The sequence below is a fragment of the Vibrio sp. SCSIO 43136 genome (genome assembly GCF_023716565.1).
Lineage (GTDB): Bacteria > Pseudomonadota > Gammaproteobacteria > Enterobacterales > Vibrionaceae > Vibrio.
Genome location: NZ_CP071848.1, coordinates 2,126,034 through 2,183,704, shown reverse-complemented (window position 1 = coordinate 2,183,704; position 57,671 = coordinate 2,126,034). Strand labels below are relative to the sequence as shown.

Genomic DNA, 57,671 nt, shown 5'->3' with positions numbered 1-57,671 from the left:
GCACTGACGGCGAGTGTATTGGATCAAGACATTGAGAAGTGTTACAGCTCGGGTATGGATGATTACGTCGCAAAACCGTTTAAGAAAGAGTTTTTGCTAGAGAAGCTGCAAAGCCATCAGCACAAATGAGTTGTACACCATAGCACCATGGTTTCTTGTCCTGCACGGCATAGATACGAGATAACTGTGACTTACCCCTCCATATGCTCATCTTCCTGATAGACAACTGATAACAAGCTCAAGGATTTATAAGCGATCAGCTTCTTCAATGTTAGTAAGATGTTAAGCTTGCGGCGATGAGTTTCTGGTAAGGTTGTACAAAAATGACAGAGAGAACGCATATCTTAGTGGTGGATGATGATGCGGAAATTTGCGAGCTGCTCGATGAGTATCTAAGCAAAGCCGGATTTAAAGTCTCGACCGCCAATGATGGTGAAGAACTCGAACAGCATATCCAAATGCAGGGCTATCCTGATTTGGTGCTGTTAGATGTCATGCTACCTGGAGAGGATGGTTTTTCTTTGTGCCAGAAACTGCGCCGCAAATCCAACCTACCAATTATCATGCTAACTGCCGTTTCTGATGAGACTGACCAAGTGATTGGGCTTGAGATCGGGGCAGATGACTACATTGCTAAGCCGTTTAGCCCACGAAATCTAGTGGCGCGGGTTAAGGCGCTTCTAAGAAGGGTGAATGTACTTGATGGTGAAACCGAAAAAGAAGGGCTGCCTAAAGCGATTCTGTTCGGTGATTTTCGACTCGATACCCTGTCACATCAGTTACTGAATCTACAAACGTCCGAAGTGTCTGAGCTTTCTGGCAGTGACTTTACTTTGCTGATGTTGTTTGTGCAGCGCCCAAACGAAATTTTGGATCGAGACACGATATCGATGGCGACAAGAGGCCGTGAGGCATTGCCATTTGAGCGTGGTATCGATGTGCAGCTCAGTCGTTTGCGCCATCGGCTAGGCAAAGAAGGCGCATCTTATATTAAAACCATGCGCGGCAATGGTTATATGTTTACCCTACCTGTCAGTTTTGAGCACTAATTCCCACAGCTCATAGTTACCTATTTAGTAGTAATTATTGAACCGCTACCTCAGTGATGTGCAAGATGAGGTACATATCAAAGTTATTGAAAAACCAAGGCTATTCTTCAAATCTCCCCAATAAATCAATGATAAATTGCCTTTTAAGTAATTAGTTCAGTGCGATTGCGAATTATTGTCTATTTTTAATAGATAAGAATATTAATAACTAATCATTGTGGGGATTGTAATGGGGTTAGACAATATTTCAGTAGCTAAAAAGCTATTCATTTCACCTGCGGTTTTGATCGTAATTTTGATCGCAATGGCGGTGGTGAGCTCGAATTTGTTGAGCGGCTTGTCGCAAGACATGAACAAAATTTCTTTTGATTTAGCGCCAGATACGGAGCTTGCCGCTGATCTTACCGACGCAGTGTATGGCCTACGTTTAACGGTCAAAAACTACATCAAAACGGGTGATGAGAGCTTTGTTAATAAGTTCAATCAACAAGCTCAAGAGTGGAGCGCTGATGTGAGCAAAGCGTTCCAAGAGATCCAAAATCCACAACGTGTCGACATGCTCAAGCAAATCGACAGCATGAAGTCGCAATACCTTTCAACCTTTACTGGCGGTGTGATTTCCAACATGAGAAGTCGCAATGAGTTGGTCAATGGCACACTCAATGTCAATGGCCCTGAGATTGAAAAACGCCTCACCCAAGTGATGGATACAGCCAAGCGTGATGGTGATGTAGTCGCCGCTTATCATGCTGGGCGGGCACTACGTGCACTACTGCTTTCTCGTTTGTATGTTTCAAAATTCTTGGTCGAAAACCAACCTGATCAGGTTGAGCGTTTTAATAAGGAGTTTAAAGCATCAGAACAAGAGATGGCGACACTACTGGGTACGTTAGAGAATCCTGAGCGCCGCAAGTTGACGACCGAAGCATCGGAGCTTTTGGCGCAGTATGAGCTTGCCGCTAACAGTGTGGCGCAAATGATCTATGACCGAAACTCGGCGATTCAAACCCTAGATACGATTGGCCCACAGATTGCGTCGAAGATAAATGATTTGCGTGCATCGATCAGTATGTCGATGAGACAAGCGGCTACTACTGCTGATGAAAACACTCAGGCGTCTATTTCTCAGTTATACATGATTGCTGCGGTGGCAGTGCTCGTTGGCTTATTGGTCTCGGTATTGGTAACCAAAGCGATTGTGAGCAAGCTTGCAGGCACCAATGATGTGCTGTCAGACATTGCACAAGGGGAAGGGGATTTAACCATCCGTATTCCAGTCACTGGCAGTGATGAGTTGGCGCAATTGGCGCAGAACTACAACACCTTCGCCGATAAACTGCAAAACACAGTTTCTCAGTTAAATGATGCGTCTGGAAGCATGCTTACTTCAGCGCAAGAGCTGACGGATAAAGCTAACAGCACTCAAATCGAGGTGCGAGAGCAGCAATCGCAAGCGCAACTTGCTGCATCAGCGATGACAGAGATGTCAGCCAGTGCTCAAGAGGTAAGTAACAGTGCATTGCAAGCGGCAGAGTTGTCTCAATCAACGGCAGATGCAGCCTCTGCGGGTAGCAAAGTGGTGGTGGATGCAGCGAGCTCAATGCAAAGTTTGTCGATGCAAATTAGCGATGCCAGTGACACGGTCGAACAGCTTCGCTCCGACAGTGAAGAGATCGGTTCGGTGTTGGATGTTATTCGTAGTATTGCCGAGCAAACCAATTTATTGGCGCTGAACGCAGCCATCGAGGCAGCGCGTGCTGGTGAACAGGGGCGCGGCTTTGCGGTGGTTGCTGATGAGGTTCGCTCACTGGCATCAAGAACCCAAGAGTCTACAGAAGAGATCCAAAATATTATTGTGAGTTTGCAGCAGCGCGCAGAATCTGCCAGCCAAGCGATGACTAAGAGTCGCTCGAGCGCAGAAGAGACCGCAGCGCAAGTGCAATCGGCAGAAGAATCTCTAACTTCGATTGATACTTACATCGGCCAAATCAACGATTCGATTGGTCAAATCTCCAGTGCAGCAGGCCAGCAGGCCACCGCTGCGGATGAGGTCAGCATTAACGTCAATACCATGTCAGATATCTCCGATAAAACACTCGCTCAGTCGGTGGAAACCACAGATTCGGCGAAGCAGCTTAATCAGGTAGGTACTGAAGTATCGAGTTTGCTAGGGCAATTTAAAGTATAAAAACAACGAGTAAAGAAATTAACCACAGCACGGATGGCTGTGGTTTTTTTTCGCCCTATCTATCCCATACAGTTCAAGCTTTTGTAAGTAAGTTGTTACGAAGGCGGCTAATGCGATTACTATGATCATAGCGTTAGTATCGTAATTGGATGTGGTAAGGAAGCTATGAAGGGTGTTCGCTGGTTTCGTTCGTTGGTCGCAAGAACCTTAGTATTAACCTTGGTTGCCGTGGTGCTTGCGCAGGGAATTGCCACATCCATTTGGTATACCCAGTCTAAGAGCCGTGAGCTTGATGGTATTCGCTCTGCTTCAGAAAGCATGGCGAACATGTTTGCTTCCACGGTCAATTTCTTTCAATCATTGCCGGTTGAATATCGTCATATTGTGCTCGATCAGATCCGCAATATGGGGGGGACGCGCTTTTTCGTCTCTTTCAATCAGGAGCAGCTGGATATAGACCCCATTGGCGACTCACCGCTTAAACTGGCGTCAATGCAAGCCATCGATAGTGTGCTACATCAAAAGTTGCCTAAGGTCGATAATATCGTAGTAGAGTTCTCTCACCCAGAGAATCTGCGCATTTTAAAAAACGATATTTATCTGCATGACCTACCTAAATCTTGGGCTCATCACACTCTCACTTTACAACCGATCAATCCGCCGATTCTGGTGGTGCAAATTGAGTTAGCGACAGAGCAATGGCTGTATATTGCTGCGCTTCTTCCTGCGCCTTATGTGAGCCTAGAAGATAATATACTGGGCTCTGAGCAGTGGTGGTTTTTGCTCTTCTCGACCACTATTTTGTTAGTGCTTACTTACTTTATGATCCGCAGGCAGGTTAAACCTCTCAAGCGCTTGGCGAAAGCCGCCAATGCGGTGAGCGTAAACGTTGACCAGCCGCCCTTGGTAGAGGAAGGGGCGTATGAACTGGTCACCGCCACGCGCGCCTTTAACCGTATGCAGCTAAGGATCAACCGTTACATTACCGACCGAGAGTCATTGTTTTCCGCCATCTCCCACGACTTAAAAACGCCGATCACACGCTTAAGGCTAAGAGCTGAGCTTTTAGAGAGCGATATCAAGCGAGCTAAGTTCAATCGTGATCTCGATGAGTTGGAGATGATGGTCAAAGGGGCACTGCAATGTGTGCGTGAGACCGATATCCACGAAAATACCGAGCAGGTCGATATCAACGAGTTATTACGGCAAATTGCCGAGAGCCACAATACCCTGCAACAGGGTAGCGTTACTTTGCCTCAAGTCGAGATCGCGCCAATTTGGGCCAAGCCACTTGGCATCAAGCGAGTACTTACTAACTTGATAGACAACGGGGTGAAATACGGTGACAGCGTGGTGGTGAACGTACGAGATAGTGATGAATTACTCGAAATAGATATTCTAGATTCCGGGTCGGGCATTCCAAGCCACGAGCTAGAAGCGGTTTTTGAACCCTACCATCGTCTGGCTAAAGATAGCGACGGGCACGGATTGGGGCTCGGAATTAGCCGAAATATTCTGCGCGCACATGGCGGAGATCTCATAATTAACAATTCTGTAACTGGTGGTTTATTGGTCAAAGCCTTTATACCACGTAGCCTTGAGTCCTAATGTAACTGATTTGTTACATTGGGCTTACCCTTTGTTTCAATCCTTTTTCGGTGAGAGGAATACACTCCTATCAATCGAGAACAACTTAGCCGTATCCGGTTGACTCGTTTTTCGCTTAATCCGATAACATGGACGATAACAATGAAAATGACCAAAACCCTACTAAGTATCTCTCTTCTAGCTGCTAGCTCAATGGCACATTCAGGAGAGGTGGAAGTGCTTCACTGGTGGACATCCGGTGGTGAGGCTAAATCTGTTGCTGCGCTAAAAGGCATGCTGGAAGAGCAAGGCCATAGCTGGAAAGACTTTGCGGTAGCAGGTGGTGGCGGTGAGAGTGCTATGACGGTACTTAAAACCCGTGCTGTGTCGGGCAACCCGCCAGCAGCGGCTCAAATTAAAGGCCATGACATTCAAGAGTGGGGCGGCCTTGGCTTCCTTTCTAACTTGGATGACGTCGCTAAACAAGGCAACTGGGATGGTATCGTGCCAGAAATGATTGCCAATGTAATGAAATGGGATGGCGGCTACGTTGCAGTTCCTGTCAACGTTCACCGCGTAAACTGGTTATGGGCTAACCCGACTGTGTTTGAAAAAGCGGGGGCAAAAGTACCAACGACGATGGCTGAGTTCTTCGAAGCGGGTGACAAACTAAAAGCGGCGGGCATCGTACCGTTAGCGCACGGTGGTCAAGCTTGGCAGGACGCTACCGTATTTGAAGCAGTTGCTTTGGATGTGCTTGGCTCTGAAGATTACGTGAAAGCCTTTGTTGATCTCGACATGGACACCCTATCTGGTGACAAGATGGTAGAAGTGTTCCGTCAGTTCCAAAAAGTGCATGACTACATCGATGAAAACTCACCAGGCCGTGACTGGAACGTAGCAACGTCAATGGTTATCAATGGTGAAGCGGCAATGCAAATCATGGGTGACTGGGCGAAAGGTGAGTTCACCGCCGCAGGCAAAATGCCGGGTAAAGATTATGTGTGTATTCCAGCGCCGGGTACAGCAGGTCAGTTTACCTACAACGTAGATAGCTTTGCTTTCTTCCAACTTAAAGATGAAGCCAACATGAAAGCGCAAAAAGCGCTGGCGGCGACTATTCTTGAGCCTGAGTTCCAAGAGGTGTTTAACCTCAACAAAGGTTCTATCCCTGTACGTCTAGATATGGACATGTCTAAGTTTGACTCTTGTGCAACTGACTCAATGGCGACGTTCAAAACCAGCGCTAACTCAGGTGATCTAGTGCCGAGTATGGCGCACGGTATGTCGACCACCAGTTATGCACAAGGTGCTATCTACGATGTAGTGACCAACTTCTTTAACGACTCAAATGCGAAGCCTGAAGAGGCTGCGATGAAGCTTGCGAAAGCCGTTAAAGCCGCAATGTAAACCTCGATTGGCAATTAAGGTTGCCAATCTCTAGAACACCCCTGAAGGGCTTAATGCAATTGAGCCTTTCCCTAATCGCCACCTTCGGGTGGCGGTGATGGGGCGATTACTTTTGAGCGAGCTGGCCTTGCGTCAGTGTCGACTCCTCCACAGGGACTAGTTATGGAGCGCGTTTTGAACTCACCAGAAACCCGAACCACCCCAAAACGTAATTTGGCGGATCGGTTGCAGCACTGGTTACCCAAAATCGTCCTCGCACCGACGATGCTACTGACCGTTGTGTGTATCTATGGATTTATCTTTTGGACGACAGCTTTGTCGATGACCAACTCTCGATTCTTGCCTTCGTTCAATTTTGCCGGTTTTACTCAGTATGAAAAGCTGATGGATAACGACCGTTGGATCACCTCAATTACCAACCTTGGTATTTTTGGTGTGCTGTTTATCGTTATCGCTATCGTGCTGGGCGTTTTTCTTGCCATCTTGCTTGACCAAAATATTCGTCAAGAAGGCGCAATCCGAACCATCTACCTCTATCCAATGGCGCTGTCGTTTATCGTGACGGGTACAGCGTGGAAATGGATATTAAACCCAGGTCTAGGCATTGAAAAACTGATGCATGATTGGGGCTTTGTTAACTTTGAATTTAACTGGCTGGTTAGCTCAGAGATGTCAGTTTATACCCTGGTTATTGCCGCGGTTTGGCAATCATCTGGCTTTGTGATGGCGATGTTCTTAGCGGGGCTGCGTGGCATTGATTCATCGATCATTTCAGCAGCGCAAATCGATGGGGCGAGCCTGCCGAAGATTTACTGGAAGATCATTTTGCCTTGCTTACGCCCAGTGATGTTTAGTGCTGTGATCATTACTTCACACATCGCAATCAAGAGTTTTGACTTGGTGACCGCCTTGACCGCGGGTGGCCCGGGCTACTCTTCAGACTTACCAGCGCTCTTTATGTACGCCCACTCATTTACTCGCGGGCAAATTGGTCTTGGCGCCGCCAGTGCAGTGATGATGTTGGCGGGTATTTTGGCCATTTTAGTGCCGTATCTCTATTCAGAATTAAGGGAGCGTAAGTCATGACTCAGTCTTTTAATTGGGGTCGAGCAGCGATCTACGCATTACTGTTGTTCTTCTGCCTGGTGTATTTAATGCCACTGTTTGTGATGGTGACAACTTCATTCAAGACATTGCCTGATATTCGAGCGGGTAACTTGATGACGCTGCCACAAGAGTGGGTCTTTGATGCTTGGTACAAAGCGTGGAACACGGCTTGTACTGGTGTGAAATGTGAAGGGGTGAAAGGTTATTTCTGGAACTCATTTCAGATGGTGATCCCAGCGGTGGCTATTTCAACTTTGCTTGGTGCATTTAACGGCTACGTGATCAGTAAATGGCAATTTAGAGGCTCAAACTTGTTCTTTAGCTTGCTGCTGTTTGGCTGCTTCATTCCGTTTCAGGTGATCTTGCTACCAATGGCCGCACTGTTGGGTAAGTTAGGACTCGCTAACACGACAGTGGGCCTTGTGATGGTACACGTGGTTTACGGTATGGCCTTTACCACACTGTTCTTTAGGAACTTCTACGTGGGTGTTCCTGATGAGTTGGTTAAAGCAGCCAAGCTCGATGGCGCAGGCTTTTTTACCATCTTCTTTAAAATCATGCTGCCGCTGTCGGTGCCTATCATCATGGTGACAGTGATCTGGCAGTTTACTTCGATTTGGAATGATTTCTTATTTGGAGTGGTCTACTCCGGCTCTGAGACGCAGCCGATCACGGTCGCACTCAACAACTTGGTTAATACCAGTACCGGGGTGAAGGAATACAACGTAGATATGGCAGCTGCCATTATCGCCGCACTGCCAACACTCTTGGTATATGTGCTTGCAGGGAAATATTTTGTGCGCGGCCTGACCGCAGGCTCAGTGAAGGGATAATCATGGCGACTTTAGAACTGAATCAAATTCGTAAAACCTACCGTAATGCTCAGCAAGAGACGCTGAAAGGCATCGACATTAGTATCAACTCTGGTGAGTTTCTGATCTTGGTTGGCCCATCGGGTTGTGGTAAATCGACCCTGATGAATACCATCGCAGGTCTGGAAGATATTAGCTCTGGGGAGATTGTGATTGATGGAGTTGACGTTGCTAACGTTGAGCCAAAAGATCGCGACATCGCCATGGTGTTTCAATCTTATGCGCTTTACCCAACCATGACGGTGTATGAGAACATCGCCTTTGGTTTGCGTATTCGTAAGATGGAAAATGACTTGATTGATGCCGAAGTAAAACGTGTTGCGGATATGCTGCAAATCACCGCATTGCTCGACCGTAAACCGAGCCAGCTTTCTGGTGGTCAACGTCAGCGTGTTGCCATGGGGCGTGCCTTGGCGCGTCGTCCTAAGCTGTATCTTTTTGATGAACCTCTGTCTAACCTAGATGCAAAGCTGCGTGTGGAAATGCGCCACCAGATCAAGCGTTTGCACCAAAAACTTAACACTACCATTGTGTATGTAACCCATGACCAGATTGAAGCGATGACGCTCGCTGATCGCATTGCGGTGATGAAAGATGGTGAGCTGCAACAACTGGGCACACCAAAAGAGATCTACGATCAGCCATCGAACATGTTTGTGGCAGGTTTTATGGGCTCACCTTCAATGAACTTTATCCATACCATGGTCGATCTCGATGATCAGCAGAACCCTGTGATCAAAGTGACGGGGACCAACGATCAGGAGCACCACATTCGCTTGCCTGCCTCAATGCGAGAGCAAGATGGCAAACAGATCGTGATTGGCTTGCGCCCAGAACACATTACCGAGCAAGCAGGGGAAGACTCATCAGTCAGTACCCAGCTTGACTTGCAACTGGAGGTGTTAGAGCCAACTGGGCCAGATACCATTGCGATGGTGAAGGTCAATGATCAAGAGGTCGCTTGTCGTTTGTCACCAGAATGTGACGTTCAGGTGGGGCAGATGGCACCACTGCATTTTGATTTGTCCAAAGCGGTGTTCTTTGATGCACAGACGCAACAAAGAGTGCAATTTTAACTCTTGGGGGAGAGTTGGTGTATCGCTCACAGTTGAGTGAATACACCTAAGTAAAGCTGGCGTCCGCTAGCTTTCTTGAGGGCCTTGGCGACCAATATTTGGTCGCCTTTTTTGTGCTTGTAAATCGGTGATATGGGTTGGGTGAAATTGGTAGAAATGTACCCATTGGCGGTTTTGGTGTGGGTGGGTTTTCACCCATTAATTTTTAATGCCATTGGGTTGCGTCAAGGTGTAACACGCCAAACCCCTTGTGGTTACTGGGTTGTTAACAAAATGTATTGAGTTGGTCTGCTTATTGCTCTTAGTTAGGCACAAGGCATCAAAAATGATGACCGAGTCATAAGACAAGGAGAAAAATAATGTTAAAGCCTCTTACCCTACTATCTGCATCAATTTTGGCTGTAACCAGCTTCCAAGCGGCGGCGAACTGTGACCCAGGCGAACTGGTGATCAAGTTCAGTCACGTAACCAATACGGATAAGCACCCGAAAGGCATTGCAGCTTCCCTTCTTGAAGAGCGTGTTAACACAGAAATGAACGGCAAAGCGTGTATGCAGGTGTTCCCTAACTCAACGCTTTACGATGATAACAAGGTGCTTGAAGCCCTATTGAATGGTGACGTTCAGCTTGCTGCACCATCTCTGTCTAAGTTTGAAAAATTCACCAAAAAGTACCGCATCTTCGATTTGCCTTTCTTGTTTGAAGATGTCGACGCTGTTGATCGATTCCAAAACTCAGAAGCGGGTGAGAAGCTAAAAAATGCGATGAAACGTCGTGGTCTAAAAGGTCTTTCATTTTGGCATAACGGTATGAAGCAGATGTCGGCAAGTAAGCCGCTATTGACGCCAGAAGATGCTAAAGGGTTGAAGTTCCGCGTACAGGCGTCTGACGTATTGGTTGCTCAGTTTGAGCAATTAGGTGCAAACCCGCAGAAAATGTCGTTCAAAGAGGTGTATGGCGGTCTGCAAACTAAGGTTATCGATGGTCAAGAAAACAGTTGGTCAAACATCTATGGTAAGAAGTTCTTCGAAGTTCAAGACGGTGTGACAGAGACCAACCACGGTATCTTGGATTACCTAGTAGTGACCTCTAACGATTTCTGGAACGAAATGCCAGCAGACACTCGTGATCAGTTTGCCACCATCTTGAAGGAAGTGACTGAGACGCGTAACTCTGAATCAAGCAAGGTAAATAACGCCAACAAACAAAACATCATCGATGCGGGTGGTGTTGTGCGCACCTTGACGCCTGAACAGCGTCAGCAATGGGTTGAAGCACTACAACCTGTATGGAAGAAGTTTGAGAAAGACATCGGCGCAGACTTGATTGAAGCGGCCCTAGCGTCAAACAAATAATCATATAACGATAAACAATAGGAGCGGGGACTCACCCGCTCCACCTTCAAGACAGCGGAGTAGTCCATGGAGCAGTCTTTTTTTGCCAAAGTTGGCAAAGTTACCGATGCCATCGAAGAGACCCTAATCGCCTTTTTCCTCGGTGCGATGACTTTACTGACCTTTATCAACGTTGTGTTTCGTTACGTACTCAACGACAACATTTTGTGGGCGCTAGAGCTCACGGTATTCATGTTCGCATGGATGGTGTTAGTGGGTGCCTCCTACGGGGTGAAAAAACACTTCCACATTGGTGTCGATGTGGTGATCAACCTTGCCCCAGAACGTTTGCGTAAGATTTACGCCCTATTAAGTGTGTTTGCCTGTTTAGTGTTTTCCGTTTTGTTGCTGATAGGTTCTTGGAATTATTGGTATCCGTTCGCCACCGATCGTGCGTGGTACGAGACCGATGACATTCCAATGCCTGAGATGCTGCAATTTATGGCGGACTGGCTCAACGAAGGCGAGCGCTATGAAAAACTGCCACGTTTCATTCCATACATGGCGCTGCCAATTGGTATGGCTCTTTTAACTTTCCGTTTCTTACAAGTGGGATATCAGATTTTCACCGGTGAACTTGACCGCCTCATCGCAGGTCATGAAGCCGAAGAAGATCTTGAAGCACTGAAAAAAGAAATGACTGAAGAGAAAGAGGGCTAAACCATGGCAATACTATTTCTATTTTTAATGGTTATCGGCTTCATGCTGATAGGGGTGCCGATTGCTATTTCCCTGGGTTTATCGAGCATCCTGTTTTTAATGATGCACTCTGATGCTTCCTTAGCATCGGTGGCGCAAACCTTGTTTAATGCCTTTGCAGGTCACTACACCTTGTTGGCGATTCCGTTCTTCATTTTGGCCTCAAGTTTCATGTCTACCGGTGGTGTGGCGAAACGTATTATTCGCTTTGCTATTGCTATGGTGGGCTGGTTCCGTGGTGGATTGGCGATGGCCTCGGTGGTTGCATGTATGATGTTTGCGGCGCTCTCTGGTTCATCACCTGCAACCGTGGTTGCGATCGGTAGTATTGTTATCGCTGGTATGGTGAAAAATGGCTACACCAAAGAGTTCGCAGCAGGGGTTATCTGTAATGCGGGTACGCTAGGCATTCTGATCCCGCCTTCTATCGTAATGGTGGTGTATGCAGCAGCGACAGATGTTTCTGTAGGTCGAATGTTCTTAGGTGGTGTTATACCGGGGCTACTCGCAGGTGTGATGCTGATGATCGCCATCTATATCGCAGCCCGTGTGAAAAACTTGCCAAAACAGCCATTCGTCGGTTGGGGCGAAGCCTTTGCAGCGGCAAAAGATGCGAGCTGGGGCTTGGCGCTGGTGGTAATTATCCTTGGAGGTATTTACGGCGGTATCTTTACTCCGACAGAAGCGGCGGCGGTAGCGGCGGTGTATTCATTCTTTATCGCAAACTTTGTCTATAAAGACATGGGGCCATTTGCTGACAAAGAAAACAAACGCCCAGCGTTTGTTAAAGCGCTAGAGACCTTTGTGCACAAAGACACCAAGCACACTTTGTTTGAAGCGGGTAAGTTGACCATCATGCTGCTGTTCATCATTGCCAATGCATTGATCCTTAAGCATGTATTGACCGAAGAACGCATCCCACAAATGATCACCGAGTCAATGCTATCGGCAGGTCTTGGTCCAATTACGTTCTTGATTGTAGTGAACTTGCTGCTGCTGATTGGTGGTCAGTTCATGGAGCCATCGGGTCTATTGATCATTGTTGCACCTTTAGTATTCCCCATCGCAATCGCACTAGGCATCGACCCAATTCACCTTGGCATCATGATGGTGGTGAACATGGAGATAGGCATGATAACACCTCCGGTGGGGCTCAACCTGTTCGTGACCGCCGGGGTTGCTAAGATGTCGATGATGAACGTGGTCAAAGCGGCACTACCGTGGGTTGGGGTTATGTTCTTATTCCTCATCATAGTGACTTACGTCCCTTGGGTTTCTACCTGGCTTCCAACTACTTTGATGGGCCCAGAAATCATCACCAAGTAAGTCCGAATCAATACAAGTTTAGACACCCTCTTTTCCCCGCATCGATGCTTTGATGCGGGGCTTTTTGCATTAGAAGTGAGAATATTTATTTTTAATAATTCTCTCAGTTTCAAGTTCTTACATTCAAGTTTGAAGGTGTTCCAGAACTAAGTCGCTGTCGTTTTTTTGATATTGAAAGCGTGAGATATTCCAACTTTATTCGAAAGTGTTACTTACATATGGCGATTAAAAGATTAACCCCAATACTGTACGCTCTGTGTTATAGCTTGAGTGTAGGTGCTCATAATTTACATGAATTGGATGAGAAGCAATTAATCAAAAATTATGCGCTCACAACATGTGTTGCAACTTACTATAAGCATTCCAAAGTATCTGAAGATGCCATCGCAGCCATGCAAGGCTATCGAGAATTTTCAAACCTACCGCTTGAGATATTTTTCAAAGTGCCAGAGCTTTTAGCTAACTCTGATCTAAAAGGTTATCGCTCCAAAAAAGGCAACACCATTGAGCTGGCATACTGCTTAGACTTCGCTGAATCAAAGAAGGTTGAGGCGCTCTATCAGCAAGCTATAGCTACTCAACAATAACTAGTAGTTAGATCGTAGCGCCCTTCATCATTTGATAGTCGGCTAACTAAAGGGAAATGCAGTTAGTACCATTTGGTGAGAGTGTGTTATACTCTGGTCATAACTTTAATGGTGGTTTACATTGAATGGAGTTGAAGTCCTACTCAGTATGCATGGTGAACAGGTTCATCGTGATGATGGGTATTGGTGGAAAATAGAAGCTTGGACTGTAGCGCCAACCAAAGAGCGGCCCCATGGTATTCGCTATAACTTAACGCTCCATAATCGATATAACAAACGGGTATTTGGACATGATAATGCTCATGCGGTGAAGCCACTTAAAGGAAATAAGTTTAGTGGGCGGCGTTATGAGTATGATCATCTGCATAAATCAGCTGTTGATCGAGGCACGCCTTACGAGTTTTCTGATGGTTACACACTGCTTCAAGATTTCTTTGAGGGAATAGATAAAACCATCGCAGCAATTGAAGGTAAGTAGTATGAAAGTAAAAATTGGGATCATGCCAGAAAAGCTTATTCGAATGAGACTAGTGGCTATTGCGCAAGGTGAGTATCAACCCCGACCAGATGAACCTAAGGTTTGGTACACCTCTTTCAATGCCGTTTCTCAAATTCTGCGCCCAGAAAATATCGAATTACTAAGACTGATCGATTCAGAGCGACCAGAGAGTCTTACTGAGCTGGCTCAGCTAACAGGCCGAGCTAAATCCAATTTGTCGAATACGCTCAAAGGGCTGAGTGAAAAAGGCTTTGTTCGGATGGAGCAAGGCTCAGGCAAGGCTATCAAGCCAATGGCATTATTTACCGACTTTGAAATCGTTACAGATTCGCAGTTAGAGAGCTACTTATTGCAATTATCAATAGCTCAGTCGGCAGCGTGATTGACTCCGCAGCTGACTGAGCTAAATGATGGCTATTACTTAAACTCTTCCTTATTCAAACCATGTTTTTGCATTTTGTCGTAGAGGGTTTTTCTCGCCAGTTGCAGCCTGTCCATGGTCTCTTTAATGCTTCCTCCGCATTCGGCGAGTGCCTGCTCTAGCACTGTTTTTTCAAACTCGGCGACTTGTTCGGCAAGGCTGAGGGCGACGTGAGATTTGTGCTCACCTTCGCCCAACTGGATCAGCTTGCCGAGTAGAACAAAGCGCTCTGCTGCATTGCGTAGCTCTCGAACGTTGCCGGGCCAATCGTGGGAAAGTAGTGTTTGTAAATCGCTGGCTGGTAGGGTAGTTGCCGCTTTGCCATAGCGCGCTGCGGCGACCAAGAGAAAGTGGTGAAACAGGGCTGGAATGTCTTCTTTGCGATGCCTTAGCGGAGGAAGGTCGAGGGTGACGACGTTTAAGCGATAGTAAAGGTCTTGGCGAAAGGTGCCTTCTGCGGCGGCTTGTTTTAGATCGACCTTGGTTGCTGCGATCACCCGAATGTCTAGCTCGACTTCTTGATTCGATCCAACCCGTTCTAGGCTGCGCTCTTGCAACACACGCAGCAGGCGAATTTGCGCTTGCATTGGCATGGATTCAATTTCGTCGAGAAATAGGGTTCCCCCTTGAGCGTGTTCAAATTTGCCGATTCTGCGGCTATCTGCGCCAGTAAACGCGCCCTTTTCATGGCCGTAGAGTTCGCTTTCAATCAAATTCTCAGGCACAGCACCACAGTTCACAGCGACGAAATTTTGCTCTCTGCGACTACTTTGCTCATGCAGCGAGCGAGCAATCAGCTCTTTACCTGTACCCGTTTCACCAAAAAGTAGGATATCAGCGCTGGTGTCGGCGACATGAGTGATGGTGTCACGCAGCATCTGCATGCTTTGAGTTTCACCAATAATACGAGGTCCCAGGGTTTGGTTGGCCTTTAAAGCTCGTTTGAGCTGATGGTTCTCAAGTGTTAATTGACGCCTTTCAATCGCTCGTCGCACCGTATCGACTAAGCGCTCATTTGAAAACGGCTTTTCAATGAAGTCGTATGCTCCGTCGTGCATTGCTTGCACCGCCATAGAGATGTCGCCGTGCCCGGTGATTAAGATGACTGGAATATCTGGGTCTTTGCGGTGGATAGAGGTGAGCAGGTTTTGCCCTGATAGTCCGGGCAAGCAGATATCGGTGACAACAACATGAGGGGGATTGTCACTATCAAATGCGACTAGCGCCGATTCGGCATCTTCAAAACTGTGCGTATCGATATCCGCTAACTCAAACGCTTGCTCCATGGCGATACGCAGGTCAATTTCGTCATCGATTAGAAAAACGTGGCACATATAGCTTCACTTCCTTGGGTGCGTTTATTTTGAGAGTTGGGAATTATTCGATGGCATCGGCAGTCTGATGGCAAAGCAAGCACCACCTTCAATTTTATTATCGGCGGTGAGACTGCCCATCATGGCTTCAATGATCTGTTGAGATATTGATAGGCCAAGACCTAATCCATTGGTTTTAGTCGTAAAAAACGGTTCGAAAAGGTGTGCTAGGTGATCTTGCGAAATTCCGGGTCCGTTGTCGCTTATCTCAATCACAATTTGCTCTTCGGCTTGATAAATATTTACCAATACCTGTTTGCTTTCTCGTCCTTCGAGGGCGTGCATAGCGTTGGTCAGCAAGTTAACCAACACTTGCTCAAGTTGAATTGGGTTTATCTGGGTATGAAGGTCGGTTTGCTCACAAGTCAGCTCTAAACTCACTGCGTGTGATTTGTACTGCGACTTCATCAGCTCTTTTGCAGCAATCGCTAGCGGATAGATCTGGGTATCGACTAATTCTTCTGAACTAGTTTTCTTGGCAAATGCTTTAAGTTGCTGACTGATTTTGGCCATTCTTTCCGTCAGAGAAGAGATCCGCTCTAGGTTGCTGTCTGCAGATTCCAATTTGTCTTTCTGCAAAAACTTGCGTGCATTGTCGGCATAGCTACGAATGGCGGCCAATGGGTTATTGAGCTCATGACTAATACCTGCTGACATTTGCCCCAGCACCGCAAGCTTGGCTGCTTGGATCAGCTCTGCTTGAGTTTGACGCAACGCTCTTTCAGTGTCGGTTCGCACCTTGATCTCTGTGTGCAACTCCGCCGTGCGCTCCATCACCAAGAACTCGAGTTTCTGTTTGGCTTCATTTTGAATCTTTTCGATTTGGCGCTGTTTGTATTTTTGTTGGGAATAGACCAGCAGCGCCAAATAAAACACAGTGAAGACTAAAGTGACGATGGCTAGAGAAGCGGCCACATCCAGCAGATGTTCACGTTTAGGGCTTAAGACTCGAACCGTGAGCTGAGTGATCTCCATCGGCTCACTTACGGTAATATAAGCTTGACGATTGAGTGACGAGTCAGCAGGTTGGATCATGCCAACGTTTTGATTGATGTCGCCATGAAATCCCAAACTTTCGATCTCTTTACCCAAATAACGTTGGCCTTGGGATATCTGCTCAAGTCGAGATTGTGAAAGGTCGAGCAGGGAGTGAAATAACCAAGCAGGCTGGCTTGACATAAAAATCACGTTGTCACTGTCGGTGACCACAAATTCACTGGTTTTATTGACCCAGCTTTGCTCGATGTTGGCTAGGTTCTTCTTCACCACCACGACTCCGAGACGATTAGCCCCGTACTCGATAGGGTAGGAATAGTAATATCCGCGCTGGCCCGAGGCACTGCCTAGTGCAAAGTATTCGCCCGCGTTGCCCCGAATCGCTTCTTTGAAGTAAGGACGAAAAGAGTAGTTACGTCCAATGAAGGATTTTTCCAGCGCCCAGTTACTTGCGGCAAGCGTAAAACCCGTATGATCGAGCAGATAAATGTCACTCGCTTCTAGGATTTGATTCACCTCAGCAAGGTAGCGATTGGTGATATCGATTTGCGCGGTATTTTCAGGGGAGAGCAGAGCATTGATGATGGCTCTATCTTTTGCCAATAATCGTGGCAAATGAGCGAACTTATCTAACTGGCTAACAAGATAACTTTTAAGCTGCTTGGCATCCCCTTGTGCTTGATTGACTAAAGATTGATAGCTCGTCCCCCAGCTAAAAAAGCCGGTGAACAGCAGAGTAAGCAAATACAAAGCAAGTACCATTGAGGTGACTTTTTTTGGGACGACCATTTTTCCTCATTACTATCGAATCTCTATAAATCAAATTAAAGCAAAGAAATAGCGTTCAAACCGTAACCAGATTAAAACTTGGCCGAAATGGTGAAGTTGTGGTGCGGTAAAACTAGACTCGGATCTCTTTTTCAGTTTTTTATGAAAAAAAGGGCTTTTCTCCCTTGAAAACCGCGGTAATGTCCCCATTTTGTCGAACAAGCGATTGAGAATTTAGGACACGTCTCGACACAGCCGATGCATATCGCTAGAATGCGGCGTCTAATTTTCTGTCCTGAGACTAATTGGAGATGGCTTTGGCAATTACCGAAGGCTATCACTGAATAGTTCACCAAATGCATTTGGTGGTCTCAATTCGTTAATTAACGAATGATTGAACAGATTACAACACTATGGATAGGGTCGCATGATGCACCCTCGCTCAGCCTAGCTGAGCCATTTTTGAGGTTTATTTATAATGCAAGCTACTGTTGAAACTCTAGAAGGCCTAGAGCGCCGTCTTACTATTACTGTTCCTGCTGCTAACATCGAAGACGCAGTAACAGCTGAACTACGCAACATCGCGAAAAACCGTCGTTTTGATGGCTTCCGTAAAGGTAAAGTACCGATGAAGATGGTTGCTAAAATGTACGGCAAAGCAGTACGTCAAGACGTGATGGGTGAGGTTATGCAACGTCACTTCATCGAAGCGATCGTTAAAGAGAAAATCAACCCAGCGGGCGCACCAACTTTCGCTCCAGTTGAAACTGAAGAAGGCAAAGACCTAGTATTCACTGCAACTTTCGAAGTTTACCCAGAAGTTGAGCTGAAAGGTCTAGACACTATCGCTGTTGAAAAGCCAGTAGCAGAAGTTAAAGACGCTGACATCGATGAGATGCTAGAAACCCTACGTAAGCAACAAGCTTCTTGGAACGAAGTAGAAGCAGCTGCTGAAGAAGGCACTCGCGTAACTATCGATTTCGTTGGTTCTATCGACGGCGAAGAGTTTGAAGGCGGTAAAGCTGAGAACTTCCCACTAGAAATGGGCCAAGGTCGCATGATCCCTGGTTTCGAAGACGGTATCGCTGGTAAGACTGCGGGCATGGAATTCGACATCGATGTAAACTTCCCAGAAGATTACCACGCTGAAAACCTAAAAGGTAAAGCGGCTAAGTTCGCAATCAAAGTGATCAAAGTAGAAGCTCAAGAGCTTCCTGAGCTAAACGACGAGTTCGTTGCTAAGTTCGGTGCTGAAGGTGGCGTTGAAGGTCTTAAAGCTGAAGTTCGTAAGAACATGGAGCGTGAGCTTAAGCAAGCTGTTAAGAACCGTATCAAAGAGCAAGCGCTTGACGGTCTAGTTGAAGCGAACGACATCGACGTTCCTGCTGCACTTATCGACCAAGAGATCGGTACTCTACGTCAACAAGCTGCACAACGTTTCGGTGGCAACGCTGAAGCTGCTGACCAACTACCACGTGAGCTGTTCGAAGAGCAAGCTAAGCGTCGCGTAGCAGTAGGCCTACTACTTGGTGAAGTGATCAAGTCTGAAGAACTAAAAGCTGACGATGAGAAAGTTAAAGCGCTAATCACTGAGATGGCGACTGCTTACGAAGATCCAGCTGAAGTTGTTGCTTACTACGAGCAAAACGAGCAAATGATGAACAACATGCGTAACGTTGCTCTTGAAGAGCAAGCGATCGACGCAATCCTAGCGAAGGCGAACGTTTCTGAGAAAGAAGTAGCGTTCAACGAGCTAATGAATGCTCAACAACCTGCATAATTCAGGTTTCTGAGTGTAGAAAGTTGACTTTGTTTTAACTCTTCTGCTAACAATGGTCCGTGTGAGTTAATCATCCGGGCCATTTTATTTAGGGATATAAGAATATGAGCTACCAAGAAAAAAACGCTATGTCACCAATCATTGACGCTCTCGTACCTATGGTGGTGGAACAAACTTCCCGCGGCGAACGTTCTTTTGATATCTACTCTCGTCTTCTAAAAGAGCGCATCATCTTCCTGACTGGTCAAGTGGAAGACCACATGGCCAACCTAGTAGTAGCTCAGATGCTATTCCTAGAGTCTGAAAACCCAGACAAAGATATCTTCCTATACATCAACTCGCCAGGCGGCAGTGTGACTGCAGGTATGTCGATTTATGACACCATGCAGTACATCAAGCCAGACGTAAGCACTGTATGTATGGGTCAAGCGTGCTCTATGGGTGCGTTCCTACTTGCAGGTGGTGCTGAGGGCAAACGCCACGTACTACCGCATTCGCGCGTTATGATTCACCAGCCGCTAGGTGGTTTCCAAGGTCAGGCATCGGATATTCAAATCCACGCTCAAGAAATCTTGACCATCAAGCAGAAGCTGAACCAATTGCTTGCTGACCACACTGGCCAGCCAATTGAAGTAATCGAACGTGATACTGATCGTGATAACTTTATGGCGGCAGACCAGGCAGTAGAATACGGCCTAGTCGACTCTGTACTGGCGCGTAACGCTAAGTAAGCCATAGCCTGCCAAGATGCCTGCGCATTTTGAGCAAATTTGTTATACACTCAAATCAGAAATATAAAAGCTAAGAGGTTAGCGAATGACAGATAAAAGCAAAGAGGGCGGTAGCGGCAAACTACTCTACTGTTCTTTCTGCGGCAAAAGTCAGCATGAAGTTCGCAAGCTCATCGCTGGTCCGTCAGTCTACATTTGTGATGAATGTGTTGATTTGTGCAACGATATTATTCGTGAAGAAATCAAGGATGTTTTACCTAAGAAGGAATCCGCCGCTCTACCTACGCCGCGTGAAATCCGTGAACATCTAGACGACTACGTAATCGGCCAAGAGTATGCGAAAAAAGTGCTGGCGGTAGCGGTTTATAACCACTACAAACGCCTGCGCAACGGTGATACAACTGCTGAAGGGGTTGAACTAGGTAAGAGTAACATCTTGCTTATCGGTCCTACAGGTAGTGGTAAAACCCTACTTGCTGAAACGCTAGCGCGTTTCTTGGATGTGCCATTTACTATGGCTGACGCAACCACACTAACCGAAGCTGGTTACGTGGGTGAAGACGTTGAAAACATCATCCAGAAGCTTCTACAAAAATGTGACTACGACGTGGCGAAAGCTGAGCGCGGTATTGTCTACATTGATGAGATCGACAAGATCTCTCGTAAAGCAGAAAACCCATCTATCACTCGTGACGTATCGGGTGAAGGTGTGCAGCAAGCTCTACTTAAATTGGTTGAAGGTACTATCGCTTCAGTTCCGCCACAAGGTGGTCGTAAGCACCCTCAACAAGAGTTCCTACAGGTTGATACCTCGAAGATCCTATTCATCTGTGGTGGTGCATTTGCCGGCCTAGATAAAGTGATTGAGCAGCGTGTTGATACAGGTTCTGGTATTGGCTTTGGTGCGGAAGTTCGCTCTAAAGATGAAACCAAAACTGTGGGTGAGCTATTTACTCAAGTTGAACCAGAAGATTTGGTTAAGTACGGTCTTATCCCTGAGTTTATCGGTCGTCTTCCTGTAACGACGACTCTGACTGAGCTGGATGAAGAAGCACTGATTCAAATCCTTCGTGAGCCGAAGAACGCACTGACTAAACAGTACGCAGCGCTATTCGACATTGAAGACGTTGAGCTTGAGTTCCGTGAAGATGCACTGCGTGCTATCGCTAAGAAAGCGATGGACCGCAAAACAGGTGCTCGTGGCCTTCGTTCTATCTTGGAAGCTGTGCTTCTTGAGACTATGTACGAGCTTCCATCTTCAACGGATGTTAGCAAGGTTGTTATTGATGAGTCGGTTATCAACGGCGAGTCGGAACCGCTGCTAATATACGAAGCAAACGACAAAGAAGTCGCTGGCGGCGAGTAAAATTTCGTCAATTAATTAGAAAAGGAGGCATTGCCTCCTTTTTTTTTATTATCTCGTTGAATCTAATCCAATTGCCCCCATATACTGCTCATAAGCAGAAACGGAAGAGAGAAAAATATGAACTTGGAGCGTTCCGAGCGTATCGAAATCCCCGTGTTACCACTACGCGATGTTGTGGTATACCCTCACATGGTTATCCCTCTGTTTGTTGGTCGTGAAAAATCGATTCGTTGCCTAGAGTCGGCAATGGAAGCCAACAAGCAAGTTCTACTTGTGGCACAAAAGCAAGCAGATACCGACGAGCCGGTGATCGATGACCTATTTAGCACTGGTACAGTTGCAACGATTCTTCAGCTATTAAAGTTGCCTGACGGCACGGTTAAAGTGTTGGTTGAAGGCCAGCAGCGTGCGCGCATTCATCAGTTTGTTGAAAACGACTTTTTCGTCGCTGACGCTGAGTACCTTGCGACTCCAGAATTGGATGAGAAAGAGCACGAAGTGGTCGTTCGCAGTGCGATTAACCAATTCGAAGGCTTCATTAAGCTAAACAAGAAGATCCCACCAGAAGTACTGACGTCTTTAAGCGGTATCGAAGATGCGGCGCGCCTTGCCGATACTATCGCAGCTCATATGCCACTTAAGCTTGATGATAAGCAGCAAGTGCTAGAAATTCTTGATGTGAATGAGCGTCTTGAGTTCCTAATGGGACAGATGGAATCGGAGATCGACTTACTGCAAGTTGAAAAACGCATTCGTAATCGTGTTAAAAAACAAATGGAGAAATCCCAGCGCGAGTACTACCTGAATGAGCAAATGAAAGCGATTCAGAAAGAACTTGGTGAGATGGAAGATGCTCCAGACGAATTCGAGACTCTGAAGAAGAAGATCGAAGAGTCGAAAATGCCTAAAGATGCCAAAGAGAAGACGGAGCAAGAGCTATCTAAGCTTAAGATGATGTCTCCGATGTCGGCAGAAGCGACTGTCGTTCGTAGCTACATCGACTGGATGGTTGGTGTGCCTTGGAACAAGCGCTCTAAAGTTAAGAAAGATCTGTCTAAAGCAGAAGAAATTCTTAATGAGGACCACTATGGTCTAGAGCGTGTTAAAGAACGTATCCTTGAGTACTTAGCGGTCCAAAATCGTATCAACAAGCTAAAAGGTCCAATCCTTTGTCTTGTTGGTCCTCCTGGTGTTGGTAAAACCTCACTAGGTCGCTCGATTGCAGCGGCAACAGGTCGTAAATACACTCGTATGGCGCTAGGCGGCGTACGCGATGAAGCGGAAATCCGTGGTCACCGCCGTACTTACATCGGTTCTATGCCAGGCAAGCTTATTCAGAAGATGTCAAAAGTTGGCGTGAAGAACCCACTGTTCCTACTTGATGAGATCGATAAGATGTCTTCAGACATGCGTGGTGATCCGTCATCTGCGCTCTTAGAAGTACTTGACCCTGAGCAGAACAATGCGTTTAACGATCATTACCTAGAGGTTGATTACGACCTGTCTGATGTGATGTTCGTTGCTACATCGAACTCCATGGACATTCCGGGTCCTTTGCTTGACCGTATGGAAGTGATTCGTCTATCGGGTTACACCGAAGACGAGAAGCTTAATATCGCTAAGCGCCACTTGGTGTCTAAGCAGATTGAGCGTAACGGTCTGAAGAAAGGTGAAATCGAGATCGAAGATTCGGCCATCATCGGCATCATTCGTTACTACACGCGTGAAGCGGGTGTTCGTAGCCTAGAGCGTGAAATCTCGAAGATCTGTCGTAAAGCAGTGAAGAACATCCTGCTAGACAAAGATCTCAAGACAGTAACCGTTTCTATCGACAACCTAAAAGATTACCTAGGTGTTCAACGTCACGATTACGGTAAAGCAGACGACAACAACCGTATCGGTCAAGTAACTGGTCTTGCGTGGACTCAAGTGGGTGGTGACCTGCTGACTATCGAGACCGAAGCGATGCCAGGTAAAGGCAAGCTAACGCAAACAGGTTCTCTTGGCGACGTGATGAAAGAGTCGATTCAAGCGGCTATGACTGTAGTACGTGCTCGTGCACAGAAGCTTGGTATTAACGAAGACTTCTACGAGAAGCGTGACATTCACGTACACGTGCCTGAAGGCGCTACACCAAAAGATGGCCCTAGTGCAGGTATCGCAATGTGTACAGCACTTGTTTCTAGCCTCACAGGTAACCCTGTGAAAGCGGATGTGGGTATGACAGGTGAAATCACTCTTCGTGGTGAAGTTCTGCCTATTGGTGGCTTGAAAGAGAAGTTGCTGGCAGCGCACCGCGGCGGCATCAAAACCGTGGTGATTCCTAAGGACAACGAGCGTGATTTGGAAGAAATTCCAGAAAATGTTATCGCTGATCTGACGGTGAAGCCGGTGCAGTGGATTGACGAAGTGCTGACCATTGCACTAGAGAATGACCCTTCAGGGGTGTCGCTAGGTCAATAAAATAGTGACCTGCTGCAAAAATCATTAAAAGAAATCCGCTGACAACGCTCAAAAGGCTTGTCAGCGTTTTTTCTGGGCGCTAAGTTAAATCACCAAGGGTAACGCCTTTATCCACAAGGGCTTGCCTAAAAATAACTAATCTATTTAATGGAACGAATGCCACTAAAGGAACGTAGTTGGCAGTAAAGGGGAACCTAAAGTGAACAAAACACAATTAGTAGAAAAAATCGCAGAAAACGCAGACATTTCTAAAGCTTCAGCAGGCCGTGCTCTAGACGCATTCATCGAAGCTGTAAGTGATACTCTTCAATCAGACGACCAAGTTGCACTAGTTGGCTTCGGTACTTTCAGCGTACGTACTCGTGCAGCTCGTACAGGTCGTAACCCTAAGACTGGTGAAGAGATCCAAATCGCAGAAGCGAAAGTACCATCTTTCAAAGCTGGTAAAGCGCTTAAAGACGCTTGTAACTAATCAAATACCGCTTTTGGTAAGAATTAGCTGATTAAAAAGTCAGCGTTTGGTAAAACTCGCCGAAAAACGCTGATAATAATCTCTCAAAAATGCGCATCTATATGGTGCGCATTTCTTTTTCTGATATTATCGACACAAGTCCGCTCAATTGAGCACGCCGCGTGAGCACAAGGCTAGCGGCCATTTTTTGGAGAGTATTTAAGTCATGATGGATCGGTTGCGCGATGGCGCAAACAGCGTCGCAATTAAGGTGATCCTTGGGGTCATCATTCTTTCTTTCATCTTTACTGGTGTAAGTGGCTACCTTGGCGGTGGTGCAGCGGCAGCAGCTAAAGTGGGCGACGTAGAAATCAGCCGTGGTGAGTTTGAGCAAGCTTACCAAAACGAACGTAATCGTATGCAAGCACAGCTAGGTGATTACTTTGCCACTCTACTAGGCGACCCAAGCTACGCTCAACAATTCCGCAAATCAGTTCTTGATCGCATGATCAACGATATCCTGCTTGAGCAACACGCTAAGTCGCTAGGTCTACGCATCAGCGATGAGCAAGTACGTCAAATGATCGTTGAGATGCCGTACTTCCAAAACGATGGTAAGTTCGACCAAGAAATTTATGCACAAGCACTTCGCCGTGCGGGTTTCACTCCTGAAGGCTACGCTGAAACGGTTCGTCGAGATGAAGTTCGTAACCAGCTGCTGCTTGCACTGCAAGGTAGTGAGTTTAGCCTGCCAAGTGAAGTTGAGTCTCAGGGCCTGCTGATCACTCAGCAGCGTGATATCCGCACACTAACGCTAGACGTCGAGAAATTCGCAGCGAATGTTGAAATCTCAGACGAAGAGCTACAAACCTATTACCAACAAAACCCAGCTCAGTTTACTCGTCCAGAGCAAGTGAAAGTGGGTTACGTTGAGCTATCTGCTGCTGCACTTAAAGACCAAATCAGTGTTTCTGAAGAGCAAGCGAAGACATACTACGATGAGCACCTAGCGCTTTACTCTACTGAAGAGCAGCGCAAGCTTAGCCACATCCTAGTTCAAGGCGATGACGAAGCAAAAGCTCAGGCAATCCTTGATGAAATCAACGCAGGCGCTGATTTTGTGCAAGTGGCTCAAGAGAAATCTGAAGACCCAGGCAGCGCTGAAGAAGGCGGTTCTCTAGGTTGGATCGAGCGTGGTGCAACGGACCCTGCGTTTGAAGAAGCAGCTTTCGCACTGCAAAACGCTGGTGAAATGACGGGTCTTGTAAAGTCTGGCTTTGGTTACCACATCATTAAACTGGACGAGCTAAAAGCACCTGAAGCTAAGCCATTTGAGCAAGTTGCTGCGGACATCACCCAAGAATTGCAAGATTCGCAGGCGATTGAGCGCTTCTACGAGCTTCAAACTGAACTTGAGCGCGTTGCATTTGAATTCCCAGATTCACTAGAAGATGCAGCACAAGCTATCGATGGCACTGTGGTTAACACTGACTTCGTTTCGCAAGCCGATGCACCTCAGGTGTTACTGACGCCAAGCGTAATGCAAGCAATTCTCGATCCAGAAGTAAAAGACACTGGTCTTAACTCTGCGGTAGTTGAAGTGGCTCCTGAGCACGTGATTGTTGTTCGTGTGGATGACCAACGTGATGAAACGGTTCTTCCTCTTGAGGAAGTGAAAGCACAAGCGCAAGAGCTTGCGGCAAAAGCGAAAGCTGAGAAGCAAGCAAGTGAGTTAGGTGAGAGCCTGATTGCAGAGCTTAAAGAAGGCAACACCAGCTCTCTAGAAGCTAATGAGCTAGCGTTTGGTGAGTCTGAAAGCATTGACCGCGGTAACCCACTAGCAAATACAGTATTTGCGATGGTTAAGCCTGCAGAAGGTCAACCTGAGTTCGCTAAGACGCAAGATATGCAGGGTAACATTGTGATTGTTGAACTTACCGGTGTGAAAGCTGAAATTGAGCCAGCATACAATGAGCAAATCGGTGCTCAGTTGGTAAGAACGACAGCGCAGCAAGACCTAGAAGCAACTCTGACGACGCTACGCAACGAGGCTGATATCGAGTATTACGTTGTGGAAACCAACTAATTCATCGATGTAAACATGCTGTTTATCAAACGGGCTGCGCTATGCAGCCCGTTTTGTTTTGAGTAAAACCCGCTTCATTTTTCCTTTCGTGACGCTCATTGTTATTGACGTTCCCCCCCTAAAATTCAGTCACTCACAACTACAAGGAGCGTTTATGAATGCGTTGAAAACTCTGCTATTGAGTATAGCGTTGATTTTATCGCCACTATCAATTGCCGAAGAAACCAAAGCAGATAAGTATGAAGGCATTGAAATCACGGTGAACATCAACACCGCAACCGCCCAAGAGTTGGCAACCTTGCTAAAAGGTATCGGGCAATCTAAAGCGGAAAAGATCGTTGAATACCGAGATGCCAATGGCAAGTTCAAGTCGGCCGATGAGCTAGCAGAAGTGAAAGGGATTGGCAATGCGACGGTTGAGAAGAATCGTGAGCGTATCAAGCTCTAGTGGCCGATAGTGAAAAACGCACCAACATCGCTTACACTGCAAGAGGTGTTGGTGTGATTTGGAAACCTTTATGAACCCAGTAGAGTCAGGTAAATATCAGTTCATTGGACCAAGCTCACCGAGTAAGACGTTGAGTGAAAGTGTTGAACTGACTAAGTGCAAACCACGAAATTCTGAGCAGGCTATTGATGTAAGCAGTAACGAGCTAAAGAAATCGCTTTGGCTGGAAGAAAATCAAGTTGCAATAGAAAGCTCAAATAACTACGTGGAGATGCATGGGCTCCCACTTGCAAGATTTAAATCTTATTGATGCCTAGATTGAGTGTTTAACGCAATGACAATAACTTGCTACTCGACTTACAAACTGACTTACTTGATGGTCTAACAACCAGAGTCGTCGTTCCTCTTCTTGAATATGACAGTTCACCTAAGCCTGCGAATACGCTTAATCCGATTTTCGAGGTAGAAGGTAAGCAAATTGTTATGTTGACACAGTTCCTTGCTGCAGTATCTCAAATAGAACTAAGAGAATTCGTTACCGATTTGAGTGACCATCATAAAGAAGTTATGGATGCGTTGGACATGCTGTTCTTGGGCTTTTGATTCGTTTACTCCCAGTAGATCTCTATTACCAATACTCAAGAACTCGATTCACCGCAATGAGTTACTTCTGTTTAGTTTTAACTAGATTGCGCTGAGCAAACCTAGCAATAGCCACAGAAACTGCACAAAAAATGGCACTCATTGCGAAGCGGTCGACGTGAAAATGCCAGCTATCAAACTTACCGTTGTAATTGATGTAGTTAAATGGGTAGCCGACAACGATGTCTTGGTTAGTGTGGTCACTGAAGTAAAAATACCATTCAGCCCCAGTCTGCCCGTAGCCAAATAGCTGGCCAATAATGAGCAAAAAGATAGTCACTGGGATCAGTCTTTGGGCAATAAAGCGCATGAAGATAAATCTTCTCTATTAGTCTCTGACGAACCTAAGCATATCGATTTGCCCCCTTTTTGATAAGCAAAAATTATTTAATATCTAATCTTTTTCTCAAGTAGATAGTCAACCCAAGCAATAGCCCGGCAATAGCGCCCGCTAAGTGGGCCTCGACAGCCACTCTTGCGTTAATCATTGCCTCGGTACTGTGTGATGGCCCTGCGAGATTTTCCCAACCTATTTTTACTGTAAGTCCTACCAATAACCACACACTAGTGTGACGACCATTGATGATTTCAATTACCGCAAACAAAGCAAATAGCCCATGAAGCACAGCAGACAATCCTGCGTACCATTGGGTGTTAGTCAGTGGCAAGGTCATGCTCACCAAAAGACTTATCACAGTGAGCGCCATCCAAAAACGTTTCGTTGACCAACTATCACGGAAAAACCAGCAAATCACCCATAACCCAGCACAATTCATCGCTAAATGGGTCCAGTTAGTGTGGGTAAAGTGAGCGGTTAAGATTCGCCAATACTGGCCCTGTTGAATAAGGCTTGCATCCCAGTTGAGGAGAGGGTGTAATGCGGGCAATTGAGCCAGCACCATAATGAGGCTGGTAATGATTAAGCTAGGTAACATCTTCTATGACGTCTCGATACTGTTCTCAATGTGGAAAAGCAATGTGTATATGCTCACTGATTACTCCAGTGGAGAATCGACTTGAGCTTATCATTCTGCAACACCCGACGGAAGTTGGGCGAGCAAAAGGGACGGCGGCGATCTTGCAACTTGGCCTATCACACTGCAAAACCTTTGTTGGTGAAGACTTTAGTCAGCATGACGAGTTAAATCAATTGCTTGCTGAACCTGATGTGACCCACTGGGTGTTATTTCCAGCTGAACAGGCCAACTCACTAGAGCAGGCGGCAACTATTAGTGGAAAGCTGAGAGTAATACTGCTCGATGGTACTTGGAAGAAGGCGTACAAAATGCGCCAAATCTCAATTAATCTGCGTAACCTTCCATGTATTGCGCTACCAGAAGATTTACAAGGCAACTATAAGATCCGAAAGTCACCGTCAGATAATGCGTTATCGACGGTAGAGGCGGGTTATCACCTCTTAGAGCAATTAGACACTGCTTGTAAGCCGCAACCACTGCTAGATGCTTTTGAAGCAATGATGGAGCAGCAACTAGCCCAGATACCACCGGAAGTTCGTAAAAAGCATTTTGGGGATTAAAGACCTTACAGCCTAGCGAGCAAAGAGGGGATTTACGTCCATGCTTTTATGCAAGATACGAATAATTTCAATTTTTTGATTGCCAATAAGTCGGTAAAAAATCACATGGCTACCTTGAGGGAATTTCCGATATCCTTGGCGGATCTCATCACAAATTTTTCCGATATCTGGGTTTTCAGCAAGTAACCAAAACGAGTCATCAAACTGCTTCAGATAGAGGTTCCTTTGCTCACGCCCCCATCTACGAGCTGTGAAGATAGCGATATCTTTTAAATCCAATTTTGCTCGATTAGTTAATTGAAAAGGCTTCATCGATTGGGTTCTTCATCCAGCTCTTCAATGAAGGAGTCAAGATCATAGTCGGCAGTACCACTTTCTTCACCTTCGACCAGCAACTGGCGCAAGGTGTGCATCTTGGTTTCTTGAGATTCGAGTAAACGTAATGCCGAGCGAATGACTTCACTTGCAGAATTATAGCGACCACTTTGGATTTGATCCGCAATAAAGCCATCAAAGTGTTTACCCAAAGTAATACTTGTATTTTTAGCCATGAAAAAGTCCTAAATACCAAAGAATACCTAATTATGGTACTAATCCTATATGGTCACAAGGTTGCTACCAGTCAGTTTAAGTCCCACTGTGCGATGAAAACAGTTGTTGATGAAGTTTTTGGGCGTAGCCATCGGTCATGGCAGAGACGTAGTCTGCGATGAGACGCATTTGTTCAAGCTCATCGGTGGCTTGCTGCCACTTCGTCCCAGTGGCTTTTGGTAGTAGCCGTTTAGGGTCGGCGCTCAGCGCTTCAAACAGATCCATTACCAATTGCTGGCCCTTGTATTCTGCGATTTGAACCTCGGGGATTTGGATGACGTAGTCACTCACAAACGTTTTAAAGATCTCAAGGGCTATGGCCATTGATGGGGTCATGACGGCGTTATAGTTGAGTAACTCAGAATCAAAGCCAAACTCTGGGTCAATCTGTTCGATGGTGATGCAGGTTAATAGTGCATTGACGATGCCACCGATGGCGTCTTTGCGTAAGTAGTGTTCACCAGAAAAGAGCTTGTCGCTGATCTGTTGAATATTGGCTTCAAACCAAGGGTCCCCGCATTCTGCCAATTTACTCGCCGCTTGTTCTTGCCACTGATTTCTCGTCACTATGCCTAGTACAATGGCATCTTCTAAGTCATGGACACCGTAAGCAATGTCATCGGCAAGCTCCATGATGGAACAATCGAAAGACTTAAACTTGGTTTTCTTGTGTTCATCGTCGGGATAATTCGCTGCACGCATAGATGAGAACAGCGCTCGATCATTGTCGCTGAGCGGGGAAAGCACCCACTCGAGCAGGTCACTATCGAGATCATAAATACCTTTTGCGGGTTTCCACAAATCCGCTTTGAGCTGACGAGGAGAAGCGACAGGCTGAGGCAACTTGGACGCTTGTGCTTGACTGATAAGCGCTGGGTACTTGATTAGACCGAGCACGGTACGTCGAGTTAGGTTCATACCATGGTGTTGGGTATAGGGCTCTAGACGAGTGATGATGCGAAAAGTTTGCGCATTGCCCTCAAAGCCGCCGTGGTCTCGCATCATGTAGTTCAGAGCAATTTCCCCCCCATGACCAAATGGTGGATGACCAATGTCATGAGCTAAACACAGCGCTTCCATCAAACTGCCTGACGGCATTAAGCCGGCATATTGTGGTTGCTTGCGTTTTAACTGGGCTCGGATACCTGATCCAAGTTGCGCCGCTTCAAGCGAGTGGGTGAGGCGAGTTCGGTGAAAGTCATTGGTGCCAGTACCATGGATCTGAGTTTTGGCTTGCAGGCGACGAAATGCGGCGGAGTGAAGGATGCGAGCTCGGTCGCGTTGAAAAGGGTCCCGATGGTCATCTCGACGAGTTTTTTGTTCATCGCCGTAGCGCGCTATCCAAAGATTGGTGTTTTCTGCCATCCGTCGCTCCACCTAATTAGTTATTTTTATTACTTTACAGCCAGTTAGCTAATTTCGTCTAGCGACATGCTAAAACTGTCGGCAAATACCGTCAAAAAGTAGTTCATCTCCTCGGTTTGGCACTCACGCAAGGTGTCATCAAGGCGCTTTTTCGCTTGTTCAAACTCGTGATTGCCTGCAGAGAGCTCTTCAAGGCACTTAAGGTAGGCACAAATTCTATCGGCTTGCTTAACAATGGCGGCTTCTTCTTTGTCAGCAGCGGTTGAAACCAAGAAAGGTTTAAAATCCTCTTGGAATTCTTCAGGTAACATTGAGAGCAGTTTCTCTTCTGCTGCAGCTTCAATTTTTTTGTACTCGTTAGCAATGGCTGGATTGTAGTATTTGACGGGTGTTGGAAGGTCACCGGTGAGCACTTCGCTGGTATCGTGGTACATGCCTAATAGGGCGATACGCTCAGGATTAACGTTACCGCCAAACTTTTTGTTTTTGATTAGTGCCAATGCGTGGGCAACAAAGGCCACCTGTAAGCTGTGCTCGGAAATGTTTTCTTGGGTGATTGAGCGCATTAATGGCCAACGCTGGATGAGCTTCATGCGGGCGAGGTGGGCAAAAAAGTGACTGCGTTTCATAGTACTGCCTTGTGCTAATTCTTGAACACAGTATAACCAAAAAGCGCACCTTGCGGTGCGCTTAGCGTGTTCTAATTATTGGCGATATGTAGACAAGAATCTGTCTAATCGTCCAATGGCACTCTCTAGATCTTCGATATGCGGTAAGGTCACGATACGGAAGTGATCCGGCTTAGGCCAATTGAAACCGCTGCCTTGAACCAGTAACACCTTCTCTTGGACCAAAAAGTCGTAAACAAACTTTTGGTCGTCGGTGATGTTGAACTTTTTCACATCCAGTTTAGGGAACAGGTACATCGCCCCTTTAGGCTTAACACAAGTAATGCCAGGGATTTGAGTGATAAGCTCATAAGCTTTATCTCGTTGTTCAAGCAATCGCCCACCCGGTAAGATCAGCTCATTGATGCTTTGATAGCCGCCTAGTGCTGTTTGGATTGCGTGTTGCATCGGAACATTGGCACAGAGACGCATGGAGCTCAGCATGTCCAGACCGTCGACATAACCTTTTGCCAAATGCTTAGGACCTGTCATGAACATCCAACCGCCGCGGAAACCACAGACACGATACGCTTTGGAGATTCCGTTGAAGGTGACCATAAGCACGTCGTCTGCAAGGGTAGCAATCGACGTATGTGTTGCACCGTCATACAGGACTTTGTCGTAAATCTCATCGGCAAAGATGATGAGGTTATTCTGGCGTGCAATTTCGATCACTTCTAAAAGGAAGTCGCGGCTGTATACCGCACCCGTTGGATTGTTGGGGTTAATCAAGACGATGCCGCGGGTATTTGGGGTGATCTTAGCGCGAATATCGTCAAGATCTGGGTACCAGTCAGCTTCTTCGTCACAAAGGTAGTGCACGGCTTTACCACCTGACAGAGAAACACCCGCAGTCCAAAGTGGGTAATCTGGCGCAGGTACCAGCATTTCATCGCCATTGTTGAGTAAGGCTTGCATCGCCATGACTATCAGCTCTGAAACCCCGTTACCAATATAGACATCTTCAACATCTAGATTCAGTAGGCCTTTCTTCTGGTAGTGTTGAACTACTGCCTTACGAGCAGAATAGATGCCTTTAGAGTCGCAGTACCCTTGAGAGGTCGGCAAGTTGCGAATTACGTCCACAAGAATCTCGTCTGGGGCGTCAAATCCAAATGGGGCCGGGTTGCCGATGTTTAGTTTTAGTATTTTATGCCCTTCTTCCTCCATGCGCTTAGCATGTTTGAGCACAGGACCTCGAATGTCATAGCAGACATTATCGAGTTTTTGCGACATCCCGATATTTTCCATTGTTATGCTTCCGTTTTTATCTATAATACTTTCTTAAAGTACACTATTTTCCATTCTTATAGAATAAATATCTGCCACCAAAGTAATTTCGGAACAATTGTTTGCAAAATAGCCAGCTGGCAGTGTTGGATTTGAAAGAAGTTGAATAGCTATAGTGGTTACAAATACCTCTAACGTACTAGAGTACCCGTTTATTCTGTCACTAGTACGCGTTTTGCTACCTAGAGCCTTGATCTATCAGGCATCAGACAATAGAGTAACCATCTAAAATCTTTCCCAATTTTCTTTTCACGAGTGAGGTGGGTTTGTCGCACTTCGAGCAGACAGTTAATGCATTAATCGAGCGTATCAACAGCGCTTCAAGCGACGCATGCCGTGTATGTCAGCCTTTTCATCCAGAGACTGAGTTCTCTTTTATCGACTGGTTAGAAGCCCAGCCGCATTATCCTAAATTCTACTGGCAATCTCGAGATACCCGTGAAGAAGTCGTTGCACTTGGTCAAGAGCACGTTTTTGCGCAGCCTGCGCCTGCTTACGCCGTTTTGGGTGAGGGCCAGCGAGTATGGGGTGGCCGCTCGTTTGATTGTGCCAGTGAGAAAAACCGTCGCTGTATGGGGTCGTTTTTCTTTTTACCTCAAGTGGAACTTACACGCTACGACGATGCGCTTACACTGAGCGTGAATCTTAACAGTGGTAAAGACAAAGCCATTCAAGCGCTGCGTCGTTTAGTAGAAGAGTATTCTCCTATTCAGCCGCTACCTGCAAATGTTGTCGGTATCAGCCATACCCCTAATTATACCGATTGGTGTGAAACGGTAGATGATGCGTTGCAGCACATTCAACAGGGTGAGTTTAAGAAAGTGGTTCTGGCGCGCCGTACAGATGTCACACTGGATTGTGCGATTGCCGCAGCGCAGCTACTGAAAGCTAGCGCCAATGCTAATCACCACAGTTTTCATTTTTTGATGGCGCTGGACAGTAAGCACGCATTCATCGGTTCAACACCAGAACGTTTATATAGTCGTTACGGCACTCAGCTTTACACTGAGGCACTGGCAGGAACCATTGGTCGTGGTGTTGATGCCCAAGAAGACATGGCGTTAGCCAATTGGCTAAGCCAAGATAAGAAAAACTTGCAAGAAAACCAGTATGTGGTAGATGACATCTTGCAATCACTTACCCCTCATGCCGAGCAGTTAGAAGTGCAGCAAGAGACGCGTTTGATTCGTCTGCGTAAAGTACAGCACCTCAAACGAGAGATCCAAGCTGAGCTAAAAGCGGGTGTGAATGGTGTTCAGCTTTTGGCTGCGCTGCAACCAACCGCAGCAGTCGCAGGATTGCCACGCGAAGATGCGTTGGCCTATATCGCTGAAAATGAAGCCTTTGCTCGTGGCTGGTATGCAGGTTCCGTGGGATTTATCAGCCATGAAAGAGCGGAATTTTGTGTTGCCATTCGCAGTGCTTTGGTATTGCATGATCAAATTCAGCTGTTTGCTGGGGCAGGCATTGTTCCGGGCTCTGACAGTGAATTTGAGTGGCAGGAGTTAGACAGAAAAATGTCCACACTGCTTTCGTTGCTTACCGAACAGTCACCACTCGGTGTCGCTTCATGATCCCACAAGCAAGCATAAATAGGACATGGGCTTGGTTGACATTAGAAACCTTAGCTCGTCATCAAGTTGAACATGTTTGTGTTGCACCCGGTTCTCGCTCTACGCCACTGACATTAGAAGCAGACCTCCACCCTAAACTGACGTTACATAGTCACTATGACGAACGAGGTTTGGGTTTTTACGCATTAGGCTTAGCGAAAGCCTCTCGTCGCCCCGTTGCGATTGTCGTTACCTCGGGCACCGCCGTGGCGAATCTATTGCCAGCAGTGGCAGAAGCTAAGCTGACCGGTGAGAAACTCATCCTGTTAACTGCTGATCGCCCGCAAACACTAATAGATTGTGGGGCAAATCAGGCGATAGAGCAGCGAGATATATTTAGCCATCATGTTAACTGGCAGGTAGCCTTGCCGTCGCCTAGTGAAAATATCACGCCCAATTGGCTACTGACCACTTTAGAGCAAGGCCTTTCGGTTCAAGCACAGCGACACGGTGCAATTCACATCAACTGTGCGTTTCCAGAGCCGTTATACGGTGAAGAAAAGCTAGCCCAAACCAGTGATTACCTAGCTCCAATCGCTTCTTGGCTCGATGAAGATTCCCACTGGTGTCAACTCAATCAATCAGATATTGCTCCGTCTGCATTGCCAACGAATATTTGGCACAGCAAAGGTGTGATTGTGATCGGTCAGGTGAGCCTCGCTCAAGCCAAGCGGGCCAAGCGCTTTGCTCAGCAACTTGGTTGGCCTTGTTTGTGCGACCCTCAGTCTGGGGTATCTTCACCTTGGCAGCACTATGACTTGTGGCTTAAAAACTCAGAATTAGCCACCCAATTAGGTCAGGCAGAGCTGGTGGTGCAGTTTGGTGCTCGATTGGTATCGAAACGTTTTAGCCAGTGGTTTGAATGTCATCAGTCGCATTTGGAGTGGGTGTTAGTGGATGCCAACCCAAGTCGGCTCAACCCTTCGCACCTTCAGCAGCAGCGTTTTATAGACTGTGCTATCCATTGGATTGAGTCGCAGCAACTACCTGAGTTGCCTCTTCAAGCCAAGTGGAACGACGCATCACTACCTGCCATAGAATGGTGTAAAACACAAATTCAATCGCTCTCATTTGAAAAGACCCAAGAAGTGACCTTAGCGCGAGACATAGATACTTGGCTCGCACCTGATGTAGATCTGTTTATTGGCAACAGCTTAATTGTTCGTTTGGTGGATATGCTTGGCGCATTGAGTGCTAGAGAAGTGTTTACCAATCGAGGGGCATCAGGCATTGATGGTTTGGTTGCTACAGCCTCCGGCGTACAACAATCAAGAAGCAAGCCAATGGTGATGCTGATTGGTGATACGTCACTTTTGCATGATATTAATTCACTGGCGTTGATGCGCAACGTCAGCCAGCCTGTGGTGATTATCGTGGTCAATAATGATGGTGGCGCTATATTCGATATGTTGCCTGTGCCGGAGCAAAAACGCAGCGCACTTTATCAAATGCCTCACGCCATGACCTTTGAGCATGCCGCAATGCAGTTTCAGCTTGGGTATCAAGCCCCCAATACATTGGTGGAAACTGAGCAGGTGGTGGTCAATCATATCAACTCAGGAAGTGGCACTTTAGTGGTTGAAGTGTTGACCGAACCTCAAAGCGCCTCAAAGCATCTCAAACAATTAAGTCAAACCATAGAGCAATATGTTCAGCACCCACTGGCTTAATCGACCTAACCAGTCCAATGTGCAGCGCCCAGTCTTAGTGTTTGTTCACGGACTGTTAGGCGACGCAGATGATTGGCAAGCATGTGCTCAGCACCTAACAGATTTCCCATGCGTTGCTATCGAGTTACCTGCCCATGGTGATACACCAATTAGAAGTGGTGAAACTTTCACCACTTGCTGTCATGGGCTGCAATCAAGTCTACAAAATGTGATCTCAACAGGTCGACCTTGGGCGCTGGTTGGCTACTCTTTAGGTTCGCGAATTTTGATGTATGGCTTGAGCAAGCAACTTATCGATCTTCAAGGATTGGTCGCCGTAGTATTAGAAGGTGGCAATTTTGGCCTTCAAGATGATATTGCTAAGGCTGACCGAATGATTAATGACTCGAAATGGGCATCTCGGTTTGCAAGCGAGCCGATTGAGCAAGTATTACGCGACTGGTATCAGCAAAGCGTGTTTAGTTCACTAAATGATGAGCAAAGACAAAAACTGATTGAACGACGCTCCCATAATGATGGTCAAAGTATTGCCCAGATGCTGCAAGCGACCTCGTTAGGGAAACAGCCTTATCTACTCGAGCCGCTCAAACAATTACCCGTTCCACTGCATTATGTGTGTGGAAGCGAAGACAGCAAATTTCTCAACATAGCGAAGCATAGTGAGTTGGCTTTTAGCCAAATCGACAATGCCGGGCACAATGTACATCATGAACAGCCGCAGGCTTTTGCGGATGTCGTCAGAAAAACGGTGACTGCCGCTTAGGCAGTGGATTCAAAGAACAACAAAAGGTAAAACCATGGCAAAAACAGTTGGTATTAGCGAAGAAGAGCTATACGCACCGGTAAATTGGACAGATTGCAGCGACAAGTACGAAGATATTCATTTTCATAAATCCGATGATGGCATCGCCAAAATCACCATTGCTCGTCCACAGGTTCGTAACGCTTTTCGCCCTCAAACTGTCAAAGAGATGATTGATGCGTTAGCAGATGCTCGCTATGACAGTAACGTTGGTGTGATTATTCTAACTGGCCTTGGTGAAGAGGCGTTCTGTAGTGGCGGCGATCAGAAGATCCGAGGCGATTACGGAGGCTACCGTGATGACAGTGGCACTCACCACTTGAACGTACTCGATTTCCAACGTGATATTCGCACCTGTCCTAAACCAGTTATCGCAGCCGTGTCCGGTTGGGCTGTGGGTGGTGGTCATGTGTTGCACATGATGTGTGATTTAACCATCGCTGCTGAAAATGCACAATTTGGTCAAACTGGCCCGAAAGTTGGATCATTTGACGGGGGCTGGGGCGCATCGTACATGGCACGTATTGTTGGTCAGAAAAAAGCACGCGAGATCTGGTTCCTATGCCGATTCTATGATGCACAAGAAGCACTGGATATGGGCTTAGTAAATACCGTGGTTCCTGTAGAAGAACTAGAGCGCGAAACGGTGCGCTGGTGTCGAGAAACACTGCAACACAGCCCGATGGCGCTGCGTTGTCTAAAAGCTGCACTGAATGCCGATTGTGATGGTCAAGCTGGCCTGCAAGAGCTTGCTGGTAACGCCACCATGATGTTCTACATGACCGAAGAAGGGCAAGAGGGTCGCAATGCATTTAATGAAAAGCGCCGTCCTGACTTCAACAAATTCAAGCGTAACCCTTAATTTTATCGTTACGCTCAACAACACTTTTCACTGTGCCCTAAGGGCACAGTATCACTCAATTAGGAATTACCTATGAGAGAAGCCAAACTGTACCGCTACTGTCTACCCATGGATAGTGGTGTGATTCTTCGTCAAGAGCGCATAACAGAGCGCCATGGCTATGTGGTTGAACTGCGAGAAGGCTCTAACCTAGGTTACGGTGAGATTGCACCCTTACCAGGCTTTAGCTTAGAAACACTCGAAGAGGCCGAGCAATCTGCGTTAGCCTTGCTTGAGAAGTGGCAACAAGGCAGTGACTTTGACTTTGAAGACGTTCCACCATCCGTCGCATTTGCTCTTTCTGTCGCTGAACTTGAGTTAAATAAGACCTTACCACACCAAGGAAACTACCAAGCTGCGCCTTTGTGTGTCGGTGATCCAGACGCATTGATCCCCGTGCTGAATAACATGCAAGGTGAGAAGGTTGCTAAGATCAAAGTCGGTTTGTATGAGCCGATTCGAGACGGCATGATCGTCAACTTGTTCTTAGAGTCTATTCCAGATCTTTCACTTCGTTTGGACGCTAACCGAGCATGGTCCAAAGAGGAAGCGCTAAAGTTTGCCGATTACATCAACCCCTCTTATCGTCAACGCATTGCTTACATTGAAGAACCGTGCAGGCAACCAGAACATAGCTTTGCTTTCGCAATAGATACCGGAATTGCGGTGGCGTGGGATGAGACGTTGCAACATGCGATACGTGATCCTTATTTTAAGCTAGCAGAGTTAACGGGTGCTAAAACTTTGGTGATCAAGCCGACTGTTATTGGCTCAGTACAAAGAATTCAAGAGTTGATAGCACAAGCAGAAAAAATGGCGATGAAAGTCGTGATTAGCTCAAGCATTGAATCAAGCTTGGGGCTCTGCCAATTGGCCCGCCTGTCCCAGTGGTTAACACCAGACTCAGTACCGGGACTTGATACCATATCCCTGTTCCAAGAGCAGCTAGAAGTCGCTTGGCCGGGGTGTGAATTGCCGCTGTCGACGCTTGATAAGCACACCTTGATCAAATCCTTCTAATGCCGTCATTGCTCTATTCTTGGCAGCAACAAAAGCCCGATACCGTGGCTTTAGTTGCTGCTGACAACCAAATCACTTGGGCACAACTCTATCAACAAACCAGCCTTTATCAATCTTGGCTAGCCAGTCAGGGGGTAACTGTAGGTGATGTTGTTGCCGTGATAGGGAACAACTGCTTGTCGTCGGTGCTCATATATCTCGCTTGTATCGAGTCGGGAGCAACTTTCGCCCCTATCGCCGATGGCCCTCAATCGGTCATCGAGCAAAAACTGGCGACTATTGACCCAGTGTTAGTGATTGACCTTAAGCAAGATATTGATGCTCACTCTTACCTTGATGGTACAAGCTCAAGATACAGCCAACAAGCCCTCTCTAGTTTGATTTTTACCTCGGGGTCGAGTGGCTTTCCTAAAGCCGTTGCCCACAACCATGCCAATCATATTGCTTCAGCAATGGGGCTGTTGCAGCGATTCAAATTTGAACCTCACCATAGTTGGTTACTTAGTCTGCCGCTGTATCACGTCTCAGGCTTGTCCATTATTTGGCGCTGGCTGGTGGCAGGAGCTAAGTTGGTAATGGCGAGTGGTGATTTACTCATTGATCTTAGCCGTGTAACTCATGCTTCTTTAGTGGTGACTCAGTTACAAAGGGCTTTAAACAGTGGTTCGCCACTTATTCTCGAGCGAGTGTTGCTGGGAGGCAGTCATATCCCACCAGAGCTTTGCCAGCAGGCACAACGGCATGGTATCGATACTTGGCTAGGCTATGGCATGACGGAAGCTGCATCGACGGTGACCGCCAAACGAGCAGATGGAAATCAAGGCGCAGGCGTAGTGCTGCCCAATAGAAAGTTAACCATCCGTGGTGAACGTATCTTGATTGGTGGGGATACCTTAGCTCAGGGTTACTATCAACAAGGCCGATTAAACCCGATAGCCGACAAGCACGGTTGGTTTGATAGTAAGGATCTGGGTAAGATTGAAACAGATCAGTTACATGTTATTGGCCGAGCCGATAACCAGTTCATTTCTGGGGGTGAAAACATTCATTGTGAAGAGATAGAAGCGGTGTTGGCTCAGCACCCCAAAGTAGCTCAAGTCGTGGTGATCCCCATGGAAGATGAAGAGTATGGCCATCGAGCGATTGCTTTAATTGATGCCAAACAGCCGTGGCAAGAGCAAGAATTTGAGCAATGGTGCCTTAAGCATCTAGACCGATTTAAACGGCCAAAGTCTTATTTGTCCATGCCTAAGCTTTCGCTTTCTGGAATTAAAGTTTCTAGGCATGACCTTAAAGCGTGGCTGATACGTTATCTAGAAAATTAACCTCGCAATTTCAAAAACTTAATCTTTTATCACCTTGAAAGGTTCGGTAACCTCTTGGCTGTGATGAGCAGGGAGAATTTAGATGAGTCACAGCGTTAAGCCGTTAGCGAGGAATGGATGTATTGCCGTAATGCTCGGAGGCGGTTTGTATTTTGGTGTGTACGCTGGAACCGAACTTGAGTTACCTGAGTGCGCTGTCGAAGAGCTGGTTGAAACAAGGGTAAAGTTCATCTTTGATTATGCCATTTTAAGTGAACTGACCATCGAAGAGCTTGAACTGCGTATAGCGAAAGATCTCGAGTACGCGAACCTGACTTTAAGTAATTCATGCATTCCAATGCGAAGAGTCAGTGATGGATATGATTTTGTTAACTTTGCAAACTCAACGCCCGGGAATATGGCTTCTGCTCATTATGAGCTAAGCCAACACTTTCCTCAATTAATGGACCGCACGTTCGAAGAGCTGGATCAATATGTGGTGCTGACCCTCAGCCGTGAAAACAGCTACTTCGATATTGAGACCAAAATTGCAGAAACTTGGGTGGATTTGTTGCCTAATTTTGTGGTCTCGGATATCAGTGCGGCTGAGATGGTTTTGGAACATGAGTTTGGACATTTAGCCTGGGCTCGACACGATCTCTCCACAGCCAAGAGTCAACTTGAAGCAAGTGAACTAGATTCTTACCAAGACATCACCACAGTTCAGGGGCAAGATAAGCTCAAACCCTACGCTCATGGTGCAACGTGTGGCGACGCTGGCACCATCATGAGTTATCAAGCCAAGGTTTTGCCCATCTATTCTAGCCCCAAAATCACTTATCAAGGGGAAGTATGTGGTGATGCTATGACCGCAGATAACGCCCGCTTGCTCACCGAATATGCCCGCACTCTAAAAGCAAAATTGACCGTAAATTGATCAGTTTGAGCGGCGCAATTGAAACACCAGCGTTTAGACGCACGATCAAAAAAGGCTCAAGCTTAGACAGTTTGAGCCTTTGAATTCTCACGATGGAATTTAGCGGAAGTCACCCCGCAATGCAGCTACTTTCTCTTGCATTATTTGGTTGTTGGCACTGTGTCCACACACGGGTTCACCTGCTTCAATTTCAACTTTTGCACGGAAGCGGTCAGGCAAGCCTTTGCATGCACTGCCTTTATAGCGACTAAAGTAACTGCCCCACATGCCTTTAAGAGCAAGAGGCACAACAGGTACTGGTGAGCGGCGTAAAATCAGTTCGATTCCACGCATAAAGTCGTTCATTTCACCATCTGAAGTTAAGCGACCTTCAGGGAAAATACACACTACATCACCCGCAGCAAGAGCCTTTTCTACTGCGATGAAAGCACGACGTACCGAGCGAGTGTTTTTGGCATCAATAGGGATCACTCCAGCGTTTTCAATCATACGCTTGATTGGTGGCCAAGTGGCGTACTCTTCTTCCATGACGAATCGTACATGACGTGGCAGAGCACCGATTAGAAGTGGGGCATCCATAAAGCTAACGTGGTTACAGATCAGCAGTGCGCCCCCCTCTTTAGGGATGTGATGGAAATTCTTTAAGTTGATGCGGTACAAGGTACGAGTAAAGTGCTTTAAGAACTTGGCGCCCATGTACATCGGGCTTTGCAAGTAGGACTCAACCACTGCGTAGATATTAAGCACCGCAAGCAAGATAAACAGCTGGGTAATACTCAGCTCAAGTACTGATAAGCATACGATACCAAGTACAGCGCTACCTACCATAAAGATTGCGTTGTAAATGTTGTTTGCTGCAATGATGCGAGCTCGCTGCTCTGGTTTAGCTTGGGTCTGCATCAAGGTATAAAGCGGTACGATGAACAGGCCGCCAGAAATACCAAGCATCAACAAGCTAATAAATACTGGCCAAAGGGCAGGGGTGGTTACAAAATCGATAAAGCTTTCCGAAGGGGTGAGACCTTCAGGTACTGAGACTGCAAGCAGCAAACCAAACAGTGATATGCCTAAACTGCCAAATGGGACGATGCCCATGTTGAGTTGGTGTTTAGAAATTCGGTCACAGGCCATAGAGCCGACTGCAATACCGATAGAAAACAGTGCCAGTAGGAAAGACACCGCACTTTCATTACCAAGAAGGTGCAATTTGGTAAAGTTCGGAAACTGAGTTAAGTAACAGGCACCCAAGAACCAAAACCAACTGATAGACAAGATAGCGTGGTGCACCTTTTTGTCTTGTTTTGCAATCTTCAGAGTATCTTTGGTCTGTGAGTATGGTCGCCAGGCAAACTTGGTTTCAGGAGCAACGGCGTCCGCTTTAGGGATAAAACGACAAGCGAGGTAGCCACATACCGCAAACACCACCACACAAACGGCAGCCACCGTAGGTGCATTTTCTGTCGAGGCAATCACACCAGCGCCTAAGGTTCCGAGCAGTATCGCAACGAAGGTGCCTGTTTCCACCAAGGCGTTACCGCCGACAAGTTCTTCTCTTTTTAGATGCTGCGGCAACAGAGCGTATTTTACTGGGCCAAAAAATGCAGACTGAGTACCCATCAAGAACAGCAGCAGTAGCAAAATAAAGTAGCTTTGAGTGATAAAGCCAATTGCGCCTAATGTCATGATGACAATTTCAGCCAACTTTACTCGACGGATAAACCAAGACTTTTCGTATTTATCGGCGAGAACACCAGCGGTGGCTGAGAAAAGGAAAAAGGGCAAAATGAACAGCCCGGCCGCTAAGTTGATAAATAGGTTGCTGGAGACAGGCAGTGCATCTACGCTGGCAAAAGCCACTAATAGCAACAACACGTTTTTGAAGATGTTGTCGTTAAAAGCACCAAAAAATTGAGTGATGAAATAAGGCAAAAAGCGCTTCTTTTTAAGAAGCGCACCGGTTGATGGTTGAGACATACTAATCCTTTAGACTTTCCACTCAGACAAATAGTTGCGTAATAGGTTGTCGATAAGTACCTTGCCTTCAATTGGTGAGGCGGAGAAGAACTTATCATCAACACTGAGCAGAGTAATTCCGTGTACCCCTGCCCAAAGTACGCGACTTGCGTGCTCAACACTGGTATCGGCCTGCGCAGGAATAATTGGGCGCAGTAAGGATTCTAACATCCCTGTCATCCCGTTGATTCTTTCGCTCTGCCACTCAGGCAGTTCTTCACCATTCATGGTGTGTTGGAATATCAGCTGCCAGCGGTATGGGTGAGCCATCGCAAAATCGTGGTAGCAGTGTGCCAGTTTGTGCAGCGCTTCGATAGGGCTCTGAGCATTTGCAACCGCATTGCCGGCTTCTTCTGCGAGTTCGTCCAAGGTTTGAGCCACTGCACGTAGCAGTAATAAATTGTAGTTACCGAAAACGTTGACTAGAGTGGATGGCACATAACCGATCATGTTGGCGACTTTGCGCAAACTGAGTTCGTGATGCGGATGTTCACTAAGGAAATTTTTTACGTTTTCCAAGGTGAGAGCAATAAGCTCTTCTCGGGTATGATCGTTACGTCTAGCCATGATAACTGTTTAAAATAGAACAATGTTCATTATTTTAGAGAGCCCTGATTGACTGGTCAAGCCACAGCAGCGTACTACCCGCAATATTTAGATACATTGATCTTAGGTTGTTATGTTTCATTAGTGTAAATTTATCGCTATGATGACGGTGCAATATTACAAAACATCCATCCCTTCGAGGAAATTATGAAACGAATTTTCGCCATGGTCGCTCTGCTGATGGTAGCAGTCACCACGACGCCAATTGCTGAAGCAAAAAAATTCGGTGGTGGTAAATCTTTTGGTAAGAGCTTTAAGACAGCCCCTGCACCGAAGCAATCTCCTACAAACACAAATTCTATTAAGAAAGATCAAACGACTCCGAACGCTGGTTCAAGCAAAAAAGGCTTGATGGGCGGTATCTTAGGTGGTTTGTTGGCTGGTGGTCTGCTAGCGGCTTTCTTTGGTGGCGCATTTGAAGGTATCCAGTTCATGGATATTTTGATCATGGGCCTAATCGCTTTCTTGGCGTTCAAATTCCTACGCGGCATGCTCGGTGCCAAGCAGGGCAGCATGAATCAGCGTCAACAACAAAGCTACGCTGGTGCGAGCAATGACATGTTCAAGCAGCAGTCTCAGCCACAGCCAAACGTGCACAACTTTGAGCAGCCTCAAGCAGCTGCTGGTGGCTTTGGCAGCGCAGCAACATCTGATGTTCCGCATAACTACCCACCGGGCTTTGACCATGCGGCATTTATTAATGGCTCTCGTGAGCACTACCGTATCCTTCAAGGTGCATGGAACCACAACCAACTGCACACGATTGAAGAGTATGTATCGCCAAGCCTGTTTGAAGATTTGAAAGCAGAGCGTGCCAAGCTTGAAGGTGAGCAACACACTAACGTAATGTACGTGGACGCTGAAATCGTTCGTGCAGATTACACCGCCTCTCTAGCGCAGCTTAGCTTGCAGTTTAGCGGCCGCTACCGTGATGACGTCGAAGGTGTTGAAGAAGATATCACTGATGTATGGCACCTAGAGCGTGACCTAACAGTAGATAACGCACCTTGGTTGATTGTTGGTATTCAAGCTTAATCAACTGATGACTCTGTTTCAAAGCCCTGCAATCACACTGTGATTGCAGGGCTTTTTGTTTGTCACCGCTTAACTCCGTACGCCACTAGGTTAAGACGACATCGGGCAGCGAATCTGAATAGGTGTCTTATTGGTGCATCTTTTAAATGCTCGTCGAAAATTAGAGCTATCGCTATAGCCCAGGCTATCGGCAATTTCTTCAACACTAAGCTGAGTATTGAGTAGCATTTCTCGAGCGAGTTCAGTTTTTACCTTAGACACCAGTTGAGTATAACTTGTGCTTCGTTTGGCAAGATTACGGCTCAATGTTCGTGGCGACATGCCAAATAAATGGCTGGTGGTTAATATATCAGGCAAGGGAAGTGGTGAGCGATAAAGGCTAGCAAGTACTTGTTGATCGAGGTGAAAGGAGGTGCTAAGTGCTTGACGAATGGATTGACAGGAAGCAAGGCAACCTTCCAGTAAGCGAGGGTCATGAGTCGCTAGAGGTTTGTATAGAATGTCACTATCAAACTCGATAGCAGTCACCTTGGCATCAAAAGAGATGGGACAACCAAAATGTTCATCATACATGGCGTGATAACTCACTTCAGGATAGGCAAAACACACCTGTTGGAGTGGTAGGGACTGACCCGTCATTTCTCGAAACAAAGCCAGCAAGGCAGACAAAAAGAACTCACTACAAAAAGGCATCAGAGCGGCCAGCTCTAGTTGATTGTCCAAGCGGATACTAACACATTGCTCGTGCTGTTCGACAGTGATGGAAAATAACGGCCCATTGAGCTGCAAATTACCCAATCCGGCTTTGATCGCTTGTTCCACATTCTGACTCGACAGTAATACGTAGCCCAGAACGCCGAATTGCTTCAGTTGTGCTTGTGTACCTATCTGTAAACCGAGTCCTTGATTTGGGAAGATTTCTAATGCGGCAGAGAACAAACTTAACTTATCTGCAAAGGTCATTTTCTGATGGTGCGACTTGCGGGTGGGCAGTTCAAGCCCTAGCTGGTGAAGCAGTGAATAAGTATCTGTACCTTTATCCATTAGGGTAGCAAGCAATAGCAACACGTCCAAGTTACCCAGTTCAAAGCGATGAGCTGTAGGCTGATATTGCGCAATGATCTTTTTAGTCTGGCTTTGCTCCACGCACACCTCTGATAGGTTACATTATGTGATCTAAGTCTTTTGGTTGTCTTGTAATGACCTCCCATTTTAGCTCCCCACCCGCCACACTTACAGCTAATTGTTATCAAAATGTAATCTATAGGCCGTTATGGAAGATGAAGCTTTGCCTTTTCTAAGTGTAATTAATCAGCGGGGGGAGCCTGTCTTTGGGCAGTTTGACCAAATCCCTCAAACGCTTGGTATTGAGAAGTTTTGCTATCAAACTAGTATGGATAAGTCCGCTGGACCATGGGCACGCTACTTTGGATATAAACAATTTCAGTTTGTCTCCTTGGTCACACCACAATATGTCGTGGGCGTGGCAATTGCAGATATTCGTTACCTAACCAGTACCTTTTGCTATGTCTATGACAGAAACACTCATGAGCTTAGCGAACAAAAATGGCTGCGCCCGCTAGGGTTGGGTAGCCGTTCGCAACCTTCTCCGCTTAATGGCATAGCAACTAATGCATCGGGACAAGTTTCATTCCAAATTACTAATGGTCAGTGGCAGTTATGTATCAACAGTAAACGAATTACGGCCAATCTGACATTGCATCCTCTTCAGACGAGCTTGCCATTAGCTATGTGCTCACCGACTGGATATAACGGCTGGACTTATACCCAAAAACACAATGCGCTGAGTGTGAAAGGGGATTTAGTTATCGATGGTCAGCCACAGCCAAGTGGCGAGCTATTGGCGGGCTATGACTTCTCTGCAGGCTATATGCGTCGAGAAACAAGTTGGCGTTGGGCGAGCATTAATGCACAAGTACAAGGCAAAAAGATAGGTCTTAACCTTGCGGCGGGAGTGAATGAAACTGGGATGACAGAGAACGTGCTTTGGGTAGATGGTGTGCGTCATTATCTGGGGCCGGTGCAGTTCGAGTTTGATCGACATGATCTCGATAAACCTTGGCAGATAACCTCGAAGGATGGGCGTGTACAACTGACGTTTACGGCCAGCAACTTGCGCAGTGAAAAGCTCAACTTGTGGCTGCTGAAAAGTAACTTTCGCCAATTTATCGGTCATTTTGATGGTGTGTTACAAGATGGGGAAGGAAACACTTATCACCTCAAACAAGTTTTAGGTCTGACCGAAGATCACTTTGCTCGTTGGTAATGGAGAAACAAGATGAGTTTGAGCGATAACCCAGAACTGCTGCTAATGCTTTTAGCCCCTCTGTTTTTCGTTTGCATGATAGCCGAATACTGGCTTGGCCAACGATCAGGCAAACTGCCAACAAATGCGGCTTATCAATTACCCGAAGTTGTGTGCAACTTCACTTTGTCTGGACTGCATCAAGTGAGCGATATTGTGACTGGCTTGGTGGTCTTTCAGCTTTATCTATGGGTTTTTGACGCACGTTTGTTTGAGATAGAAATAGGCTTGGTCAGTTTCGCTGCATTGATGATTTTACAAGACTTTTGCTACTACTGGTTTCATCGGGCCAGCCATCGAGTACGCTGGATGTGGGCAGCACACGTGGTTCACCATAGCTCAGAGAAGATGAATTTTAGTACTGCATTTCGCCAAAGCTTAATGTATCCACTAGCGGGTATGTGGCTATTTTGGGTACCGTTATTAGTGCTTGGTTTTGAGCCTCAATGGGTAGTGTTTGTGGTGCTGCTCAACTTGGGGTTGCAGTTTTTTGTGCATACCCAGTGGATTAGAACGCTTGGACCATTGGAATTTATCTTTAATACACCATCCCATCATCGGGTGCACCATGGTGTTAATGCGCAATACATCGACAAAAATTATGCGGGTGTGCTGATCATCTGGGACAAGATTTTTGGCACCTTTGAGCCAGAAGCCGAGACGGTGCGTTATGGTATTTCTAAGCCAGTGAATAGTTTCAATCCAATAACTGTGACTTTTGCTGAGTGGAAAGCCATGCTACGGGAGGCCACTCAGCCCAACCTAACCTTCAAACAGCGTACCCAGTTACTGTTTGCCCCTCCGAGTGATAATAGGGACGTAAAAAACTAGCCTCAGAAGATGAAAGTCAAGAATTCACCCGTAAAGTGGGGCTGCTAACCTGATCTAGATCACGCATTTATAAATATTCACTTTTCTCCAAATTTATTGGCGCTATTATCCTCATCGAAACGTTTCGACGACGTTTTCTCAAATATCGAAACGTATCGATGATAATGAGCTCTTGCTGTAACCCAAGAGGTATAAGATGAAAAAAAGTACCCTACTAAATTCTGACCTTTCTTATTTGGTCGCAACGCTAGGCCATACAGATGAGATCACCATCTGCGATGCTGGGTTGCCAATCCCTGACCAAGTCACTCGAATTGACCTTGCACTCACTCACGGTGTGCCAAGCTTTATTGAAACCGTTCGTGTGATGTTAACTGAAGCCCAAGTTGAGTCTGTCGTTGTGGCAGAGGAATTTGCTCAAGTGAGTCCGCAACTGCACCAAGCTCTGCTTGATGAGTTGGCACATGAAGCTGAAAAAGGCCAGCGAGATATCCCGGTCACTTACATCAGTCACGAAGCATTTAAGCAGCGCACTGGGCAAAGTCGCGCCATTGTTCGTACTGGGGAATGCACTCCGTACGCCAATGTCATTTTCCAATCTGGCGTTGTGTTCTAAATAAGGGCTGAGGTATGACTCAAGCAATATTAAATCTCAATGCGATAGAGAAAGCTTTTCCAGGAGTTAAGGCGCTAGATAAGGCGAGTCTTAATGTTTATCCAGGGCGAGTCATGGCATTGATGGGAGAAAATGGGGCAGGAAAGTCCACCCTGATGAAAGTGTTGACGGGGATCTACTCCAAAGATGGCGGCACTATCGCCTACCAAGGGTCAGAGCGACAGTTTCATGGGCCTAGAGATTCTCAGCAAGCGGGCATCAGCATTATTCATCAAGAGCTCAATCTGATCCCTGAGCTGACCATCGCAGAAAATATCTTTCTTGGTCGTGAGTTAACGGGTGCATTTGGCCGTATTGATTGGAGCAAGATGTACCAACAAGCGGACAAACTGCTTGCCCGCTTGAACGTTAAGCACAGCTCTAGAACACCTTTAGGGGATCTCAGCCTTGGTGAGCAGCAGATGGTAGAGATCGCTAAAGCGCTCTCGTTTGAAGCGAAAGTGATCATCATGGATGAGCCAACTGATGCGCTGACCGATACCGAAACCGAATCGTTGTTTAAGGTGATAAACGAGCTTCGTGACGAGGGTTGCGGCATTGTATACATCTCGCACCGTTTGAAAGAAATCTTTGAGATTTGTGACGATATTACTGTGCTGCGAGACGGCAAATTCATTGGTGAATGCCAAGTCGCTGACACTGACGAAGATAGCCTGATTGAAATGATGGTAGGACGTAAGCTCGATGAGCAATACCCTCGTATTGATGCAACCCATGGTGATATTTCGCTTGAAGTCCGCAATCTTTCTGGCAGCGGTGTTAAGGATGTGAGTTTTACGCTCAATAAAGGCGAAATCCTAGGCATTTCTGGGCTAATGGGTGCCGGGCGTACTGAGCTGGTGAAAGTCATTTATGGCGCATTAACTCGTGACTCAGGTGACATCATTCTTGATGGCAAAACCATTAATCCGCTAACGCCTCAAGATGGGCTCGCCAATGGTGTTGCTTATATTTCTGAAGACCGAAAAGGGGATGGACTAGTTCTTGGGCTATCGGTCAAAGAAAACATGTCGTTATGCGCGCTTGAGCAATTATCCAAGTCCCTTCAAATCCAGCATAAAGATGAAGCCGAAGCTGTCGAAGATTTTATTCGTCTGTTTAATATCAAGACGCCAAGTCGTGAACAGATCATCGGCAATCTGTCTGGCGGTAATCAGCAGAAAGTGGCAATCGCTAAAGGCTTAATGACACGTCCAAAAGTATTGATTCTTGATGAGCCGACTCGTGGTGTCGATGTCGGTGCGAAAAAAGAGATTTATCAACTTATTAACCAGTTTAAAGCGGAAGGGATGAGCATCATCTTAGTATCTTCTGAAATGCCAGAAGTGCTAGGAATGAGTGACCGTGTGTTGGTAATGCACGAAGGAAGTATTACCGGTGAGTTTTCTGCCCAAGAGGCGGATCAAGAAACGCTGATGGCTTGCGCAGTCGGCAAACTGAGGAAGTCAGCATGAGTACCCAAACTATGAGTAATCCTAAAAAATTCAAACTGAATAAAGAGTGGTTAATCGAGCAAAAATCTTTGATTGCACTGATTTTCTTGATTGCGGTGGTGTCGTTCTTAAACCCTAACTTTTTCACCGTAGATAACATTCTTAATATTCTGCGTCAGACCTCTGTGAATGCCATTATCGCCGTGGGCATGACCTTAGTCATTTTAACCGCGGGTATCGATCTGAGTGTTGGCTCAGTTCTGGCTTTGTGTGGGGCATTCGCCGCTAGCCTAATTGCGATGGAAGTACCGGTATTAATTGCCGTGCCAACTGCGTTGTTCGCAGGGGCTGCACTAGGTGCAATTAGCGGAATGATCATCGCCAAAGGCAAGGTGCAGGCATTTATCGCCACCTTGGTCACCATGACCCTGCTTCGTGGTGTCACCATGGTTTATACCGATGGCAGGCCAATTTCTACGGGCTTCACCGATACCGCTGACGCTTTTGCTTGGTTTGGTACCGGCTACGCATTGGGCATCCCTGTTCCAGTATGGTTAATGGTCGTGGTATTTGCTGCCGCTTGGTATCTGTTAAATCACACCCGTTTTGGCCGCTATGTGTACGCACTGGGTGGTAATGAATCCGCCACTCGTCTATCGGGCATTAACGTTGACCGAGTAAAAATCGGCGTTTATGCGATTTGTGGTTTCCTTGCTGCGCTTGCTGGCATCATCGTGACTTCTCGCTTGTCTTCTGCGCAGCCGACGGCGGGTATGGGATATGAGTTGGATGCGATTGCCGCTGTTGTGCTGGGTGGCACCAGCTTGATGGGCGGTCGTGGCCGTATCATGGGAACGCTAATTGGCGCACTGATCATCGGCTTCCTAAACAATGCTTTGAACCTCCTTGATGTCTCTTCTTACTACCAGATGATTGCAAAAGCGGTCGTTATCTTGCTGGCGGTAATGGTAGATAACAAAAACAAATAACAATAACGAACTTAGCTCTGATTAGTTTTGTTACTAAGTTGGCGACAAAAGTTCACCGTGAAACTCGTTCGGCCCGCAAGCGCCCCTGCCTGCGGAGCTCGAACACTCCCTACATATAAAGGACCTAAAGATGAAAAAGATCACTACTTTGATTACTACAGCAATCTTAGCTGCCTCTGCATCCGTAACCGCACAAGCGCAAGATACGCTAGCTGTTGTGGTTTCTACCTTAAACAATCCATTTTTCGTTTCAATGAAAGATGGCGCAGAAGAAAAAGCGAAGGAGCTTGGTTATGAGCTGATCGTTCTAGATTCACAAAATGACCCAAGCAAAGAGCTATCAAATGTAGAAGACCTAACAGTACGTGGTGTGAAAGCAATTTTGATCAACCCAACGGATTCTGACGCAGTATCCAATGCAATTCGTATGGCTAACCGTTCAAACATCCCAGTACTGACTCTAGACCGTGGCGCTAGCCGTGGTGAGGTTGTAAGCCACATCGCCTCTGACAACGTGGCTGGTGGTGAATTGGCAGGTCAATTTATTCAAGAGCAAGCAGGTGCAGACGCTAAAGTGATTCAACTTGAAGGTATTGCTGGTACGTCAGCGGCGCGTGAGCGTGGTGAAGGCTTTATGAATGCTGTCAAAGGCAGCCAAATGGAACTGCTTGCCAGCCAACCAGCCGACTTTGACCGTACTAAAGGTCTTAACGTAATGGAAAACCTGCTTGCAGCGAACCCTAATGTACAAGCGGTATTTGCTCAGAATGATGAAATGGCACTTGGCGCAATGCGCGCTGTTCAGGCATCGGGCAAGAATGTACTGATCGTAGGTTTTGATGGTACTGACGACGGTATCGCAGCCGTGAAGCGTGGCAAGCTAGCAGCAACTGTTGCACAGCAGCCAGAGCTAATCGGTTCACTGGGTGTTGAAACTGCAGATAAAGTACTGAAAGGCGAAAAAGTTGCTGAGTACATTCCTGTGGCGCTGAAAGTTATCACCGAATAATCAGCGAGCACAACACAGCTCACCCCCATAGAAAGGGGGTGAGCCAAAAGCATCACCCACAAAACGTAGAGCTGGATTAAAAATTCCTTACTCGAAACCTCAGAGCCCATAGCTTTGCTTCCTCAAACCTATGTGTTTTTAATACCCATGTTCTAAATGAACCAAGGATAAATATATGAATAAGTTGGTAGTTTTAGGTAGTGTTAATGCCGACCACGTTCTTCAAGTCCCTTCATTCCCTCGCCCTGGTGAGACATTGCACGGTCGCAATTACCAAGTGATCCCAGGTGGCAAAGGGGCCAATCAAGCGGTTGCTGCGGCTCGCATGCAAGCGGATACCGGGTTTATTGCCTGTATCGGTGATGATTCGTTTGGTATCAATATCCGTGAAGCGTTTAAGCATGACAATATCGACATTGCTGGTGTGAAACTGCAACCAAACTGCCCGACTGGGATTGCGATGATTCAGGTGTCTGATAGCGGTGAAAACAGTATTTGCATTAGTGCCGAAGCCAATGCAAAGCTGACTGCGGCTGCGCTAAATTCGGATCTTGAACGTATTGGTCAGGCAGACTATCTGCTGATGCAATTAGAGACACCGTTATGCGGTATTGAGCTTGCAGCAAAGACGGCAAAGGCCGCAAATACTCAAGTAATTCTCAACCCTGCGCCAGCGCAGGCCTTGCCTGATTCTTTGCTTGAATGCGTGGACATGATCACCCCTAATGAAACTGAGGCGGAACTGCTCACAGGTGTTGCTGTGGTGGACGATGAATCAGCAACCCTAGCGGCAAAAGTGCTACATGATAAAGGTATTGAAACCGTGATGATCACATTAGGTTCAAAGGGTGTTTGGCTGAGTCAACGAGGTGAAGGCAAGGTGATCGCAGGCTTCAGAGTTCAGGCTCAAGACACGACCGCAGCTGGAGATACCTTTAATGGCGCATTCGTGGCTGGTCTCCTTGAAAATAAACCTTTAGAATCAGCAATTAAGTTTGCTCATGCCGCAGCAGCGATTTCGGTCACTCGCTTTGGCGCTCAAACCTCGATTCCATCTCGTCAGGAAGTTGATCAGTTCTTAGCTGAGCAACAGTAACAAGGAGCTTTTGCCGTGGCATCAATGAAAGATATCGCTAAGCTTGCTGGGGTATCGACCTCAACAGTAAGTCATGTGATTAACAAAACTCGCTTTGTCAGTGAAGACATCTCGGAGCGAGTGATGAAAGCGGCAAAAGAGCTAAATTACACCCCGTCGGCACTGGCACGCAGCCTCAAAATGAACCGCACCCGAACCCTGGGTATGTTGATGACAAACTCGACCAACCCGTTTTTCGGTGAAGTAGTTAAAGGGGTAGAGCGCCGCTGCTATCAACAAAACTACAATCTGATTTTGTGCAATACGGAGGGCGATAGCGAGCGTATGCGAGCTTCGATTGAAACTCTGTTGCAAAAGCGTGTTGATGGCCTGATTCTGATGTGTTCCACCCTAGAAGGTGAACGTATCGATGTGTTTGACCTGTATCCAGATATGCCCGTAGTGGTAATGGATTGGGGGCCGATTCATTTTGCGTCCGACAAAATTCAAGACAACTCCTTTCGAGGAGGCTACCTTGCTGCCAAACACCTGATTGAATGTGGTCACACTGAAATCGGTTGTATCACAGGGCCACTGGCTCGCTATCAAGCGCAAATGCGTTACGAAGGTTACAAGCGAGCGATGAACGAACATGGTTTAGAGATCAACCCAAATTGGATTGTTGAATCTGACTTTGAGTGTGAGGGTGGGGCAAGTGCATTCGCAACTCTTATCGAGCGCGGCACCCTGCCAAGCAGCCTGTTTGTCTCCAATGACATGATGGCAATGGGTGTGATCAACGCCGCTGCCGCTCAAGGAATTCGAGTGCCAGAGCAGCTCTCAATTGTAGGGTACGATGATGTACACATCGCAAAGTTCATGACCCCAGCATTAACCACGATTCATCAGCCCAAATATCGCCTTGGACAGGCCGCTGTCGATACCTTACTCAACAAGATTGATAAAGTGACAGCCGAACCTCAAGTGGTGCAGCTTGAACCGAGTTTGGTGGTTCGTAGCAGTGTGAAGATACTTAGCTAGTGCCATGACTATAAATTTTCTGATTGAAAGCGAGGGCCGAGGGTCCTCGTTTTTGATTGGGAGGATTGTCTTCCAGACAATCAAACTTGAGATTCATCAAACTTCCCTTCATGAGTTTTAATATTTAGCTTTTACCGAATAGCAACCTAAAATCTTGAGCTATTCTTAATAATATCAGTAGAAGCTAATGAGAGTTTGCGATGGTTTTACATGGCAGCGTATCCGCCCAGTGGCACCAAGACCTGTTTGAAGTGTATGCCTATGGCCCATTCAATGAAGCGGGCGTTTTGCATTGCGCAGAAGAGCTACAAAAAGCAGTAATAGATAACCCGAAGGAGAGTTGGGTTCGTTACGAAGAGTGGGATGATGAGGTTTCCGGTTCCCAAGAAACGATAGATAACGCCGCTCAATTGTGGCTTTGGTACGACTCAATGGGCTGTAAAGCCTCGGCTATACTGGTACACTCTGGCTTCCAAGGCCTAATCGTCGACAAACTCATGACAGGCAACACCAAAATGTTCTTCGACAAACAAGAAGCCCTAACCTGGCTAGAACAACAAAGGGCACTATAATAAACGTGCTGAAAAGTGCATCTTCTTTTTTATAAAATGCCACTCCTCATCTCTATTTATAAAAAATTACTTTTTGATAGTCCTCCTTTGTAAATGCGATTCTCATCATTAATACAAAATAATAAGTACATGTTTTTATTAGATATTACTTGCCACATCACATATTGTAGGGTATTGGTGATGGTAAGGTCATATATTTCATTACGTATGTTTTAGTACGGATTAATGCTTCTAGGGAGATATTTAAATGCTTTACAATGTTGTAAAGGTAGCGACCTTAATGTTGGTTATATTCATTTTTGGTTGTGGCGGAGGAGGAGGGGGATCTGAAGAAAGCACGTCAACAGATGGTAAATCAGATATAACCTTAGATAATATAGCTTATGCTGCATTAGGGACTAGGTTAAGTTATTACCTTCCTACCATTTCTTCGCGCATAGTAACCGCTGTAAATCTTCTCGGTACATCTGATTCAACACGTGTTGCATGTAGGACGATAGATCACAATAGTAGTACGTCATATATAACGATAAGTTCCAACAAGAGTGGAGAGTATTTGGCGAAAGGAGACCAAATAAACATTGATTTCAACCAATGTATAATCTCTGATCTGTTAGATGCTTATACATTGGATGGTAGTATTGACGTAACTTTGGAGTCTGTATCATTTGATTCTGAAGGAAAGCTAAGCCACCTAAGCGCCATAGCAAGAAGCTCAAGCCTATATGTTTACCTTGAATCAGAGTATGGGATTATACCCGAATGGATAAATTATGATGTGGCTCTAGAGTTAAATCAAACAGGAAGTTATAGGTATCAACTGAAATCAAAATCAGAAAGTGGTATTTCTATCGGTGGATATCTAAATTTAACTAATGCAGAATCTATTTTTGAATATGACTTGCTGTCTTCTGAGTACTCAATGGATCTTAATGGTCAGTATAATTATAGTTTGGGTCAAGATCTAAATTATGAGTTATCGACAGAAAGTCCTTTTACGGGAAAATTAGGGCACGAGCCAAAAGCGGGAACACTTGTCTTATCAGGTGAAAGAAGTAACAAAATTTCTTATACAACACAATCTAATGCTGAAATAGAGGTTTCAATTAACTACGAAAATGATCAGCAGGCAGAACTCTACCTACACTACTCAGAGGTCTGGGGGGGTAATGGGTCTTTGTGGCCAATAGGTCGCTATGACTTTCTTGATAGAAATGGCAGCTACAAGTCTCATGTTCTGAGTAGTCAAATAAAGATTTATGGTGATGAAGTTGAGGTTGCAGCTCCTTATTCTGTTGATACGATAAATGATTTCAATAGTTATCTAGTTCTTTATGATAATGTAGAACTCAATCCAAAAATAGAGTTATTTACTACTTCTTATTTTCCTGAGGATATGGAGTTTTATTTAGAAGGAGAGTACATAGGAAATAGAGTGAATTTGAATCATTCTATTGATGGGAATAAAGTGGTTTTGATGGCAGTGCAAGACCTAGAGCCTAACACTACTTATTTTTTAAAGGTAAAAGATCTAAGTTTAATTAAAGATCTAGTTAAAATAAAAACTATCGATGATTCAATATCACCAAATAAACTTTTTTCAATAGGAGAAGACCGCTTTATTACAAATGAAGAGTGGTTCGAAATTTATGCAAGCTACTCCGATGGACATACACCGCGATATATTTCGTGGACTGTAAATAGTAATGCAACAATCCTAAATAATTGGCCTGAATATGACCTATTTAGGGTACAGCATCAAGGTAATCCAGGAGATATTATAACCATCGGAGCTAAAGCTGAGTTTGGTACAATTCCTGAACAATTGGATAAGATCAATGTTCAAGTTTCTGACAGTTCTATAGATAAAAGTTATTTAGAATTTAGTTTCCCAAATGACGAAGATTACTTAGATAGAGCACTGTTTATCGGTGACGTCCTTTATTCTTCAGATAGGTATGGTGATTCTGCACACGTTAGTTTAACTGTGCGAAGATTTGAACACAATTTTGTGACCATAGATTTCTATACTGGTCTGTACATAGACGAGTCTACCATTGAATTTGGAGGAGCATTAGTCGAGTACTTAAACGAAGGTATCGGAACTAAGGCATTTAGTGATAGTTGTAAGATTGAAAAGGTCATACTTAAAGAGCATGAAGTAGAGCGTAAGGACCATGAGTTGATGACTGTGGCAGTTGACCTAGAGTTAATTTGCTCTTCAGGTGAGATTGTTAGAGCTAAGTTGAGAAAAAACAGCAGTATTTTATAAAAAAATCCCGCAGAATCATTTTCTGCGGGATTTCAAATTTAGCGATTAAGCCTAGCGATCAATTAACGATTCGCTTCGTCCGCTTGCTTCGCCTGAATCGCAGTTAGTGCAACTGTGTAAACGATGTCGTCTACTAGTGCGCCGCGAGAAAGGTCGTTTACAGGTTTACGCATGCCCTGAAGCATTGGACCGATAGATACTAGATCTGCAGAACGCTGTACTGCTTTGTAAGTTGTGTTACCAGTGTTTAGGTCTGGGAATACAAATACAGTTGCTTTACCAGCTACTGGAGAGTTAGGAGCTTTAGAAGCTGCTACGTTTTCCATGATCGCTGCATCGTACTGAAGAGGACCGTCAATGATTAGATCAGGACGTTTCTCTTGTGCAATCTTAGTTGCTTCACGTACTTTATCAACGTCTGCGCCTTTACCAGATTCACCAGTAGAGTACGAGATCATTGCAACGCGAGGGTCGATACCAAATGCCGCTGCAGAATCTGCAGATTGGATAGCGATTTCAGCCAGTTGCTCTGCGTTTGGATCTGGGTTGATCGCACAGTCACCGTAAACCAGCACTTGGTCAGGTAGAAGCATGAAGAATACAGAAGATACGATAGACGCATCAGGTGCAGTCTTGATGATCTGGAACGGAGGAACGATAGTGTTCGCTGTTGTGTGAACAGCACCAGAAACTAGACCATCAACTTCGTCGTTTTCAAGCATCATAGTGCCTAGGAAAACTGAATCTTGAAGCTTCTCTCGAGCAACAACTTCAGT

General features: G+C 46.2%; 55 protein-coding genes (2 of these 55 cut by a window edge). 42 read left to right on the top strand and 13 right to left on the bottom strand.

Features of this window, described 5'->3' with window-relative positions; translation table 11 throughout:
• The 14 genes from J4N39_RS10290 to J4N39_RS10225 all read left to right on the top strand — a co-directional run.
• Positions 1–129, top strand: the 3' end of a protein-coding gene (locus J4N39_RS10290) for an ATP-binding protein (protein WP_252018861.1). It extends 2,523 nt beyond the left edge of the window; only the last 129 of its 2,652 coding nucleotides appear in the window; its start codon lies beyond the left edge, outside the window; its stop codon occupies positions 127–129.
• Positions 130–323: 194 nt separating this feature from the next.
• Positions 324–1,049 carry a response regulator gene (locus J4N39_RS10285; RefSeq protein ID WP_252018859.1) on the top strand — a complete coding sequence of 242 codons (726 nt, stop codon included), beginning with the start codon at positions 324–326 and terminating at the stop codon, positions 1,047–1,049.
• Positions 1,050–1,278: 229 nt separating this feature from the next.
• A complete protein-coding gene (locus J4N39_RS10280; protein ID WP_252018857.1) occupies positions 1,279–3,237 on the top strand; it encodes a HAMP domain-containing methyl-accepting chemotaxis protein in 1,959 nt (652 codons plus the stop codon).
• A 165-nt stretch (positions 3,238–3,402) separates the two neighbouring features.
• Positions 3,403–4,845 (top strand): ATP-binding protein, encoded by a 1,443-nt coding sequence (locus J4N39_RS10275; RefSeq protein ID WP_252018855.1) that lies wholly within the window; start codon positions 3,403–3,405, stop codon positions 4,843–4,845.
• 141 nt (positions 4,846–4,986) lie between these two features.
• Complete coding sequence (locus J4N39_RS10270; protein ID WP_252018853.1) at positions 4,987–6,234, top strand: ABC transporter substrate-binding protein; 1,248 nt, start codon at positions 4,987–4,989, stop codon at positions 6,232–6,234.
• Between the two features lie 162 nt (positions 6,235–6,396).
• The gene (locus J4N39_RS10265) at positions 6,397–7,320 is read left to right on the top strand and encodes a carbohydrate ABC transporter permease (protein ID WP_252018851.1); all 924 of its coding nucleotides are present in this window, start codon (positions 6,397–6,399) and stop codon (positions 7,318–7,320) included.
• The gene (locus J4N39_RS10260; protein WP_252018849.1) at positions 7,317–8,174 is read left to right on the top strand and encodes a carbohydrate ABC transporter permease; all 858 of its coding nucleotides are present in this window, start codon (positions 7,317–7,319) and stop codon (positions 8,172–8,174) included. Before J4N39_RS10265 ends, J4N39_RS10260 begins: the two co-directional genes overlap by 4 nt.
• Before the next feature lie 2 nt (positions 8,175–8,176).
• Complete coding sequence (locus tag J4N39_RS10255) at positions 8,177–9,289, top strand: ABC transporter ATP-binding protein (protein ID WP_252018847.1); 1,113 nt, start codon at positions 8,177–8,179, stop codon at positions 9,287–9,289.
• A 359-nt stretch (positions 9,290–9,648) separates the two neighbouring features.
• Positions 9,649–10,644 (top strand): TRAP transporter substrate-binding protein, encoded by a 996-nt coding sequence (locus J4N39_RS10250; RefSeq protein ID WP_252018845.1) that lies wholly within the window; start codon positions 9,649–9,651, stop codon positions 10,642–10,644.
• A 66-nt stretch (positions 10,645–10,710) separates the two neighbouring features.
• Positions 10,711–11,343 carry a TRAP transporter small permease gene (locus tag J4N39_RS10245; RefSeq protein WP_252018843.1) on the top strand — a complete coding sequence of 211 codons (633 nt, stop codon included), beginning with the start codon at positions 10,711–10,713 and terminating at the stop codon, positions 11,341–11,343.
• Positions 11,344–11,346: 3 nt separating this feature from the next.
• Positions 11,347–12,708, top strand: coding sequence for a TRAP transporter large permease (locus J4N39_RS10240; protein WP_252018841.1), 1,362 nt, complete (start codon positions 11,347–11,349; stop codon positions 12,706–12,708).
• 218 nt (positions 12,709–12,926) lie between these two features.
• Positions 12,927–13,295, top strand: coding sequence for a T6SS amidase immunity protein Tai4 family protein (locus J4N39_RS10235; RefSeq protein ID WP_252018839.1), 369 nt, complete (start codon positions 12,927–12,929; stop codon positions 13,293–13,295).
• A gap of 121 nt (positions 13,296–13,416) precedes the next feature.
• Positions 13,417–13,773, top strand: coding sequence for a toxin-antitoxin system TumE family protein (locus tag J4N39_RS10230; protein WP_252018837.1), 357 nt, complete (start codon positions 13,417–13,419; stop codon positions 13,771–13,773).
• 1 nt (position 13,774) lies between these two features.
• A complete protein-coding gene (locus tag J4N39_RS10225) occupies positions 13,775–14,176 on the top strand; it encodes an HVO_A0114 family putative DNA-binding protein (RefSeq protein WP_252018835.1) in 402 nt (133 codons plus the stop codon).
• A 35-nt stretch (positions 14,177–14,211) separates the two neighbouring features.
• Here the strand turns inward: J4N39_RS10225 and J4N39_RS10220 are convergent, their stop codons facing one another.
• Together J4N39_RS10220 and J4N39_RS10215 are read right to left on the bottom strand one after the other, a co-directional pair.
• Positions 14,212–15,549 carry a sigma-54-dependent transcriptional regulator gene (locus tag J4N39_RS10220; protein ID WP_252018832.1) on the bottom strand — a complete coding sequence of 446 codons (1,338 nt, stop codon included), beginning with the start codon at positions 15,547–15,549 and terminating at the stop codon, positions 14,212–14,214.
• 24 nt (positions 15,550–15,573) lie between these two features.
• The gene (locus J4N39_RS10215; protein ID WP_252018829.1) at positions 15,574–17,373 is read right to left on the bottom strand and encodes a sensor histidine kinase; all 1,800 of its coding nucleotides are present in this window, start codon (positions 17,371–17,373) and stop codon (positions 15,574–15,576) included.
• A 457-nt stretch (positions 17,374–17,830) separates the two neighbouring features.
• On the opposite strand from J4N39_RS10215, the gene tig reads away from it, so the two are divergent.
• The 9 genes from tig to J4N39_RS10170 all read left to right on the top strand — a co-directional run bounded on the left by tig (position 17,831) and on the right by J4N39_RS10170 (position 27,280).
• Entirely contained in the window at positions 17,831–19,132 is a 1,302-nt protein-coding gene (tig, locus tag J4N39_RS10210; RefSeq protein WP_252018827.1) for a trigger factor, read from the top strand.
• Positions 19,133–19,236: 104 nt separating this feature from the next.
• Positions 19,237–19,863, top strand: a complete 627-nt coding sequence (clpP, locus tag J4N39_RS10205; RefSeq protein ID WP_252018825.1) for an ATP-dependent Clp endopeptidase proteolytic subunit ClpP — start codon at positions 19,237–19,239, stop codon at positions 19,861–19,863.
• Between the two features lie 85 nt (positions 19,864–19,948).
• Positions 19,949–21,229: an ATP-dependent protease ATP-binding subunit ClpX gene (clpX, locus tag J4N39_RS10200; RefSeq protein ID WP_252018812.1), complete on the top strand. Its 1,281-nt coding sequence runs from the start codon at positions 19,949–19,951 to the stop codon at positions 21,227–21,229.
• A 117-nt stretch (positions 21,230–21,346) separates the two neighbouring features.
• Entirely contained in the window at positions 21,347–23,692 is a 2,346-nt protein-coding gene (gene lon / locus J4N39_RS10195) for an endopeptidase La (protein WP_252018810.1), read from the top strand.
• A 199-nt stretch (positions 23,693–23,891) separates the two neighbouring features.
• On the top strand, positions 23,892–24,164 hold the full coding sequence (gene hbs / locus J4N39_RS10190) for a non-specific DNA-binding protein Hbs (protein WP_252018807.1): 273 nt from the start codon (positions 23,892–23,894) through the stop codon (positions 24,162–24,164).
• 205 nt (positions 24,165–24,369) lie between these two features.
• A complete protein-coding gene (gene ppiD, locus J4N39_RS10185) occupies positions 24,370–26,229 on the top strand; it encodes a peptidylprolyl isomerase (RefSeq protein ID WP_252018805.1) in 1,860 nt (619 codons plus the stop codon).
• A gap of 154 nt (positions 26,230–26,383) precedes the next feature.
• On the top strand, positions 26,384–26,677 hold the full coding sequence (locus tag J4N39_RS10180) for a ComEA family DNA-binding protein (RefSeq protein WP_252018803.1): 294 nt from the start codon (positions 26,384–26,386) through the stop codon (positions 26,675–26,677).
• A 70-nt stretch (positions 26,678–26,747) separates the two neighbouring features.
• Positions 26,748–26,987 (top strand): type II toxin-antitoxin system CcdA family antitoxin, encoded by a 240-nt coding sequence (locus J4N39_RS10175; protein WP_252018801.1) that lies wholly within the window; start codon positions 26,748–26,750, stop codon positions 26,985–26,987.
• Between the two features lie 35 nt (positions 26,988–27,022).
• Positions 27,023–27,280, top strand: coding sequence for a CcdB family protein (locus tag J4N39_RS10170; RefSeq protein ID WP_252018799.1), 258 nt, complete (start codon positions 27,023–27,025; stop codon positions 27,278–27,280).
• Positions 27,281–27,341: 61 nt separating this feature from the next.
• On the opposite strand, the gene J4N39_RS10165 is transcribed toward J4N39_RS10170, so the two are convergent.
• Positions 27,342–27,629 (bottom strand): hypothetical protein, encoded by a 288-nt coding sequence (locus tag J4N39_RS10165; protein ID WP_252018796.1) that lies wholly within the window; start codon positions 27,627–27,629, stop codon positions 27,342–27,344.
• 73 nt (positions 27,630–27,702) lie between these two features.
• Positions 27,703–28,254 (bottom strand): rhombosortase, encoded by a 552-nt coding sequence (gene rrtA / locus J4N39_RS10160; protein WP_252018794.1) that lies wholly within the window; start codon positions 28,252–28,254, stop codon positions 27,703–27,705.
• 5 nt (positions 28,255–28,259) lie between these two features.
• Here rrtA and J4N39_RS10155 point away from each other — a divergent pair, with 5 nt between their 5' ends.
• Positions 28,260–28,856 (top strand): tRNA-uridine aminocarboxypropyltransferase, encoded by a 597-nt coding sequence (locus J4N39_RS10155; RefSeq protein ID WP_286036800.1) that lies wholly within the window; start codon positions 28,260–28,262, stop codon positions 28,854–28,856.
• 12 nt (positions 28,857–28,868) lie between these two features.
• Here J4N39_RS10155 and J4N39_RS10150 read toward each other — a convergent pair whose 3' ends face one another.
• From J4N39_RS10150 to J4N39_RS10130, 5 genes are all read right to left on the bottom strand, one after another.
• Positions 28,869–29,168, bottom strand: coding sequence for a type II toxin-antitoxin system RelE/ParE family toxin (locus tag J4N39_RS10150; RefSeq protein WP_252018790.1), 300 nt, complete (start codon positions 29,166–29,168; stop codon positions 28,869–28,871).
• Positions 29,165–29,407, bottom strand: a complete 243-nt coding sequence (locus tag J4N39_RS10145) for a type II toxin-antitoxin system ParD family antitoxin (RefSeq protein ID WP_252018788.1) — start codon at positions 29,405–29,407, stop codon at positions 29,165–29,167. The genes J4N39_RS10150 and J4N39_RS10145 overlap by 4 nt, the downstream gene beginning before the upstream one ends.
• A gap of 76 nt (positions 29,408–29,483) precedes the next feature.
• The gene (locus tag J4N39_RS10140; RefSeq protein ID WP_252018785.1) at positions 29,484–30,812 is read right to left on the bottom strand and encodes an anti-phage deoxyguanosine triphosphatase; all 1,329 of its coding nucleotides are present in this window, start codon (positions 30,810–30,812) and stop codon (positions 29,484–29,486) included.
• Between the two features lie 44 nt (positions 30,813–30,856).
• A complete protein-coding gene (gene yfbR, locus J4N39_RS10135; RefSeq protein WP_252018783.1) occupies positions 30,857–31,441 on the bottom strand; it encodes a 5'-deoxynucleotidase in 585 nt (194 codons plus the stop codon).
• 75 nt (positions 31,442–31,516) lie between these two features.
• The gene (locus tag J4N39_RS10130) at positions 31,517–32,731 is read right to left on the bottom strand and encodes a pyridoxal phosphate-dependent aminotransferase (RefSeq protein ID WP_252018781.1); all 1,215 of its coding nucleotides are present in this window, start codon (positions 32,729–32,731) and stop codon (positions 31,517–31,519) included.
• A gap of 305 nt (positions 32,732–33,036) precedes the next feature.
• On the opposite strand from J4N39_RS10130, the gene J4N39_RS10125 reads away from it, so the two are divergent.
• From J4N39_RS10125 to J4N39_RS10095, 7 genes are all read left to right on the top strand, one after another.
• A complete protein-coding gene (locus J4N39_RS10125) occupies positions 33,037–34,344 on the top strand; it encodes an isochorismate synthase (RefSeq protein WP_252018779.1) in 1,308 nt (435 codons plus the stop codon).
• On the top strand, positions 34,341–36,053 hold the full coding sequence (menD, locus tag J4N39_RS10120) for a 2-succinyl-5-enolpyruvyl-6-hydroxy-3-cyclohexene-1-carboxylic-acid synthase (protein ID WP_252018768.1): 1,713 nt from the start codon (positions 34,341–34,343) through the stop codon (positions 36,051–36,053). The genes J4N39_RS10125 and menD overlap by 4 nt, the downstream gene beginning before the upstream one ends.
• A complete protein-coding gene (gene menH / locus J4N39_RS10115) occupies positions 36,031–36,816 on the top strand; it encodes a 2-succinyl-6-hydroxy-2,4-cyclohexadiene-1-carboxylate synthase (protein WP_252018766.1) in 786 nt (261 codons plus the stop codon). The genes menD and menH overlap by 23 nt, the downstream gene beginning before the upstream one ends.
• Positions 36,817–36,850: 34 nt before the next feature.
• A complete protein-coding gene (gene menB / locus J4N39_RS10110; RefSeq protein ID WP_252018764.1) occupies positions 36,851–37,717 on the top strand; it encodes a 1,4-dihydroxy-2-naphthoyl-CoA synthase in 867 nt (288 codons plus the stop codon).
• A gap of 72 nt (positions 37,718–37,789) precedes the next feature.
• On the top strand, positions 37,790–38,776 hold the full coding sequence (gene menC, locus J4N39_RS10105) for an o-succinylbenzoate synthase (protein ID WP_252018762.1): 987 nt from the start codon (positions 37,790–37,792) through the stop codon (positions 38,774–38,776).
• A complete protein-coding gene (menE, locus tag J4N39_RS10100) occupies positions 38,776–40,101 on the top strand; it encodes an o-succinylbenzoate--CoA ligase (protein WP_252018760.1) in 1,326 nt (441 codons plus the stop codon). Before menC ends, menE begins: the two co-directional genes overlap by 1 nt.
• An 82-nt stretch (positions 40,102–40,183) precedes the next feature.
• Positions 40,184–41,017 (top strand): hypothetical protein, encoded by an 834-nt coding sequence (locus J4N39_RS10095; RefSeq protein ID WP_252018758.1) that lies wholly within the window; start codon positions 40,184–40,186, stop codon positions 41,015–41,017.
• Between the two features lie 99 nt (positions 41,018–41,116).
• Here the strand turns inward: J4N39_RS10095 and J4N39_RS10090 are convergent, their stop codons facing one another.
• Both J4N39_RS10090 and J4N39_RS10085 read right to left on the bottom strand, forming a co-directional pair.
• A complete protein-coding gene (locus J4N39_RS10090; RefSeq protein WP_252018756.1) occupies positions 41,117–42,991 on the bottom strand; it encodes an MFS transporter in 1,875 nt (624 codons plus the stop codon).
• 9 nt (positions 42,992–43,000) lie between these two features.
• Positions 43,001–43,597 (bottom strand): TetR/AcrR family transcriptional regulator, encoded by a 597-nt coding sequence (locus J4N39_RS10085; RefSeq protein ID WP_252018754.1) that lies wholly within the window; start codon positions 43,595–43,597, stop codon positions 43,001–43,003.
• Positions 43,598–43,783: 186 nt separating this feature from the next.
• Between J4N39_RS10085 and J4N39_RS10080 the strand changes: the two genes are divergently transcribed.
• On the top strand, positions 43,784–44,671 hold the full coding sequence (locus J4N39_RS10080; protein ID WP_252018752.1) for a Tim44 domain-containing protein: 888 nt from the start codon (positions 43,784–43,786) through the stop codon (positions 44,669–44,671).
• A 90-nt stretch (positions 44,672–44,761) separates the two neighbouring features.
• On the opposite strand, the gene J4N39_RS10075 is transcribed toward J4N39_RS10080, so the two are convergent.
• A complete protein-coding gene (locus tag J4N39_RS10075) occupies positions 44,762–45,817 on the bottom strand; it encodes an AraC family transcriptional regulator (RefSeq protein ID WP_252018749.1) in 1,056 nt (351 codons plus the stop codon).
• Between the two features lie 127 nt (positions 45,818–45,944).
• Here J4N39_RS10075 and J4N39_RS10070 point away from each other — a divergent pair, with 127 nt between their 5' ends.
• The 10 genes from J4N39_RS10070 (at position 45,945) to J4N39_RS10025 (ending at position 56,895) form a co-directional block, all read left to right on the top strand.
• Positions 45,945–46,958 carry a DUF2804 domain-containing protein gene (locus J4N39_RS10070; protein ID WP_252018747.1) on the top strand — a complete coding sequence of 338 codons (1,014 nt, stop codon included), beginning with the start codon at positions 45,945–45,947 and terminating at the stop codon, positions 46,956–46,958.
• Between the two features lie 12 nt (positions 46,959–46,970).
• Positions 46,971–47,828 (top strand): sterol desaturase family protein, encoded by an 858-nt coding sequence (locus tag J4N39_RS10065; protein ID WP_252018745.1) that lies wholly within the window; start codon positions 46,971–46,973, stop codon positions 47,826–47,828.
• Between the two features lie 196 nt (positions 47,829–48,024).
• The gene (gene rbsD, locus J4N39_RS10060) at positions 48,025–48,444 is read left to right on the top strand and encodes a D-ribose pyranase (protein ID WP_252018743.1); all 420 of its coding nucleotides are present in this window, start codon (positions 48,025–48,027) and stop codon (positions 48,442–48,444) included.
• Between the two features lie 14 nt (positions 48,445–48,458).
• A complete protein-coding gene (rbsA, locus tag J4N39_RS10055; RefSeq protein WP_252018741.1) occupies positions 48,459–49,958 on the top strand; it encodes a ribose ABC transporter ATP-binding protein RbsA in 1,500 nt (499 codons plus the stop codon).
• On the top strand, positions 49,955–50,926 hold the full coding sequence (gene rbsC / locus J4N39_RS10050; protein WP_252018739.1) for a ribose ABC transporter permease: 972 nt from the start codon (positions 49,955–49,957) through the stop codon (positions 50,924–50,926). Before rbsA ends, rbsC begins: the two co-directional genes overlap by 4 nt.
• Before the next feature lie 130 nt (positions 50,927–51,056).
• Positions 51,057–51,935: a ribose ABC transporter substrate-binding protein RbsB gene (gene rbsB, locus J4N39_RS10045; protein ID WP_252018737.1), complete on the top strand. Its 879-nt coding sequence runs from the start codon at positions 51,057–51,059 to the stop codon at positions 51,933–51,935.
• 175 nt (positions 51,936–52,110) lie between these two features.
• Positions 52,111–53,031: a ribokinase gene (gene rbsK / locus J4N39_RS10040; protein ID WP_252018735.1), complete on the top strand. Its 921-nt coding sequence runs from the start codon at positions 52,111–52,113 to the stop codon at positions 53,029–53,031.
• A gap of 15 nt (positions 53,032–53,046) precedes the next feature.
• Positions 53,047–54,051 carry a substrate-binding domain-containing protein gene (locus tag J4N39_RS10035; protein WP_252018733.1) on the top strand — a complete coding sequence of 335 codons (1,005 nt, stop codon included), beginning with the start codon at positions 53,047–53,049 and terminating at the stop codon, positions 54,049–54,051.
• A gap of 200 nt (positions 54,052–54,251) precedes the next feature.
• The gene (locus J4N39_RS10030; protein WP_252018730.1) at positions 54,252–54,623 is read left to right on the top strand and encodes a hypothetical protein; all 372 of its coding nucleotides are present in this window, start codon (positions 54,252–54,254) and stop codon (positions 54,621–54,623) included.
• A gap of 247 nt (positions 54,624–54,870) precedes the next feature.
• Positions 54,871–56,895 (top strand): hypothetical protein, encoded by a 2,025-nt coding sequence (locus tag J4N39_RS10025; RefSeq protein WP_252018728.1) that lies wholly within the window; start codon positions 54,871–54,873, stop codon positions 56,893–56,895.
• Positions 56,896–56,957: 62 nt separating this feature from the next.
• On the opposite strand, the gene pta is transcribed toward J4N39_RS10025, so the two are convergent.
• A protein-coding gene (pta, locus tag J4N39_RS10020; protein ID WP_252018726.1) for a phosphate acetyltransferase crosses the window boundary here: on the bottom strand, positions 56,958–57,671 show its end. The gene runs 1,437 nt beyond the window's last position; the window shows 714 of its 2,151 coding nt (coding positions 1,438–2,151); the start codon falls outside the window, past its right edge; it ends in the stop codon at positions 56,958–56,960.

What these genes read in the sequence shown, in the direction of transcription:
- J4N39_RS10285 (WP_252018859.1), top strand. Translation starts at nt 324, where the DNA reads ATGACAGAGAGAACGCATATCTTAGTGGTGGATGATGATGCGGAAATT.
- J4N39_RS10280 (WP_252018857.1), top strand. Translation starts at nt 1,279, where the DNA reads ATGGGGTTAGACAATATTTCAGTAGCTAAAAAGCTATTCATTTCACCT.
- J4N39_RS10275 (WP_252018855.1), top strand. Translation starts at nt 3,403, where the DNA reads ATGAAGGGTGTTCGCTGGTTTCGTTCGTTGGTCGCAAGAACCTTAGTA.
- J4N39_RS10270 (WP_252018853.1), top strand. Translation starts at nt 4,987, where the DNA reads ATGAAAATGACCAAAACCCTACTAAGTATCTCTCTTCTAGCTGCTAGC.
- J4N39_RS10265 (WP_252018851.1), top strand. Translation starts at nt 6,397, where the DNA reads ATGGAGCGCGTTTTGAACTCACCAGAAACCCGAACCACCCCAAAACGT.
- J4N39_RS10260 (WP_252018849.1), top strand. Translation starts at nt 7,317, where the DNA reads ATGACTCAGTCTTTTAATTGGGGTCGAGCAGCGATCTACGCATTACTG.
- J4N39_RS10255 (WP_252018847.1), top strand. Translation starts at nt 8,177, where the DNA reads ATGGCGACTTTAGAACTGAATCAAATTCGTAAAACCTACCGTAATGCT.
- J4N39_RS10250 (WP_252018845.1), top strand. Translation starts at nt 9,649, where the DNA reads ATGTTAAAGCCTCTTACCCTACTATCTGCATCAATTTTGGCTGTAACC.
- J4N39_RS10245 (WP_252018843.1), top strand. Translation starts at nt 10,711, where the DNA reads ATGGAGCAGTCTTTTTTTGCCAAAGTTGGCAAAGTTACCGATGCCATC.
- J4N39_RS10240 (WP_252018841.1), top strand. Translation starts at nt 11,347, where the DNA reads ATGGCAATACTATTTCTATTTTTAATGGTTATCGGCTTCATGCTGATA.
- J4N39_RS10235 (WP_252018839.1), top strand. Translation starts at nt 12,927, where the DNA reads ATGGCGATTAAAAGATTAACCCCAATACTGTACGCTCTGTGTTATAGC.
- J4N39_RS10225 (WP_252018835.1), top strand. Translation starts at nt 13,775, where the DNA reads ATGAAAGTAAAAATTGGGATCATGCCAGAAAAGCTTATTCGAATGAGA.
- J4N39_RS10220 (WP_252018832.1), bottom strand. Translation starts at nt 15,549, where the DNA reads ATGTGCCACGTTTTTCTAATCGATGACGAAATTGACCTGCGTATCGCC.
- J4N39_RS10215 (WP_252018829.1), bottom strand. Translation starts at nt 17,373, where the DNA reads ATGGTCGTCCCAAAAAAAGTCACCTCAATGGTACTTGCTTTGTATTTG.
- tig (WP_252018827.1), top strand. Translation starts at nt 17,831, where the DNA reads ATGCAAGCTACTGTTGAAACTCTAGAAGGCCTAGAGCGCCGTCTTACT.
- clpP (WP_252018825.1), top strand. Translation starts at nt 19,237, where the DNA reads ATGAGCTACCAAGAAAAAAACGCTATGTCACCAATCATTGACGCTCTC.
- clpX (WP_252018812.1), top strand. Translation starts at nt 19,949, where the DNA reads ATGACAGATAAAAGCAAAGAGGGCGGTAGCGGCAAACTACTCTACTGT.
- lon (WP_252018810.1), top strand. Translation starts at nt 21,347, where the DNA reads ATGAACTTGGAGCGTTCCGAGCGTATCGAAATCCCCGTGTTACCACTA.
- ppiD (WP_252018805.1), top strand. Translation starts at nt 24,370, where the DNA reads ATGATGGATCGGTTGCGCGATGGCGCAAACAGCGTCGCAATTAAGGTG.
- J4N39_RS10180 (WP_252018803.1), top strand. Translation starts at nt 26,384, where the DNA reads ATGAATGCGTTGAAAACTCTGCTATTGAGTATAGCGTTGATTTTATCG.
- J4N39_RS10175 (WP_252018801.1), top strand. Translation starts at nt 26,748, where the DNA reads ATGAACCCAGTAGAGTCAGGTAAATATCAGTTCATTGGACCAAGCTCA.
- J4N39_RS10165 (WP_252018796.1), bottom strand. Translation starts at nt 27,629, where the DNA reads ATGCGCTTTATTGCCCAAAGACTGATCCCAGTGACTATCTTTTTGCTC.
- rrtA (WP_252018794.1), bottom strand. Translation starts at nt 28,254, where the DNA reads ATGTTACCTAGCTTAATCATTACCAGCCTCATTATGGTGCTGGCTCAA.
- J4N39_RS10155 (WP_286036800.1), top strand. Translation starts at nt 28,260, where the DNA reads ATGACGTCTCGATACTGTTCTCAATGTGGAAAAGCAATGTGTATATGC.
- J4N39_RS10150 (WP_252018790.1), bottom strand. Translation starts at nt 29,168, where the DNA reads ATGAAGCCTTTTCAATTAACTAATCGAGCAAAATTGGATTTAAAAGAT.
- J4N39_RS10145 (WP_252018788.1), bottom strand. Translation starts at nt 29,407, where the DNA reads ATGGCTAAAAATACAAGTATTACTTTGGGTAAACACTTTGATGGCTTT.
- J4N39_RS10140 (WP_252018785.1), bottom strand. Translation starts at nt 30,812, where the DNA reads ATGGCAGAAAACACCAATCTTTGGATAGCGCGCTACGGCGATGAACAA.
- yfbR (WP_252018783.1), bottom strand. Translation starts at nt 31,441, where the DNA reads ATGAAACGCAGTCACTTTTTTGCCCACCTCGCCCGCATGAAGCTCATC.
- J4N39_RS10130 (WP_252018781.1), bottom strand. Translation starts at nt 32,731, where the DNA reads ATGGAAAATATCGGGATGTCGCAAAAACTCGATAATGTCTGCTATGAC.
- menD (WP_252018768.1), top strand. Translation starts at nt 34,341, where the DNA reads ATGATCCCACAAGCAAGCATAAATAGGACATGGGCTTGGTTGACATTA.
- menH (WP_252018766.1), top strand. Translation starts at nt 36,031, where the DNA reads ATGTTCAGCACCCACTGGCTTAATCGACCTAACCAGTCCAATGTGCAG.
- menB (WP_252018764.1), top strand. Translation starts at nt 36,851, where the DNA reads ATGGCAAAAACAGTTGGTATTAGCGAAGAAGAGCTATACGCACCGGTA.
- menC (WP_252018762.1), top strand. Translation starts at nt 37,790, where the DNA reads ATGAGAGAAGCCAAACTGTACCGCTACTGTCTACCCATGGATAGTGGT.
- menE (WP_252018760.1), top strand. Translation starts at nt 38,776, where the DNA reads ATGCCGTCATTGCTCTATTCTTGGCAGCAACAAAAGCCCGATACCGTG.
- J4N39_RS10095 (WP_252018758.1), top strand. Translation starts at nt 40,184, where the DNA reads ATGAGTCACAGCGTTAAGCCGTTAGCGAGGAATGGATGTATTGCCGTA.
- J4N39_RS10090 (WP_252018756.1), bottom strand. Translation starts at nt 42,991, where the DNA reads ATGTCTCAACCATCAACCGGTGCGCTTCTTAAAAAGAAGCGCTTTTTG.
- J4N39_RS10085 (WP_252018754.1), bottom strand. Translation starts at nt 43,597, where the DNA reads ATGGCTAGACGTAACGATCATACCCGAGAAGAGCTTATTGCTCTCACC.
- J4N39_RS10080 (WP_252018752.1), top strand. Translation starts at nt 43,784, where the DNA reads ATGAAACGAATTTTCGCCATGGTCGCTCTGCTGATGGTAGCAGTCACC.
- J4N39_RS10070 (WP_252018747.1), top strand. Translation starts at nt 45,945, where the DNA reads ATGGAAGATGAAGCTTTGCCTTTTCTAAGTGTAATTAATCAGCGGGGG.
- J4N39_RS10065 (WP_252018745.1), top strand. Translation starts at nt 46,971, where the DNA reads ATGAGTTTGAGCGATAACCCAGAACTGCTGCTAATGCTTTTAGCCCCT.
- rbsD (WP_252018743.1), top strand. Translation starts at nt 48,025, where the DNA reads ATGAAAAAAAGTACCCTACTAAATTCTGACCTTTCTTATTTGGTCGCA.
- rbsA (WP_252018741.1), top strand. Translation starts at nt 48,459, where the DNA reads ATGACTCAAGCAATATTAAATCTCAATGCGATAGAGAAAGCTTTTCCA.
- rbsC (WP_252018739.1), top strand. Translation starts at nt 49,955, where the DNA reads ATGAGTACCCAAACTATGAGTAATCCTAAAAAATTCAAACTGAATAAA.
- rbsB (WP_252018737.1), top strand. Translation starts at nt 51,057, where the DNA reads ATGAAAAAGATCACTACTTTGATTACTACAGCAATCTTAGCTGCCTCT.
- rbsK (WP_252018735.1), top strand. Translation starts at nt 52,111, where the DNA reads ATGAATAAGTTGGTAGTTTTAGGTAGTGTTAATGCCGACCACGTTCTT.
- J4N39_RS10030 (WP_252018730.1), top strand. Translation starts at nt 54,252, where the DNA reads ATGGTTTTACATGGCAGCGTATCCGCCCAGTGGCACCAAGACCTGTTT.
- J4N39_RS10025 (WP_252018728.1), top strand. Translation starts at nt 54,871, where the DNA reads ATGCTTTACAATGTTGTAAAGGTAGCGACCTTAATGTTGGTTATATTC.